A 57,671-nucleotide genomic window follows, 5' to 3' on the forward strand; every position below is an offset into this window, starting at 1 on the left:
CTAAAAACGTTAATTTTAAACAGCTAATTTTGAAACAACCCGTTTAGGACGCAAAATGATCTTAGATCTTTCGAGAAAATAGATAAATAAATCATGTTTGACTAGAATCATGTTTTTTGAAGAAGGTATGAATAATTCAGGGTACTGACTCTCTTTTTATTACATGATATTTGTGTAAAAATCCTATTGGAGATAAATCAAAAATTAGTTCCTGTTGCTTATCGTATTTTTCCACACTTATGACAAAACCGACTTTTACAAGTAAAGCAAACAAAAACCGGATGGGAATTTCGTTTACATCCTAAGCATTCATATTTTGTATTTTGTTCATCTAGTGAAGTTAATCCAAAATTTTCCCAAAAAAGTGTTTATCAACTTGATTTCATAAACAAAGCCATCAATAAATAGTCACTGTTCGCTGACATTTCTACTATCAAACAGTGATAATTATCATAAAATAGTTAATTACTACCTCTTTCCCTTCACTTATTAAAAAATCATGGGATCAATCGCATAAATTCCTGGACCCATAACAGCGACACCAACAGCAACAGCAATAATTAATAAATTATACTCATAGCCACCGGAAGTCACCCAAAAACCATTTTTATTGTGTACTTTTTCTATTGCAACAAGCATTGTGATAACAATAAGGAGTGCAGCAAGTGGGGTTAAGAAACCCACAGTAAATAATAAACCACCAATTAATTCAGATAAACCCGCCATGATAGCCATAAAAGTCCCATGCTTCATTCCAATCGAACTAAAGTAACCGCCAGTACCTTTGATCCCATAGCCACCAAACCACCCGAATAACTTTTGTGCTCCATGCCCAACAAATGTTAAACCAAGTACGATCCGAATAATTAGAAGCCCTAAGCCGATCATGATGCACTCTCCTTTTTCAAATTACATTTATAATTCATATTATCCGAAATTGAGATATATGTTCAAAAAATTTTCGAAATAAAAAAAATAGGATCTCATGCTTATGATCTATCTTTATTAGCATAAGTTCCTAACTTTTTTAATTGATCAATCATCATTTTTTTCTCTTCTATCTCGACACCGCCGAGAATATCATGAATCGCTTCTTTATGTTCAGGGAAGATGTTTTTCATGAATTCTTCACCTTCTTCTGTAAGGGTCGCATACGTAATTCGTCGATCATTTGGACATGGTTTTCGTCTTATCAATTTTTTCTTCTCCAATTTATCAACCACGTACGTAATACTACTGCTTGCTATTAATACTTTACTCCCTATTTTTTGTATCGGTTGATCTCCTTTATGATAAAGAAGTTCAAGTACAGCAAATTCCGTTTGATTAAGACCGTATCTTTTTATATCCTCTTCGACCTGCTTTTTTATTGATTGCATCGCACGATTTAGTACGACAAATAATTTCAAAGAAATATCTTTCTCATCATTTTGGTTTTTATCTTGATGAACCATCAAATCATTCCTCTATAAATAATATCTCGAATTCGAGATAATTATAAATTGAAATAAAAGTTTTGTCAACGAAGCGAGGATAAAATGGGCGACACTAATCCTTTTAAAAAATTTATTTTTATCCTTCATTATATGGAGAGAACAAGGTCTACTCCTAAAAAACAACTTGGTAAAACAAAAAATAAACATAGCCGTCCACACCAACTTGAATAGAGTCATCTGATGATATAGTGGTTCTCCTACCTCCCCTTAGGAAGAGAGAACCTTAGATTTAGTTGATTTTAAAAGATTGGCTCACTATTTCATATGAGTGGAGTCTCGCCTTCTGGTCATATATCATCGTATTAATCATGATCTCGTCGGCATCCGTAAGATCTAGAAAAGCCTGTAGTTTATCTTGAACGGTTTTCGGACTCCCAATGATTGTAGAACCGAGTTTATCCTGCAATGTGGTTTTTTCATAAGGTGTCCATATTGAATCCATTGAATCCACTGGTGGCTGAAGGGGCTTAAGATCATTTCGCATTAAATTAATGAAATGTTGTTGCAATGTTGTTGCCAAAATTTCAGCCTCTTGATCCGTATCAGCAGCAATAACATTGACACAAACCATCGCAAAAGGTTGATCAAGAACGGCAGATGGCGTAAAATACCGGCGATAAAGGTCCAATGCAGGTAACGTGTTTGCCGGTGAAAAATGGCTGGCAAACGAGAATGGCAACCCCAATTGGCCAGCTAATTGAGCGCTAAAACCGCTTGAACCTAATAGCCAAATTGGAATCGTTAATCCTTCCCCTGGAATCGCATGGACTCTACTTGTTTCAGGTGTTTGGTTAAAATAAAACCGAAGCTCTTCAAGTTGTTCAGGAAAATCTTCACCACTTTTATTTAAATTCCGACGCAAGGCATGAGCTGTGAGGCGATCGGTTCCTGGGGCCCGACCTAGACCAAGATCAATCCGTCCTGGATACAAAGATTCTAACGTTCCAAACTGCTCTGCTACAATTAATGGAGCATGATTTGGCAACATGATGCCACCGGATCCAACCCGGATTTTAGATGTCCCTTGAGCGATATGAGCAATCACAATTGACGTAGCAGAGCTCGCAATAGATGGCATATTGTGGTGTTCTGCCACCCAATATCGATGATAACCCCAATTTTCCGCATGTTTAGCTAGTTCTAATGTATTTTGAAGTGACTCAGTCGGTGTCCCTCCTTCAATAATCGGAGATAGATCCAGCACTGAAAATGGGATATCGCTGAGTTGCTTTGTTGTCATGTAACTCATCTTCTTTCTATAATAGCTCTAAAAAAATATTCCTCTACACATATTGGGGGAACATGTTATGTCATATTTTTTCCCTTAACTTTTTTTCGGCTCTCCTACCACTTTGTCCACATGGTTAAATGACGTCACTCGTTCAATAGGCAAGCGAACACTTGCATGAGCTGGTTTCGCTGCTTTGCCAATGGCAACGATCATAACAGGAACATATCGTTCGGTATCAACCCCTAAAGCTTCTAGCAACTCTTTTCGCTCAAATCCACCGATTGGATTTGTGTCATAGCCATGTGCTTTTGCAACGAGCATCAGTTGCATGGCTACTAACCCGCCATCAATTAACGTCGTTTCTCGGATTGTCTGTTGTGACATATTAGAGAAAGCTTCTGGTAGTCTCATCATATAGTTATCTTTGACCTCTTGTGGCATCGTATTTTTTTCTACAGCTAATGAAAAAATTTCTTCTGCGTAGTCAAAATGGTTCATATCGCCTAATATGAGAATCATCGCAGCCGACGTGTTTAATTGTCTTTGATTGAATCGAACAAGATTTTGTAGTTTTTCTTTCTGCTTTTCATCATCCACAACAACAAAGCGCCACGGTTGTAAATTGACAGAAGACGGAGCCAAAGTCGCTTCTTCTAATATTTTCAGCATTTCCTCATGACTAATCTTAATATTAGGGTCAAATTCTTTCACGGAGTGACGTTCACGGATAATGGCATTAAAATCTGTTTTAGTATTTATTGACAAAATATTTTCCTACTTTCATATGATTTAGATCTAAGATGTAAGGTATTTTTAAAATTAGTACAACATCAATGTCTTAATTCAGTTTGAGCTAAAATAAATGGGTTTATGAGATCATTTTAGTAAAATAAAGAACTTGCCGATTGCGGGGCCTATAAGGCGCAGACAGAGGGCTAGTTGCACTTACCTTAAATTTTTATGCTGACTTAAAGGACAAAAAAGAAGCGACATAACCATCGCTTCTTTTTTGTAGAAGTAGTTATCTAACATTCATTTCACTTGGTTTAGGACCTTTACGACGATTCTTGTTCAGTTTATGAATTTGATCCATTTCATCGGTTGTTAGTTCAAAATCAAAAACATTGAAATTCTCTTCAATTCGAGACGGAGTAACCGATTTTGGGATAACAATCGTATTGTTTTGTAAATGCCAACGTAAGACAACTTGAGCTGGAGACTTTTTATGTGAATCAGCAATTTTTTTGATTGTCTCATCTTTAAGCACTTCGCCGCCCTGATCAAGTGGACTCCAAGCTTCAACAAAAATTTCATGCTTAGCACAGAAATCTTTTAACTCATTTTGAGCTAAGTATGGATGGCATTCAACTTGATTTAAAACAGGTTTTACTTCGCATTCTGCAAAGAGACGCTCTAAATGCTCAATATCAAAGTTACAAACACCAATAGCTTTAACTCGTCCATCATGATAAAGTTTTTCTAACGCTTTATATGTATCTACATACTGATCATATTTTGGTGTTGGCCAATGGATGAGATATAAATCGACGTAGTCAAGACCTAACCTGTCCAAGCTTTCATCGAATGCACGTAATGTATTTTCAAAGCCTTGATCTGTATTCCAAACTTTTGTTGTAATAAAGAGATCTTCTCTTGGAACAGAGGATTCTTTAATCGCTTTACCAACACCTTTTTCATTCTTATAGATCATAGCTGTGTCGATCGAGGTATAGCCAACTTCGAGAGCTTTTGATACAGCTGCCGTTGCTTTTTCGTCTTCAACTTGCCATACACCAAAACCTAATTGAGGCATTTTGATACCATTATTTAATGTAACGAAATCCATTGACCAATCTCCTTTTTAAATAAGTTTTTCAATTTTATAGTATTTCCTAAAGAGAGATACGTTATAAGGTAAAGATTTTTCTTGAGTTGTCCAAATAACACTTATAGAGGTTGTTCAAAAAGTCACCAAATGATAAGCTACGAATTCTCGACGCCCGCTCGTTTTTCCGGTCTTCATGTAGTAAAAACCTACATTCCGGTCCTCAAAACAGCGCCGCCTTGATCTTCTTGCTTCTAATTTGTCACCTTTTTGAACACGCACTTATAGAATATCAAGACGCCCGTTAGTTTTCAAACAAAGTGAACTGAACGAATAGCCGAAAGATAAATGGCTTTCTAATATAGCCGTCAATTTGAACAGTTCTATCACTTTTTATACTTCTTTTCAAATAGAGACAAAACAAAACACCCTCAAGGCTTAACGGTGTTTTGTTATACTTACATTAATTTTTCCAAATATCTTCTAATTCCCAAACCTTTAGACCTATTACTTTAACCTTGCCACCTGATTGGAATAACGAAATGTCATGGTTTCGTTCAACAGGATAAATTCGACTCGTCATTGTCGCAATCCCTTCATTAGCGAAGACCTCTATCGAAGAACGATCCAAATAGATACGGAGGTATAATCGATTCTTTTCTGGCAACTTAACTCGGCGAACACCGCTAACCCCTTTTCCACTTTTACTTCGATCGAGGCTTAATTTACTTTCATTAACATCATAAGAAATCACTGTTTCTTCTGTTTGACCACACTGTACCTTGAGCCCGAAATGACGTGCTGTCGATGTTTCTAAATCAAAAATAACTTCTATTTCTAGTAAATCATTTGTTATATCAAATGATAAAGGCTCTTCAACAAGTTTATCCTCTAATAATGTATGTTCTTTTTTCCTTAACTGCTTAAGTTCTTCCACTGGTGTCATGAGAATCTTTTCCTCTTTACTAACATGAAGCTCTCTAGGTAAAGTCAAAGCACCAGCCCAACCATCTTCTTTTGAAGGCATGTTTGATTCCCACATATCCATCCAACCGATGGCAATGCGCCTACCTCGATCATCTTTAAAGGTTTGGACAGCATAAAAGTCATGACCATGATCAAGTTCTGTGAAATCACCATGTTCAAATGAGTTCGATTCATAATCATATTGACCAACAAAGTAGCCCGTTTGAAAAAGATTTTGATATAGATCGCCTGAAGGCTCCATACCTTGAGGAGAAAACATCAGAACATATCGACCATCCAGCTCAAAAAAGTCGGGACACTCCCACATATAACCATGTTTATCATCACTTTGTTCAAGAACGCCATGGTAAGCCCAATCTCTTAGATTTTGAGACTTGAAAAGAATGACCTCTCCGATCCCCTCATCTGTTTGGTGCCCAGCAATCATGTACCAATGGTCGTTATGCTTCCAAACTTTAGGATCGCGAAAATGTTGTGTACTTCCATGTGGGGGGGTTGCAATGACTGGGTTTTGCTCATATTTGTTAAAATGAAGGCCATCTTGACTGATTGCGATGTTTTGATTTTGGAAAAATGTATCCTTCTCTTTATCTATAATGTGATGTCCTGTATAAATGAGAACAAGGTCTTCGCCGTCTACTACTGCACTTCCTGAGAAACATCCATCTTGATCACAGGCATCTCCTGGTGCTAATGCAATTGGGCAATGCTCCCAGTGAATGAGGTCCTTGCTTTTTACATGGCCCCAATGCATGGGTCCCCAGTTTTCATCATATGGATGATGTTGAAAAAAAACATGATACTCACCTTTATATTGTACTAAACCGTTTGGGTCATTAATCCAATTAGCCGGCGCCATGATGTGATAGCCTAATCGATAGCGAGGATGAACGTTTTTTTTGGCTTCTTTAATAAATGCCTCAGCTTTTTTTAAATTGATGGTTGTCATGAGTCAAACCTCCTTTAAAACATTAGGTAAGCGTTTCCATAGTTATCATATGTTAATTGTTTTAACATGTCAACCCGTTGACATGTTTTTTTAAAAACAACTAATATAATCAGTTGTTTCAAGAATGTCTTTATCAATTATGTCGTAAAACCGTTAGAAAGTTGTATTGGAAGAATGATGTTTTTCAACGGCTCATCTACTGCTTCGCCATTAATCTGATGAATAAGAAGATCAACAGCTGATTGAGCGATAGCCTGAATAGGTTGTTGAATGGTTGTTAGTTCTGGTAGACAAGTTTTGACAGTTGACGTTCCATCGTAACCGATTATTTTTAATTCAGTTGGGATGTCTTTTCCCCGTTTTTTGGCTTCAGATAAAACGGTTGCGGCGATAAGGTCATCACTAGCGAAAATCCCATCAACATCTGGGTTTTCATCAAAAAGCTGGTCTATGATGGTTTTAGTATAATTTTCGTCTAAACTTTGCCGTAGTTCGTACGTAATTGGAAACCTCCCTTCTTTAACCATGACCTCTTCATAAGCTTCTCTACGTTTATTAGCGGGTGTTTCTAACTCATGCGGCCCATTAATATGTATAATTTTTTGGCATCCCTTTTTCAATAAATGCTCAGTTGCTACCTTTCCTCCCAAATAATTATCTGATGACACCACGGGGATTGAATTGGATAAATTTCGATCAATAGCGACAGCAGGGAGATACATACTTTCATATTGACTTATGTGCCTATTATGAGCCCCGACGATGATTCCATCGACCTGGTTTCTTTGCAGCATGTCTAAATAGTCAATTTCTTTATCTACTCGATTTAAACTATTACATAGTAAAACTTTATATCCTTTAGAGGAAAAAGCATTCTCTATATGAAAGATTAACTCTCCATAAAAAGGATTAGCGGTTGTAGGGAAAATAAGTCCAATTAAATGGGTTCGTTGTTTAAAAAGGGAGCGAGCCAATTCATTAGGAAAGTAATTCAATTCTTTCATGGCTTGATGAACCTTGTCTTTTGTCTTTTGACTGATATATCCTCTATTATTAAGCACTCGAGATACAGTCGTTGGAGATACGCCCGCATGCCTCGCTATGTCTTTTATATTTGGTTTCATGTAGAATTTCCTTTCTGGTCATAACTATTACTCATTTTACTAAGAATTTCTATATGATTACAAATGGTTTTAATGTAGTTTATTTTAATTAGTTTACATAATGTTATTTCTATATTATTAAATGAACAACTTGTTTAATTTCGTAGACTCTAGTAAAATTTCACTAAAAAGGTGGGGGTAGAATTGGTAGAATTGCCAAGGCACTATGTCGCAACGTTTGATGTTGGGTCGTCAGTCATGAAAGGAATGCTCATTGATCAAACAGGAGCTATTTCAAACCTGTATGATATAGAGTTACATACATACTTAAATGATCAATTTGTGGAGCAAGATCCGAAAGAATGGTGGAAAGCCTTTTTAACCATTACAAACAACTGGTTTGTCTGCGGCATTAAGCCCAGCCAAATAGCAGCTATCACATTTAGTGGCCATATGCAAGACTTGATCACTTTAGATGAAAACGGAGTTCCTCTGACTAATGCGATCCTTTATAGTGATAACAGAGCTTATAACCAGGCTAAAACCATACAAGAAAAATTCCCCGAGATAACGAGTTTATCTGGAAATCCATTTGACAGTACGTCCCCTTTAGCCAAGTGGTTATGGCTTAAAGAGCATGAACCTGATGTAGAAAGTCAGACTAAAACACTTCTTTTTGGACCAAAAGATTACCTCATCTTTCGTTTAACTGGCCAGAAAGTCGTTGATCCAACCAATGCATCTACCCTCTCCTTGATGATGTTGACGGAAAATAATTGGATAGTTTCTGTTTTAAAAGCCTTTGACCTAGATTCAATTAAACTTCCAAACATAAGACAAAGTGATGAAATTATTGGAGAAATTTCACACACAGTATCCGAATTAACTGGTTTTGCAGAGGGAACTCTGATTTTTTGTGGGTTTGGAGATGCAGGTTCAACATCACTAGGAGCCGGGGTTATTCAAGAACACGATCAATACATTTACCTCGGAACCACTGGCTGGGTTGCTTCGGCAACTTCACTTTATAACGATTATAAACCTGGCCATTTTCAACTTAAGTATTTTCAAGAAGATTTATTTTTAGATATTGCCTCTTCTTCAAATTCGGGTAATGTTCACAGTTGGGCTGTCCAACAATTTAGTCAAGGTGATTATCGTTTATTTGAAAAACAAATCGAGCAAACAGAACCAGGGTCTAATGGTCTCCTTTTTTTACCTTATCTAAATGGCCAACGTAGTCCTGTTCCTGATCCTCATGCTACAGGAGCATTTATTGGGCTAACTAAAAAGACAACAACCAAACATATGTGTAGAGCTGTTCTAGAAGGTCTTTGCTTTTCCTTCAAACAATTGATTGACTTAAAATCTCCTCATCCCCCTCATTCCCAGATCTTTTATATGATTGGTGGAGGTACAAAGAGCGCATCCTGGTGTCAAGTTATGGCAGACGTTTGTCACATCATGATTAAGGTACCCGAGAATGCCCAATACCTCCCCGCTCTTGGTGCTGCTGCAAGTCCTTTTATTAAATTGGGGTGGGAAAGCTCATATGAAGCATTCGCTGAAAATATATTAAGTAAGAGGAAAAGTATAACTTACTATCCAAACCTGGCAGCTCAATCAATTTACGAAAAAAGCTATGAACATTTTAAAAAGATTTATCCGGCAATAAATCATTTAGTTGATGTACATTAAATATCAACTAAATGAAGTCACTACCATCTGCTTAAACAGTCGGTAGTGACTTCTTTATCAACAAAGAATCATGTCTGCATATAAGACAACATAACATCTCCGTGATTCATCTAATTCGAGCTCTAATAACTATTAATAGTTATTATTCCTTAAGTAGCCCACCTCTCAAACGATTAACTCCGAATTCCAAGTAAGCTTTTAAGCAGGTTAACATAAAAACCCACCCTTCTTTATTATCTAATAATTCATGTATGACGTCTTCCTCATTGTCCCTAAAACCTTCTTCTTTAACTTCAATAATTGTCTTAGAAGAATCAATTTGTTTGAGTGTAATGGTCACCTTATGTTCTTCTTCAATGGGTCCCCACAAAAAAACAATTTTCTCATTTTTCTTGATTTCAATTATTTTGATTTCCAATTCAGCATGATATAGATCGTATTCCAAAGCGATCGTCTTACCCTCTTCCCATCTTTCTGAGCTCGATGAGAACCAAAAATGACCGATTTTTGATGGATCGACAAAAGCTTCAAACACTTCGTTTGCTGGTTTCAATATATTAAATGTCGTTAGATTGTTCAAAGATAGACACTCTCCTTCAATTATTCCTTTTTTTCATAAGTATAACTTATCTTTTTTTATCCCGCATTAACGGTTAGTAAGACTCCCACTGATGGAAGTTTCACTTTTAGTGCGTGTTCAAAAGGTGACAAATTAGAAGCAAGAAGGCTAAGAGCGGCGCTGTTTTGAGGACCGGCATTCCTCGCGTTGTGGTAGCTTCAGGAGCCAGCCACAGAACGTGAGCGTTTTTTATAGCAATCCGCTTGTATCCGCTACATGGGGACCGGAAAAACAAGTGGGCGCTGAGATTCGTAGCTTATCATTTGGTGACTTTTTAAACATCCTCTTTTATTGGATTAGTTAATAGAAATGAGATTTATCAGTAATGATTCCTTATGTCGATTCAAAATACAGGTACACTAAAATGAACCGTTGAATCATCAGCCTCTCTCGATCTAATCAATATTTATTACAGATCATTGTATCAGAATTTTTATTATTTTTAATAATTTTCATTCAACTCCATTTACACACGAAAAAATTAGGTGTATCATTTTTTTAGACACCAATGAATTTTACATCAGAAAAAATTCATGGAGGGATCGTAGTGAAAAAGGTAGATCTTGAATCTTTAAAAAAAGTAAGTTCACAGTATCATTTGACAATGGATGAAGACGAACTCACAGGTTTTAAAGACTTGATCAACAGTGGTATTTTAAAGTCTTATGAACGGGTGGATCAAATGATCGAACCAGAACTCCCTGTTAAATATGCACGAAGACCGGGATATCGCCCTACCGAAGAAGAAAACCCACTCAATGCGTGGTATTGGAAAACAGAGGTTGATCATGCAAAAACAGGTAAACTAGCTGGTAAAACAATTGCGTTAAAAGACAATATTAGCTTAGCTGGTGTACCTATGATGAACGGGACGAAAGTACTCGAAGGATTTGTTCCACAAATTGACGCCACCATTGTGACTCGGATACTTGATGAGGCAGGTGAAATTAAAGGAAAAGCAGTATGTGAAAGCTTATGTTTAGCTGGAAGTAGTTTTACATCTGATACAGGAGCTGTTCTTAATCCTCATAACCCTGCATATTCTGCTGGTGGGTCATCAAGTGGCAGTGCGGCACTCGTTGCGTCAGGTGCCGTGGATATGGCGATTGGCTGCGACCAAGCCGGCTCCATCCGAATACCAAGTTCGTTTTGTGGTATCTATGGATTGAAACCTACATGGGGTCTTGTTCCTTATACAGGCATCTTCCCAATCGAATTGACCATTGATCACGCTGGACCAATGGCTCGAACCGTTGAAGACATTGCCTTATTACTTGAAGTGATTGCTGGTCCCGATGGCCTTGATCCAAGACAAAAAGGGTTACCATCAAAGCCATATTCAGATTTTCTAACTGGAGAAACAAACGGATTGAATATTGGAATTGTCGAAGAAGGATTTGGCTGGGAAGGATTATCTGAACCCGAAGTAGATGCCATGGTAAGACAAGCTGCAGAATCGTTTGCAGAGTGTGGTGCCCTAGTAAAATCCGTATCTATTCCAATGCATCGAGATGGCGTTCATATTTGGAATGTCCTTGGCAGCGAAGGAGCTACCGTCCAAATGGTTCGTGAAAATAGCCACGGTCTTAATTGGAAAGGTTATTATCAAACCCAATTAATTGATGTTTATTCAAAAGGTTTACAAACTCGTGCGGATGACCTCTCTCTAACTACAAAACTAGTTATTCTTGCTGGTCAGTACATGCAAGATACGTATAATGGCAGATATTACGCTAAAGCACAAAACCTCACTAGACAATTAACTCAAAGTTATGACGAGGCATTCATAGAATATGATGTACTCGTGATGCCAACCCTCCCTATTAAAGCAACAAAACTCCCAACTGGTGACATAGATCTTGATGAATACGTTGCACGTTCGCTTGAAATGATTCCAAATACATCTGTCTTTGACCTAACAGGTCATCCAGCGATGAATGTCCCTTGTGGGATAATTGATGGACTACCAGTAGGAATGATGCTCATCGGACGACACGGCGATGAAGAAACCGTATTGCGGGCTGCACATGCCTTTGAAAAAATGTCTCGTATTAATGTCGATACAGTTATAGCAGCAAAATAATGTATTAATTCCTATTGAAAATCCCTTTTTGTAGATAAAAAACTTTACCTATAAGTGCGTGTTCAAATAGAAGACAAATTAGAAGCAAGAAGATCAAGGCGGCGCTGTTTTGAGGACCGGAATGTAGGTTTTTGCTACATGAGGACCGGAAAAACAAACGGGCGCCGAGATTCGCACTATCATTTGGTGACTTTTTGAACAACCTCTATAATAAAGGGATTTTCTTTATCTCTCTCAACTTAAACCAATATTGTCATATCCCTTTCCATTCTCAGGTCCTTTAATTTTAGAATCATTAAATTTTCTTTTTTTAGCTCCTTCCTTAAAAGACCCCTCCATGTAGGTCCCGCTGGCCTTGATCCAAGACAAAACGAAGTAGCTCAATAGCTAAACAAACAACAAAGAATGATCGTTATGAAAAGAAAATATATTAAAACAAATCACTTATACATCGATCTTTTCCAAATAGAGTCCACATGCATCCGCTAATCGACCCGTTTGGTTCCTTTCTTTTGATTCTATAATGCCAGGTATATTTTCGGGATCAATATTCCCAAGACCAACTTCAATTAACGTACCGACCATCTTTCTAACCATATTATAAAGAAACCCATTTCCTCTTACCCTAATGTAAATGAAACCTTCTTTTTCTTCTATTTCTAAGGCATTGATCGAACGCACTTTAGTTTTTTTCTTTGATTTAGCATTTGAATAAGCCGTAAAATCATGCTCACCAATAAAATATTGGCCTGCTTTTATCATTTTATCAACGTCAAGTTTGTTTTCAATATGCATACTGTACTTTCGCATAAATGGATGGGAGTAATCCTTATTCCATATTTTATATAGATACGTTTTATCCTTAGCATGATAACGGGCATGAAAACGATCAGGAACTTTTATAACCTCAATAACACTAATATCTTGAGGTAAATACCGATTGAGATAGGCTCTGATCTTGGATTCTGTTAATTTTTTATTGAGTTTAACGTTCGCCATTTGGGCAAGTGCATGGACCCCTGCATCCGTCCTACTACTCCCAATAATCTCAACTTTTTCACCTTCTAATTCAGATAAAACTTGTTCTATTTTTTCTTGAATGGTGTTCTCGCCATTTCCTAGGCGTTGCCATCCTTTATAACGTCCACCGTCGTATTGAATGGTTAATTTATAATTAGTCATTGTATTCTCCTTAATAGCGTCTTATTAAAGCACAAATTATTATTTAAGCTCATTTTCGTCATTAAAATAATTTTACCCTAAATTTAATTTTGAGTGTTCAAGGTGTGTTTGTCAAAACAAGCCTAGTTATTGTTTACTCCTACGCCTTATCTTAAGCTATTAACCATGACCATTTTGTTTGCTAACGGCTCTTTAGAGGTATATGTGTTTGTAAATGATTTGCTATTGACTCTTAAGTCAAGATTTAGTTTTTCAACACAGCTAATACCAAACTTGAGGTGAAGACTTTGAATCGAAAATTAGTCATCTTTCTTAGTTCTATGTATGTCTTATTTATGGCCTATTTAACGATCTATTTTTTAATAATTGGCATACCCTTTAAATCATTGGTTGCTCTTAGCGGCATTCTTTGTGGAGGAATACCTCTTATTGTTGCTATTTTTACAAAGTTTCAATTAAATTTATCTATCATCGTTTCCTATTTGATTTTCTTAATAGGGTCCCAATATTTTGGTTCGATTAAAGGATGGTTTGGACAAGGTTCATGGGACACTTTGATTCATTTTATTAGTGGTCCTGTCCTTGCATTTGTAGGTAGAGCATTAAACAAACGATTACTACATCAAGAAGAAAGCGACATCATTTCACCTTGGTTCGTTTTTCTCTCGACTCTCTCTATCGTCGCTTTAGGAGGAGTGATATGGGAAATTTATGAGTTTTGTGTTGATTATTTATTTGGTACCGACATGCAAATGGGAGGAAATTTAGATACAATGACCGATTTAATCGCTGAGACAGTCGGAGGATCAATCATTTCCATTTGGGCTGGTGTTAAAACAAAAATAAGAAACAGCACTCTTTTATCAATTAAAAATCACCATGCTTCTAGGAATAATGTTAATTATTAATTTAACTTCTTTCTCTGGTAAATAATCTTTTTCTAAATGCTAAAAAGCAACCAGAATGTCATCGATCACATGGGAATTTCAAAAGAGCAAACATAAAAAATGTTCATTTATAAAGCAAAATAAAATCAATTCTAGACTTTAAGGATTTATTACCCTATCCTATTGAACACGAGTAGAAACAGTCAAAACATAAAACAAATATATGCAAACCTATTGACAGTAGACAATAAATCACATAACATATGTAAGTCATCGAATAATTTGTATACTAACTAATTATATATAGAATTTTTACTTATGGACTTCTCCCGCTATGATTAGGCGGGATTTTTATGTGTACATGATCCATTTCTACGGTAATAAAAAGATATACATCTATTTTTCACTACATGATAAGGAGGTTTCCACACTAATGGATAAACATCAAACTATTGGTTTTAAAGCTTATAATAGACGCACCATCTTTGGTATTATGATGGCTGGGGCTGTCGTGGCATTTCTTAATCAGACTTTAATTAATGTGGCCTTACCACAAATGATGAATTCTCTTCATATCACAGCTGATGTTGCCAACTGGTTAACCACGATCTTTATGCTCGTTAACGGTATTGTTATTCCTATTACAGCTTTCTTAATGGCTCGTTTTTCGACAAGACAACTTTATCTCTCATCCATTGGACTTTTTACTTTGGGAACGTTAATTTGCGGGATTGCCCCGAGTTTTTCTGTTATATTACTTGGACGTGTGATTCAAGCGATCGGTGCAGGGATCCTATTTCCACTAATTACAAACGTTATTTTTACCCTTTACCCCTCTAATCGACGAGGTTTTGCCATGGGAATATTTGGCGTGGCGATGAACTTTGCACCAGCTATTGGACCTACATTGTCAGGATGGGTCGTCGAGCATCATTCTTGGAGAGTTCTATTCTTCATTATTTTTCCATTCGCACTTCTTAATTTTATACTTTCAATCAAAATGGTTAAAAATGTTTCAGAAGTAAGGCGTTCAAAGCTAGACGTCCTAGGCGTCATTTTATCAACGATAGGCTTTGGCGGCATCTTGTATGGTTTTGCTGAAGCAGGTTCGATGGGATGGACAAATCGACTCGTTTTAACAATGTTCGTTATTGGTGTATTAAGTTTAACTTTATTTGTATGGCGCCAACTAGCAGTTAAGAATCCTATATTAGAATTTCGTATTTTTCGCTATAAAATTTTCACTTTGACGACCATTATAAACGTCACCATTACGATGGCCATGTTTTCTGGTATGATTTTAATGCCGATCTATATGCAAAATGCTAGAGGATTTTCTCCAGTATATTCTGGATTAATGCTACTCCCTGGTGGCATCGTTATGGGTATCATGTCACCGATCACAGGAAAATTATTTGATCGTTTTGGAGCTAAATGGTTAGCTGTATCTGGTTTAGCTATGACAATTGTGACAACCTATTTATTAACTAAACTCACTTTAGATACAACCTTCACTTATGTTGTTTTAGTTTATACAGCTAGGATGTTAGGAATGTCTTTGATCATGATGCCGATCTTTACCGCTGGTTTGAATGAGTTATCTTTAGAGTTAAATCGATTTGGAACGGCTATGGTCAATGCGCTCAGAATGGTCGCAGGTGCTGTTGGAATGGCCTTCTTTGTTTCTATTATGACGAAGAGTGCAGCATCACATGTTAAACAAATTATCTTAGATAATCAGATTAACCCAACAGATAAAATACACATGGCCATCGTAACAAGACAAGCAACCGTTATAGGAATCAATGAAGCTTTCTTGATTGCTACAGGATTAACCATTGTTGCCTTTTTCCTCGCCTTCTTCATTAATCGGACATCTCCAGAAACAAATGAAGAAGTTAATAAGGAAGAAGTTAATGAAGAAATACTCTTAGAAAAAAGAGGATAAATAGAATTGAAGCCAATAGTCCGAAATTGGATTATTGGCTTTTTTCACACTTTAAGTTACTTGCCCGTCCTGGGCGTCGGAAGGCTAAGAGCGGCGCTGTTTTGAGGACCGGCATTCCTCGCGTTGTGGTAGCTTCAGGCGCCAGCCACAGGACGCGAGCGTTTTTTATAGCGATCCGCTTGTATCCGCTACATGAGGACCGGAAAAACAAGCGGGCGCCGAGGATTCGTGGCTTATCATTTGGTGACTTTTTGAACAACCTTTAAGAAAGAAAAATTAAGATATAAAGCAACTAGGCATCTGTCTACGTCTTACAGGCTAGCAATTGGCAAGTTTTCTTATTAATACATTGATTATAAAAAGCCTGATAAAAAGGAGTATAATATTGAAGTCCATTAAGCCTGGATGATTACATTTATCTCATTTAATGAGATATCTAGACTCTTGGATTATTCAACTCTGTTAACTATTGAAATCTCTCACATCCTGCAACTCTTTCACGATATCTGAATACTGTTGATCTAATTTGTAGAACCATAGTATCGCAATTTGAATAACACAAAAGGCGACAGGTAGATAAATAAACATGAATTGAATGGAAAAGTTGGCTAAAGCGCTTACCGTTGTTTGTCCACCAACGTATCCACCAATGGCTAAGCCCCACCCAACAAGAGCAATTCCTAGACCACTTCCAGCTTTGGTTCCGAAGCTGCCCGCACTGTAAACAAGCCCTTCCGTACGGACACCGCTTCTCCATTCACCATATTCGACCGTATCCGCTAGCATGGCAAAAACAGTTCCCATAATAGCTGCCGTACCGAGCGCCTTAATGATTAGGCCTGCCATAACGATCACCAAATTATGTGGCTGAATGGCAATTATCAATGAACCTACAATCATGATGACGCTCCCTACTAAAGCAGAATTACGTTTCCCAATATATTTTATGACAAAAGCTAAAACACAGAAACCGGCCAATTGTGGCAGCAATGTAGCCATACCAAGCATACCAACAAGATTTTTATCATTCAAAATATATTGCGCATAATAAACATTTATCCCGCTTCCAAGTGCATTATTGGCAAAGAACGCAACAGCAAATACAACCATTAATGCCCAATACTTATTTCGGAATAACGCTTTTAATCCTCGTTTAAGTGGAACATCCTTTTTAACAACAGATGGTTTAACACGTTCTTTAGTTGAAGCAAACGTGACAAAGAATAGAATCATACCAAGAATTCCATAAATCGAGATAGTGATGATCCATCCTTTTTTACCATCACCGAAAGCGCTTACTAAAGGAAGTGTCGAAAATGTAACTAACAAGGCTCCCACATTGGCCAATACCATACGAAAAATATTGAGAACAGACCTTTGATAAGCATCTTGAGTAATCAATGAATTGATGACACCATATGGAACATTGATCGCCGAGTAAATAAAATTCATGAGAAGATATGTCACATACACATAAATTAACGTGATCACCGCACTTGTTGTTGGAACTGTAAACAAGATAACGCCAGAAATTGAAAATGGAACGGCCATCCAAATGAGCCAAGGACGTGCCTTACCATGCCTGCTTTTAGTTTTATCGATAAGAACGCCAACACCGATATCCACAAATGCATCAAGGACACGAGCGACTAACATTAATGTTCCTACTACGCCGGCAGCGATACCAATTGTATCCGTATAGTAGAATGTTAAGAATGTCGTAACCGTACAAAAAAGTAATTGACTGGCAAAGTCTCCAAAACCATAACCTATTTTCTCTTTTAACTTAATTTCTTGAACTGTTGAGACATTAGTGGAGCTTGAGATCGTTTGCTTACTCGTATTTGTAATCATGAATCATTCTCCTCGCTCTTCATATTCAGATGATGATTGATAAATTTTGAGAACTTTTATACATTAACAGTTCTTGCTAAATGAATTTCAATTTGTTAATTTGTATACACGTGCTTCGTAAGGATGCAATGCAAACATGTTCAATTCTTCATTTGAACTTACTTTTTTATTAGCAATCAGCAAACTTTGATTTGTGTAACTCAAATCCTTTGGCAAAACAAAATCAGCTGGTTTCTCTGAAAAATTGAGAATAACTAATATGGCTTCTTTCTCCAAAGATCTCATGTAAGCATAGATTTGATCGTCATCCTCAAGAATTAGACGGTAATCACCATATACAAAAACTTCATGTTCCTTTCTAAGTTGAATTAATTTTTTATAGTAATGAAAAATAGAGTCCTTTTCATTTAATGATTTATCTACATTAATCTCCTTGTAATTTGGATTGACCGAAATCCATGGTGTTCCGTCGGTAAATCCAGCATTAAACTGATCATTCCATTGCATCGGCGTCCGAGCATTATCTCGACCTTTGGCGTAAATATACTCCCAGGCTTTTTGGATGGATTCGTTTCCCTTTTCTTCGTTCTCATGATAGAGGTTTAGGCTTTCTACATCTCTATAATCGTCTATAGATTCAAATCGGACGTTCGTCATTCCAATTTCCTGGCCTTGATAAATATAAGGAGTGCCCTGCAGCGTCATAAGGAATGTAGCCAGCATTTTGGCTGATTCCTGATAATATTTTTTGTCATCTCCAAATCTAGAAACCGAACGTGGCTGATCATGATTTTCTAAATAGTTCGCGTTCCAACCTTTTTCATGTAAACCCACTTGCCATCTTGTCATGACTTTTTTGAGATCTTTAAGCTGCCATGGCACAACATCCCATTTGCCGTTAGGTCCACTATCCAGTCCCATGTGTTCGAAATGAAAGATCATATTAAACTTTCCCTCTGTCTCATCTACATACAATAATGATCCCTCCGGATTGACTCCATCCGCTTCCCCTACGGTCATTATGTCATACTTATCAAACACCTTCTCTTTCAACTCTGAGAGGAAGTTCTGAATCCCCGGTTGGTTTCGGTGACAATCCCATGCGGGGACATAACGAGCCCCTAACAAATTAGGTGCATCTGGTAGTCCCTCTTTCTTTTTAATGAACGTGATAGCATCAATACGAAATCCGTCAATTCCCTTGTTCAACCACCATGTGATCATATTATATAGTGCCTCACGAACTTCTGGATTTTCCCAATTTAAATCTGGTTGTTTCTTTGAGAATAAGTGTAAGTAATATTCATCTGTGAGTTCATCATATTGCCAAGCAGATCCTAGAAAAATAGACTCCCAGTTATTAGGCTCTTTTCCGTCTTTTCCTGGACGCCAATAATACCAATCTCTTTTCGAGTTATCTTTAGAGGAACGCGACTCAATAAACCAAGGATGCTCATCAGAAGTATGATTTGGCACAAGATCCATAATGAGTTTAATGTCTCTCTGGTGAATTTCTTTCAAAAGTTGCTCCCAATCTTCCATTGTTCCGAATACATCCATGATTCCTGTATAATCACTAATATCATAGCCATTATCATCGTTCGGAGATGAATAGACTGGGCAGATCCAGATCACATTAGCACCAAGATCTTTAATGTAATCCAGCTTGGAGATGATTCCTTGTAAATCTCCAATGCCATCCTTGTTACTATCTTTAAAACTTCTAGGATAGATTTGGTAAACGACACTCTCTTTCCACCACTGCTTTTGCATCATTCTACTCCTTTTCCAAAGTTCCATGAATTTTATTAAAATTTTAAGTAAGCGCTTTCCTGTTTGTATTAAAAAAATATAAGTAAAAAAATAAAAATCGTTTTACTTATTAGATACTACTTATAGAAATTATATGAAATATGACATATAAAAATGTGTTTTAGATCAAATCTAGGAAAACGCTTTCCTTAATTTAAATTATAGGATTTTTTTGATTATTGTCAAGTGATATATACACGACAAATATGATAAAATAAAGATAATGATAACGTTTTCATAAAAAGGACTATAGCCTTAAATCGAATGAAAGATGGGTGAACTGATGTGAAAATTACCATAAAAGATATTGCTCGTATGGCTGGCGTTTCCATCGCTACGGTTTCCAGAGTGATCAACAATAGTAAACCCGTCAATGAGGATGTCCGGATGAGGGTTCTAAAAGCTATGGAACAAACTAATTTTCTTCCAAATGCAATGGCAAGAAACCTTGCCAAGAATAAATCTTACTTACTTGGCGTCATGATTCCAGACGTGAAAAACACCGTTCTAGATGACTTAATTAACGGCATTAATCATGTGTCTGAATTATACGGTTATAATACGATGTTAAGTTTAACTTCCGGAATGCTTGAAAATGAACTCCACTATTTCAAAAAGTTCCGCGAAATACAAGCAGACGGTATTATTTTAGCTAGTGAATACCTTAAAGAAGACCTTGTTGAGAATATTAAACAAACCAATATTCCCTGCATTTTGGTTGGCAGAGATCGTTCAGATACCATTCCTTCTGTTCATATAGATAATATAACAGCTGCCTATGAAGCGGTGACCTATCTTATTCAACAAGGGCATCGGAAAATTGGCATGCTACGTTTGCGAAATGAAGATATCGCTTCAGGATATCAACGTTATCAAGGCTATGCCAAAGCATTGACCGAGGCGGGTATAACCATTAATAGAGATTGGGTCATAGAATGCGGGGTCTCTGTTGAAGATGGAATGATAGCGATGCGTAGGATATGTGCGGCAACCGATATACCAACTGCAATATTTTGTGCCACGGATCGTATAGCTATCGGCGCTATGAATTATTTATTTGAAAGAGGATTAAGTGTACCGAGCGATGTTTCCATTTACGGCTTCGATGGCATTGACATGTCATCCATTATTCGTCCAAAGTTATCAACGGTGAAATACTCCGCCAGAGAAATTGGAATGACTGCGGCACGTAATCTAATTAAATTAATTAAAGGTGAAACAATGACTCCCCGTCATTGGGTTCTTCCGCATTATTTAGAAAACCGAGAAAGTGTCAGGTTATTAAAATAAGAAACACGCATCTATTGATCATCTCATTGTTATAATCTATTTTTTAAATAGGCTGCCCGATTTGATCCATTCCTCTATGTAAAGGAAAATATTAAAAAATCGAGAGCCATTGCCCTCGATTTTTTTGTTTGCTCGCTTATGCTTTTGATGGAATATCGTGAAAATCAAGACCGGATTTAACTTCTTTTACATATCCTGCCCGGATCACATAATCACCAAAATGCTCATGTTCTTGTCTTTCTTTCGCATATTCAAAAAGAATTGGTTTGAGTGCTGCAATAATTTCATCTTCTCCGATATTTTCACGATATAACTTATTCAAACGATCTCCAGTAAAACTTGCACCTAAATACATATTATATTTTCCTGGTCCTTTACCCATAAAACCAATTTCAGCAAGAGCAGGTCTTGCACAGCCATTCGGGCAACCTGTCATACGGATCGTGATTTCTTCTTCTCTTAACCCTGCTTCATCTAGTATAAGTTCCAATTTATCGATTAGAGATGGAAGATAACGCTCAGACTCAGCCATCGCGAGTCCACAAGTTGGGAGGGCTACGCACGCCATGGAATTCCGCCGTAAAGCCGAATTATGTTTTCCGTCAGTGAGTCCATATTTTTTAACTAGTTCGTTAATAATCGGTTTCATTTTCTGAGTTACGTTGCCAATAATTAAATTTTGGTTTGGCGTCATCCGAAAATCACCCGTGTGAACTTTCGCAATCTCTCTTAACCCTGTTTTAAGCTTATAATCTTGAGTATCTACAACTCGGCCATTCTGGATAAATAAAGTCAAATGCCATTTGCCATTACCTTTGACCCAACCATAGTGGTCACCATTACGATCAAAATGGTAAGGACGTGCCTCTTCTAGATTCCACCCTAATCGATGATTTAGCTCGTTCAAGACCCATTCTTTTCCTAATCGATCAACGGTATATTTGAAACGGGCATTCTTTCTATTGGAACGATTACCATAATCACGTTGGATCGTAAGAACTTTTTCGGCAACGTCAACAATCTTCTCAGTCGGAATGAACCCGATAAGCTTACCAACTTGTGGATAGGTACTCGTATTACCATGAGTACTTCCCATACCGCCTCCGATCGTGACATTGAATCCAACAAGTTTTTCATTTTCTAATATCGCAATGAAGCCAAGGTCTTGTGAAAAGACATCAATATCATTTGATGGTGGAACAGCAATACCAATTTTAAACTTCCTTGGTAAATAGAAATCGCCGTAAAGTGGTTCTACTTCCTCACGACTATCAACCACTTTTTCTTCATCCAACCAGATTTCGTGGTAGGCTTTGGTCTTCGGTAGGAGATGGTCACTGACCTTATTCGCCCATTCATAGACCTCAGCATGAACAGCCGATTGGTCTGGATTGACGTTACACATCACGTTCCTATTGACATCACCGCAAGCGGCTATTGTATCCAAAAGAGAATGATTGATCTCCTGCAACGTTTTCTTCAAATTCCATTTTAGTATCCCATGCAATTGGAAGGTTTGTCTAGTCGTTAATTTAAGCGTTCCATTTCCATAAGTTTCACTCAATTTATCCATAGTCAAATACTGCTCCGGAGTAGCAACTCCACCAGGCAAACGAACACGAATCAAAAATTGATAGGCGGGCTCCAGCTTTTGCTTTTTTCGTTCATTTCGAATGTCTCTGTCATCTTGCAAATAAGTTCCATGGAATTTTAAAATCTTGGTTTCTTCATCAGGAATAGAAGCTGTAATTGGATCGGCAAAACTCTCAATCAATTTACCACGAAGGTGGTGACTTTCTTCTTTGATTCGTTCCATATCATCGGGTGGTCCTGCTTCGTAAGGAAATCTTTGTGTCATTCTATGAAACTCCTTTCGTTATGAGTCAAATAGTCTCTTAATAAACATCACGTTGGTATCGTTTCTCTTTACGCATCGACGCTAGATAGTCATCAGCTTCCTCTGGGCTTTTGTTGCCTTCTTTTTCAATGATGGTTAAAAGTGCTTGGTGAACGTCCTTCGCCATATGCTTCTCATCACCACATACATATACATGGGCTCCTTTTTCTAGCCATTGATATAAGTCTTTACTCTTCTCTAACATGCGATGCTGTACATAGACCTTCTCAGCCGTGTCACGAGAAAAAGCAATATCCAACCTAGATAGAACACCATCCTTAAGCCATTTCTGCCATTCAATTTGATAAAGGAAGTCAGTGACAAAATGTTGATCACCAAAAAATAGCCATGACTCACCTGCTGTCCCTAGCGCTTCACGTTCTTGTAAGAAAGCACGATATGGTGCGACGCCAGTTCCAGCTCCAATCATAATAACAGGGGAATTTGGATTCTCCGGAAGTCTAAAGTTATCATTTTTTTGAACGTAAACGGATAACCGATCACCTGTTTTGACTTGTTCAGCTATTTGTCCTGAACAAACGCCTTTCCGATCACGACCATGCGCATGATAGCTCACTTTTCCAATCGTAAGATGCACTTCATCCGGATTAGCCTTTAAACTACTTGCAATTGAGTATAATCGTGCCGGAAGTTTTCGTAGAATTTTGATAAAATCAGCTGCTGATGCCTTCCATGGACCAAAGTCTTGAATTAAATCAAGAAGATCACGTCCATCCGCATAAGCCGTGATGTCTTCTCTATTATTAGATTCAACTAATTGTTTAAGTTCTTCATTATCTGATAACTCAGCGGCTTTTTCTAATAATGGCTTCGTCAAAGTCGTTATATCAAAATAGGTAGATAGCGCTTCACGAATCGAAAGGATATCCCCTTGTTTATTTAATGTAATAGATTCATCTGGATTCCATCCTAGCCTCTCTATGATTGCATTGACAATCGCTGGATCATTTTCAGGAAGAATTCCGAGGCTATCTCCTGGCTCAAATGTTAAATTTGATCCTTCTAAGTCTAATTCCAAATGGTGAGTTTCCTTATTCGAACCACGTCCATTTAAATTGATATTTTCTAAGACTTCAGCTTTAAATGGGTTCGTTTTTGAATAATTCGATGAATCAGTTATCGATTGTTCTTGACCTTGGATACCCTCAATTAAGGTAGATTTTGCTTGATCTTCTTTAAGCTTTTCTAAAACGCCTTCAAACCATTCTGCAGCTGGCTCTTCATAGTCTAGATCACAATCAACTCGAGGATAAAGTCTTTCTCCTCCTAATTCCTCTAAACGTTTATCAAAGTCTTTACCTGCTTGGCAGAAGAATTCATAGGATGCGTCCCCTAGTGAAAGAACAGAAAAACGTACCCCCTCTAGCTTTGGAGCCCTTTTGCCATGGAGAAATTCATGGAAAGATAACGCATTATCTGGTGGATCACCATCACCATGCGTACTTGTCACGATGAGTAAATCTTGGACATTTTTGATCGATTTTGGTTTAAAATCTTCCATTGAGGAAAGATTGACGTTAAAATTTTGATCTTCAAGTTTTTGTGAAAAAACCTCTGCAAGTCCTTTGGAATTCCCTGTATCCGTTCCAAATAGAATGGTAATGTCACGAGTTTTCACTTGATTTGCCGTTTGAACAGATACCTCATTCTCTAAACCACTTTGCTCTAGAGTTGTGGTCGCTGCCACTTCTTCAAATCCATGCTGATTGGCAGATAAATACCCGCTTAGCCAAATTTTTTGATAACTTGACAATGAAGGTAACAAACGGTTTAAGAGTTCTACTTGTTCTTTACTAAAAGGGCTGTTCGTTTCTTGTAATTGCATTCACTCCACCTCACTAAGAACTTCTGTTTTTTTGATGGCTAAATCTAGGGTGTTATTTTATGTTCTTTTTATAAATTCACAGAATATATATTTTTAGTCACTTTAGTATGTATACATACTCTGCCTTATTGAATATAATGTTCCTAATAGACTTTCCCCTTTTTTATGCAAATTTATTTAGGATACATCCTATTCGATACCCTTAAACACCCATCTCTCGGTAATCAAATTAGTTTAGTCGGATTTATCATTAAAAAATGTTCCCTCTTTTTTAATGAATTGGATATCCTTGAATAAATAAGAGGTATTAATTCTATTGGTTAACTTTGATTTATTGTAAGTTATATTAATAAAAATATCAAGGTATTTTTAAAATTTCTAAAAATATTTTCGATTAATAAAAACATAAGACTATGAAACCGTTATTTGGGTTAATATATACAAAACACCATTTTGAAAAAGGATTGACCAAAATGGTGTGACTCTTTTTAGCTAAGTCTGAGATTTTGTAAAAAGGTTTTCATAATTATTCCTCAAAATGGTTAAGCCAACCCATCCAATAGTTTTTTCCATCTACAGCCCATACTTCCCTTCGAGTAAAAAAACCCGACTTGGTTCATTTCATCTCATCTCCTACTACCTTTAAATGCTGTTTTTTTTCAAATTGCTCGTTTTGAAAATGTGTTTTCCAGAACACCAATGTGATCATTATAACAAGTCCAAAAGACTGGATTAATATCATTGTACCTAAATTAAATGAAAACAAGGATATTAGGAGTGCTGTAATAGTTGGACATCCAGCACACATAAAAACCACTGTCACCGCTTCCTTAAAGGTGTGTATATCGGTTGTTTTTGTGAATTTAGTTATCCACAAAATGAAAGACAACATTCCCATAAGGATAAGATTACTGATCATTAAACCAACAAAACAAATTAATGTCATGACGCCAAGATAATCTTGTTTATACTGATTGACCCATAGTTCAGAAATAAGGACTTTCATGTTGCTCTTATCACCACTAAAAGTTAAAATACGGTGTTTGGGATAACTAACAGTAAACCCAAACCCATTTTGATCACTAATCACCACTTGATTCGTCTGAAAAACAAGGGAATTTTTAAATCCATGTATAGAGTGGTGATAATCGTAACCAGATACCTTCCATTTGCTCGATGGGTCGATAGCTAGTAAATTTCTCCCATTCTTTTGCTTATATTCAAAGAAAGGCGATAAATTTCCATTTTTAATTGTATGCCCCTTCATTTGTTCGGCAAAATCAGAGTTAATCGTCTTGTTTACCGATGGGGCTATGACCGAGAAGGGTACGGTTTTCATTTTAGAAAGTTGTAGGGTTAGAGGCATCATGAGGCACCCAGTGATGAAAATAAATATAAACGCCAATTTCCACCAGCTGAGATGACGTCTTACAGCAAAAATCCGTTTTGGACTCCACATAAATACAAGATAATTAGTTGGAAATCGATTCAGATTTGTCCCCATTCTTTTCACCTCCCGAATCTTACTGTTTTTGGTTCTTACCTTTTACGATTTTGACAGGCATATTAACCTTTTGTGCCACCAGCGGTTAATCCGCTTTTGAAATAACGTTGTAAGAATAGAAATAAAATCACAATTGGTATCGAGATAAGGAATGAGCCTGCAGCAAACATGGACACATTCTGATTAGTTGGATTTGCAATAAATTGTTGTAGCCCTACAGCGACAGTCATATTTTCTGGTGAGCGCAATAGGAAAGCAGCTAATAAATAATCACCGAAAGGACCCATGAATGCCCATAACGCTTGAACGGCGATCATTGGCATCGCTAAAGGAAGGTTAATCTGGCATAGTATTCTCAGATGTCCTGCACCATCGATTCTAGCTGATTCATCTAAATCTCGTGGGATCGTATCAAAATAACCCTTCATTAACCATGTATTCATTGGGATACCACCACCGACATATACCATCGTCAAATACCAATACTGATCAAGGCCATTAATAATTAAGCCAAGAACAAAAAACGCAGTTAATGCAGCCATGGTAGGTACCATTTGAATAATTAAAAAGAAGATCAAACCATTTTTTCGACCTTTGAACCGATAACGGCTATAAGTGTAGCCCGCCAATGTCACTATGATCACCTGAATGACCATGGTTAAAATCACAATCAACATTGTATTTTTAAACCACGTTAGATAAAGTGATTGAGTAAAGAGTTGATGAAAATTATCTAACGTCCACTTCATGTGCGTATCCAGTGCGAATGCAGCCAAATTACTTACATTAAAAGCTGACTGAACCGTAATTAATAAAGGATACAAAATGATCACACTTAGAACAATTAAAAATAAATAGGTAAAGAACCGATTGAAGAACTTATTTATTTTTTGATTTATTATAAAATGTTTCATTTCACATCATCTCCTCATGGTTAAAGGCATGTGTTTTTTTGAAGGTGATGAGTGAGATACTAATAACGATAATAGAAATAACAATGGTTATAGCAGATGCTATCGCATATTGTGGTGAGGTTCCGGTTGTTAATTTGTAAATCCAAGAAATCAATATATCTGTAGATCCTGCCCCACCACCAACATCACCAGGACCACCTGAGTTAAACAAATAAATAATTGAAAAATTATTAAAATTGAAGGTATACTGTGTAATGAACACAGGTGCCGTTGCAAACAAAATCATTGGTAGCGTTATCTTAGTGAATTTCTGTAAAAAGTTGGCGCCATCTATATTTGCAGCTTCGTATAAATCATCAGGTATCGATTGCAGAACACCCGTAACCATAACAAAAACATAGGGAAAGCCTAACCACGTTTGTATCATTAACAAAGCCGTTTTAGTCCAGAATGGATCTGTCTTCCATGGTATATCTGAAATATGAACAAATGGCAGATAATTAACTAATGTAAGAACTTGTTGATTAATTGCACCAATACTGTCGTTAAACATATTTGAGAAACTCATAATAGTTACAAAAGCTGGTATAGCCCAAGGAAGTAGAAAGATGATACGAAAAATCCTTTTTCCAACAATAAACTTTTGATTCGTAACAACAGCTGTTATAATGCCAAGCGCAATTTGACCAGTTGTAGCTAAGATTGTCCAGATAATCGTCCATCCAAGAACGGTGACAAAGGTAGCACGATAGGAACTCAGAAAGAACATATTAGTAAAATTTTTCAATCCGACCCAATCGATTAGTTTAGTAGGTGGAATATGATAGAAATCGTAATTAGTGAATGCCATAAAAAGAGTGACGAGAACTGGAAACACAATGACAAACAACATAATAAAATATGCCGGAAAGGTTAATAAATAAGGAAAACCACGTTCCCATACATTTTTTAGCATTGAGGAAACACTGTAATTGACCGAACCAAAAAGATTCTGTTGTTTCGCAACCTGTCTTGCATCACTGATACTAAGCAAGACCACCATAAGAAATACAAAGGTGATGATGAGTTGCAATGTTCCTTTAACTAGTAAAAAAAGGGAATGGTCCCGGATCGGAACTGTTCCCAATGTGAAGAAACCTTGAAAAGCAGGTACCCCAACAGTGACAAGCTCAATAAGGAAAATAGCGGTGATAAGGAGAAATAAAAGTCCTTTCAATATTTGCCCATTGTAGATTTGTCCAAAGCCGGGAATGAGGGACAACAAACCTGCTTTTCGGACATCTTTCTTCTTACTTTGGTGATTGTTCATGTTGTTCCCCCTCCTTTTTCAATCTTTCTTTATTTGTCTTTATATTTTTGTTTAATAGTTTTGTGGAGCGATGAAACAGCATCATTAAGGGCCTGCTTAGGTGATTTTTTCCCAGAAGCAGCATTGAACATGGCTGGTTCCATCGTGGTCCAAATCTCAGCCATTTCAGGAATAGAAGGCATTGGTATTGATGACTCATATTGTGTTATAACGGCTTGTGATAGCTGGTCATCTGATTTATTAACTTTATCCTGAGCCTTAGAATTAATCGGAATCTCGCTAGTTTCTTTATAAAATTCATATGAATTTTCTGCATTAGTAACATAAGATAACCATTTTTAGCAATTCCTGGATTTTTTGTGTAAGCAGAGGCTACCCAAGCTTTCCCACCAGCAAACGGCTTGTATTCATTCCCATTTGGCAGAGTAGGAATTTTTGCCACACCATAGTTAATTTTTGATTTTTTGTAGGTCGCTGCTTGCCATGGCCCGTCGATGACAGCACCTGCTTTTCCTTTTACAAATTGATCGGTTACGAAATTGCCTGCAGATTTAACATCTTGCATGCCTTTTGGCCATACATTTTTGAACCAATTAACAGCATAAGTGACTGCCTCTACTGATCCTTCATTATTGAGGCCGATATCTTTTGGATCCGTGTTATTTTTTCCAAAAACATAACCACCATAACCAGCATATAAACCATATCCAAAGTAGAAGTCGGTCCATTTTGCTAGGAAGCCAGTATTTTTACCTGATTCAGTCTTAAAGGCAAACTGTTTGTCTTTTGCAAGTGCTTCCAAATCTTTAAATGTTGTAGGTTTTTTTTTAACTAAATCTTTGTTGTAGAACATCACAAGAGCTTCAATTGTAAGAGGAACACCGTAATATTTCTTTCCAACCTGAACTTGTCGTTGACCTTTTTCATTGAGGAAGCTTAGCATACTTTTATCAACAGCCAATAATTGTCCTTGTTGACCAAGTGCACCGACCCTATCGTACGGAGCCAACATGACATCCGGAGCTTTACCTGCTGGCCCATCTAAAGTAAGCGTTGTCAATTGATCGAACATTGGTTTCTTCACAACTTTCACTGTGACGTTGTTCTCTTTTTCAAACTTGCCTTTAACACTATTAACGAACTCCGCATATGCCTTATTAGAAGAATCAACTGAAACAACCAAGGTATTCTTGCCATTCTTACTATCACCAGCGCCACATGCGGCAAGCATCATAACTAAACCAAACATAACTAGAACTGATATTGTTTTTTTGATGAATTTCATTTTTTTCCCTCCCTGTCATACAAGAATATTATAAATCCATAATGCAAGCGCTTTCAATTGGTATTTTCATGTTACCGATAACAAATTTAACAATAATCATTTTGATGCAAGTACAACAAATTGCTTTGCCGGTACAGTCACACTAGATGATTTAACTGATGTTTCGTTCCATGCATTAACATAGGATATTCCGTTTTTATTTATAGGAACCTCCTCATCGAATTCCCCCTGATTAAAATAAAAAACGAGTGACTGTTGGCCTAGATTTCTACTGAAAGTTAAGATTCTAGTTTGATTATCCACCAAGATCCATTTCAAACGTCCATTTGAAAGAATCTGTTGATACTTTTTTCGGAGAGCAATAAGTTTTTTTGTGAAAAGAAACATGTCTTCATCTTGTTTTTTCTTATCCCAAATCATGCATTTACGGCAAAGTGGATCATTGTCTCCATCAAGTCCAATTTCAGTACCATAGTAAATACAGGGTGAACCCGATTGTGCAAATAAGAATGCTAATGCCTGTTTTACTTTTTTCTTATTACCCTTAGCCCTCGTCAAGATGCGTGCTGTATCATGACTATCGAGTAAATTAAAGGTGACTTCGTTGACATTTTGCATGTACTTCATAAAATGTTGATTTAAATTACTGACTAATTCCATCGCATTTATTTTGTCCTCAATAAAGAAATCAATGATTGCTTGAGTGAGTGGGTAATTCATGACACTGTGAAATTCATCACCTTGCAACCAATTCCAAGCATCATGCCATATTTCCCCTACAATATAGACATCATTTTTTTCTTTAAGTACAGCATGGTGAAACTTCTTCCAAAAAGCATGGTCAACTTCATTAGCCACATCTAGGCGCCAGCCATCAATATCAAATTCTCTAATCCAGTAAGTTGCAATATCAAGCAAGTAATTTTGTACCTCTTGATTCGCAGTATTTAATTTCGGCATTTTAGGTGTAAAAGCAAAGGTATCAAAAGATAATGTTGTCTTACCTTCAATATTTCCATTAGTTCCTTCTGTAACTGGGAATGAATGGATATGAAACCACTCCTTATATGGAGATTTTTCTTCATTCTTGACAACATCTTGCCATTGTTTCGATTGGCTTCCGATGTGGTTAAATACCGCGTCTAACATAATCCGGATACCTCTCTTATGCGATTCTTGGACAAGTTTTCGGAATGTTTCTTTATCCCCGAAATGTGGATCAATGGAATAATAATTCAATGTATCATATTTATGGTTTGTGGGAGCTTCAAAAATCGGATTTAAATAAATCCCATTAACTCCAAGATCTTTTAAATAATCAAGATGATTTATTATCCCTTGTAAATCTCCACCAAAGAAATCTTCCGTACCTGGGTTTTTGCTTCCCCAAGGTAAAACATTTTTAGGTGAAATGGACGGGTTTCCATTGTCAAAACGTTCGGGAAAAATTTGATACCAAACCGTTGACTTGACCCATTCAGGTGCTTTAAATAAATCTACTTCATGGAGAAAAGGAAATTTAAAAAAGTAATCTGGGGATATTAATGTTTTTTTTTCCAACTTAGAAAATCCACGCTCTCCATAAAAAGCGGACTCACCCTCTGATGATATAAGTACAAATCCGTATTGCAAGCGACGAAATGCGGGTTTTGTTTCAATAAACCAGTAATCGTGAAGATTGGTTTGAGCAACTTTTATCATGTATTTACGCTGAGAGATCCATTTATACTTATTTTCCTCATTCTTTACAAAGTTAAAGGGATCCCCATAAATAAATGAAACAGACTGAATATCATCTTTCTTGGTCCGTATTTTAATATGCATCGTATCCTTGTCATATGGATAAGCATAAGCACTGCATGGTTGGTGATAAACCGCCGATTTTTCCATTCTTTTTCCCTCCATTTTAATAAATCTAATGTTAGTGGTAGCAAGTTGATTAAAATGATATGTCTCTTCTATTTATTTAATGGTTGATTCACGAATAATTAATTCAGGCTGGAAGATGCGATTACCAAGTCTTTCACCATCTAAATCTATTTTCTGAAGGAGCATGTCAGCCAACGCCTCTCCCATTTCCATCACGGGCTGGCGTACCGTCGTCAGCTTAGGACTCGAAATTTGATCGAGAAATACACCATCGAAGCCTGTGATCGCTACTTGTTGTGGGATTAAAAGACCTAAGGCTTGAGCTGCTCTAACAACCCCTATAGCTAGTCGATCGGATGCACAGACAAAAGCTATTCTTTCTTCATCCTTTTCTAATTGTTTCGTAGCTTTAGCTTGGGATACATGTGAACTATTTTTCATCATAAACAAATGAGAATTTAAATTATGTTTTTCTATCATCTTCTGATAACCTTTAATCCTTGTTTGCATAAAAGGTTCATCAAGATCAATACCAAAGAATAAGATTTCATTATAGCCAAGGTCAATAACATGCTGAGTAGCCATTTGTATCCCTTTTTCATTATCCACGTCAACAAAATCATAACCCTTATCATTATGCCCAAATAAAACAACAGGTGGTTCCAATTGTTCTATGATGTTTTCATAATCTTCTATTCTCATTCCTGTTGCAATCACACCATCGCATGGCCCTATTTCATGTGAGTTTCTCGTGACTAACTGTAAAGCATAATGATACTTATCAAGTCCGACAGCAATTCCGGTCAATAAATTCATATAGTACGGTTCAGTTGTATCCATCTCTTCAAGTATTAAAAGCTTAATTACTTGTGTCCGTTTTTGTACTAAAGCTCGTGCAGTAAAATTGGGTACATAATTTAAATCCTTCATTGCTTTGTAAACCAATTCACGTAATTCTGGTGAGACTTTATCCGGATGGTTTATTACTCTAGAGACGGTCATTTTAGAAACAACCGCTTTTTTGGCTACATCAGAAAGTGTCACCATCATCATTCCTCGCCTTCTTTTCCATTTTTTTATGTTTCATCTTTTATAAGCGCTTACAAAAGTATATTGCTTCGAAAAAACACATGCCAATGATCATCTATATTCCTATATAAATAATATTATGTAATGATAGCCAATCATGCATTTTTTTGGGTGATTCTTGTTTATTACGTACAATTTTTCTCATCACCTGTTAAGTAGTTTTAAAATGGAAGAACTTGTATAGTCATGATCAACAACGTTAAACTACTTACTTCTATAATTTTTTTGATACTAATCCTAGATTCATGATTATTTCATTTATGCTTAAACCAATGATCCGGAGTATTGATTGTCAGCGAAGATAAGTTAACATAATGTTTTTCTTTATTAAAACAAAAATCCTTTGCCTATTTTAAAGTAAAGGATCTTTGTTTTAGTAGTAAAAATATAATGCAACTTATTTTAGTAAAAGGATTTTAGCGCTTCAGTTATGCGTGTTTCCCCCGATGTTAAATCAAACGAACGTCTAAAGGTATGTTCTTCATCAAGAGCTGCCACTATAACACTCGCTACATCTTCACGCGGTATGTAACCTCGTTCTAAATTCTCTGATATTGTGACCTTTCCACTGCCAGGTTCATCCACCAATCCACCTGGTCTAACAATGGTGTAATTTAAAGAGCTTGCCACTAAAATTTTATCTGCATAGTGTTTGGCTACATAATAAGGTTTAATTGACTCATTCCAATTCTCTCGGTTATGAGCTTGAATCGCACTAACCATGATGAAACGGTTCACTCCCGCCTGTTCAGCCGCTTCAATCGTTTTGGCTGCGCCATCTAAATCGACTAATAATGTTTTATCTGAACCAGTTGCTCCTCCTGAACCTGCCGTAAAAATAATGGCATCACTGCCCGTCATAGCCTCAGCAATCGTATGAACCGTTCCTTCAAGATTTGCTACTCTGGCTTCTACACCTAAGTCTTTATATTTTAATGCCTGCTCTTCTGATCGAACCATGGCATACACCTTATGTTGATCACTTTTACTTAATAAAGAGACAATCTGTTTACCAATTTGCCCATTGGCACCAACGACAAAAACTCTCATTTTAAAAAACCCCCTCACTTCACATTATTATTTCAAAGTCTATGACTCAATTCAAATCATCTACTAAAACCTTTGCCGTACTAGTTATTATTTCCGTGTATATGTAAAAAAGAATACAAGCTATGCTAAAATGATTGTATGAACTGTTTCAATTATTAACGGAGGTGAAAACATGCAACAGCTTCTCTTTGAATCCTCTTGGGATAAAACCATTTCTATGAAAGATCGTAAAATCATACATGAAACATTTTTAAAAACAAAGACTGGCGATCATAACATCCATTTTGTCCCACTATGGCAAGCGTTAAACCATAAAGAAAACTTATTAGTCACTGTACTTATACATAATTTTAGCGATGAACTTCTGTCCTTTAATCATACAACGATAAAATATTTTGAAGACAGAAAGCAAATGGCTAAGTATGTATTTCATTTACCAGCACTTGTTGTTGAAGCGGAAACGAGTATGCCATGGACATTTATTTTTCCTAAAGAAACTATTAGTGAGAATGCGAAGTTGGATGATGGCTATTTGGGGATGTCAGTAGATTTAAATCAATCGTAAACAGTTGTTAGTAATACCATTCTAATTTAATAACGAAGGTTGTGATATGACTTTGCAGAATCAAAATAAATTACCATGGTACTTAAAAGATAAACCCTTCTTTTTCCTTGCTTTATTATTACCTGTCATTAGTTATATCATCATTGTGTGCAACAGAAAAAAACTGAGACACCAAAAAAGCATTGAATATTTAACCTTGTCTACCATAACCACATCAATATGGTTATTAAAATTCTTACCTGAAACCGTTAATACATTTGTATGGGCTATTATTGCTTCGTCATTGATTGGACATTCCGTAGTTGGAATTTTTATAAAAAAATAAGGCGGATAAACAACTCTGAGGCAGGCTCAGATGAATTAAGGGTTGTTCCATGAACAACAACAAAATTAAGCCTCATGCATAATCTATAGAGATAGTAGCCTATTCCATGATGGAGGAAATGCATGATGAGATTCTTGAATTTTAGCGGTGTGGTAACCATGATAAGTGATTTTCCAATAACGACAAATGATGAAGGTTCTGGTTGTTATAAAATGGTGTCCGTCGATAATGGATACGGAAATATTGTTAATTTTATAGTAAGTCCAACAACTTACTTTGTTAACCACGAGATGATCAAACCAGGGGATACAATCACTGGATTCTATGATGGTGATGCGCCTGTTTCACTCATTTATCCTCCCCAATATCAAGCCATTGTGATCACGAAGAATCGCCCTTACCAAAATGTCAAGGTAGACTTTTTCGATTCACAGTTGGTGAGTCGCGACGGTCAACTAAAGTTAAACCTCTCTCCTTCTACCCAGATTTTATTAGTCAATGGGCAAGCCTTTACAAAAAATCCCGCCAACCGAAATCTCATTGTCACTTATGGCCCCACTAGCAGAAGTATCCCACCACAAACGACACCGTATAAAATCATCGTGATCTGTTAGAATTTTTAACCTAAAAAGAGAACACTCAATCAGAAAACGTAACGATTGAGTGTTTTTCTTTGTTTTATCCCGCATTAACGGCTAGAAAAGCCCCCACCTCAAGGTCGTAAGTGTATGCGAAAATTTCTAGGTGGGGGATAACTGCCCGTAAAGGTCCGATTGGTTCAGGCTAACAATCAGTGGGGGATGACGCAGGCTAAAAACGCGACGTCCTGTCGCAACGCCTGCACTAGCACATCCTGTGCGTCGAAAAACACCCACTGATTGAAGTTTCTAGATGCCTTGAACTTGAATTAATCATGTGTTGATTTAGCTGACACATCCCATATTTCCCTCGCATATTGTAAGACGGTATAGTCAGATGAAAAAACTCCTGCCCCGGCTATATTTAACAAAGCCATTTTTTGCCACCTCAAGGTATCTCGATAAATCTGATCGACTTTTTCTTGAGCAAGTCGATAATCTTCAAAATCTCTTAGAACAAAAAATTCATCGCCATATTTAACGAGTGAGTCAAAGATATCTTGGCCCTCTATTTCAACGCCTGGGATCGTCCCATCAATGAGGGCATTCAAAACACGATGAAGGATCGGATTATGGATATAATAGTCATAAGCATGATAGGACCCATCATGATAATATTGATAAACTTCTTTGTCTGTTAAACCAAAAATGATAATATTGTCCGATCCAACTTGATCACGTATCTCGATATTTGCGCCATCTAGTGTTGCGACTGTCACGGCTCCATTCAGCATTAATTTCATGTTGCCTGTTCCAGAAGCTTCTTTCGATGCTAATGAAATTTGTTCGCTGACATCGGCCGCTGGAATGATACGCTCTGCTAATGACACGCTATAGTTTTCAACAAAGACAATTTTTATTTTATCCCCAATATGATGGTCATGATTGATCATGTAAGCGACTGAATTAATCAATTTGATTATTTGTTTAGCGTACGTATAGCTTGGTGCCGCCTTTGCTCCAAAGATAAATACTCTAGGATAAATATCAGTGTTCGGATTTTCCTTTAATTTAAAATATAAGCTTAGAATATGCAGAAGATTAAGTAGTTGTCTTTTATAGGCATGCAGTCTTTTTACTTGAACATCAAATATCGCATCAGGATTGAGTGTTAGATTCATCGTCCTCTTGACATAATCCGCAAAACGTTGTTTGTTTAATTTCTTTATTTGGGCCAATTTGATTAATGTTTCCTCATCATCCTGATAAGCTTTTAACTTAGTTAAATCGGTTGGATTGACTTCCCAATTAGATCCAATTTTACAATCAATAAATTGACGCAATGGTTCATTCGAGAGTAATAACCATCTTCTATGTGTAATGCCATTTGTTTTATTGTTAAATTTGGAAGGAAAAATGAGATAAAAATCATGTAATACTTTTTCTTTAAGTATATCGGTATGCAGTTTTGCGACACCGTTAATACTATGACTCCCTATGATGGCCAAATGGGCCATTTTGACATGTCCGCCTTCAATAATCCGCGTCCGTTCAATCATATGATGATCGTATCGAGATCTCATATCTGCAGCATATCTGTGATCGATCTCACAAATAATCTGATGGATCCGAGGCAATAACGTACTCATCATGTCAATTGGCCATTTTTCAAGCGCTTCAGACATAATGGTGTGGTTGGTGTAACTCAATACTTTGATGGTAAGGTCCCACGCACTCTCCCAATCCATTCCTTCATCATCAAGCAAAATTCGCATAAGTTCTGGTACACACAATGCTGGATGTGTGTCATTAATATGAATAGCGACTTCCTCTGAAAGATGACTGATCGGTAAATTCTTTTTCTTAAATCGACGAATGATACTTTGAATTCCCGCTGATACAAAAAAATATTCTTGTTTCAGTCGTAACAATCGACCATCATAATACGAATCATCTGGATAGAGAACTTCTGAAATATTTTCAATTCGGCTTTGTTGCTTTAGAAAGGAACCATATTCATGACTATCATCGAGTGGATGCATCTCTGCAGACCATAGTCTGAGTGTATTCACAGTCTGTTCATTATAACCAATAATTGGCGTATCATATGGTACAGCTAAAACGGCTTCTTCATTTTCATAATGCGGGACAATCCTTCCAGATGAATTATCCAACCACACGTTGCCATAAAATCGAACGGTTACGGCCTTATTAAGTCGTCTAACTTCCCATATATTTCCGTTTCTCAACCAATGTTCAGGTATTTCAACTTGGTAACCGTTCACAAATTTTTGCTTGAATAAGCCATATTTATATCGTATACCATTACCATGACCAGGGATTGCACATGTCGCCATGGAATCCAAAAAGCAAGCTGCTAGACGTCCGAGTCCCCCGTTTCCGAGGCCTGGATCCACTTCGAATTCAATTAAGTTTTCAAGATGGATTCCAAATTCTTGTAGGCCTTTTTGTACCACATCAAGGATATCCAAATTTAGCAAATTGCTTTTTAACATACGGCCGAGTAAGAACTCCATAGAAAAGTAATAAATCTGCTTTTCACCTTTTTCTAGATAAGATTCATTTGTATTCTTCCAGTCATTTGAAGCGTACGTACGAATCAAATTGCCTAGTGTAAAATATTGTTCGGAGATATCTGAATCTTTTATATCTAATGAATAAAGCTCAGTTAATAAACGCTTATAGTCTTCTTTAAATTTATCCTTTGTCAGTTTCATCACTGTACCCTCCATAAGTGGCCCGTCGTACTTCTTATTCATCTATCCATCTTTACAGAACTTAATTTAGAGGTCTGACTTTAGATATTGTTACTAACAAGCTAAATTCATTGATGGATCAGTGACCACAATCATTATATTTAGCAATCTAGGCTGTTATACAATAATAGTTTATTAACCGGTGAAATTCAATAAAAACATTTATTACTGTCGTTTCCACGAGAACAATTATACGTATTTTGTCTTTTTTCGGTGACAGTCACATACGATTATTTGCTTCTTTATCGTCCTCTTGTTAGACTTGTTTATAGGAGTTGATAAATTATCACAAAAATCCAATAAATACAAACCATGTTTTTTTAGGAATGGCAAAGGAATGTAGAAGGCAAAATATCCGTAAGAATATGGTTCATACTTTGGTTAATTCAACAGTAATTACAGCAATAATATTTACACGGAGGGGAAATCATTTGTCGGAAAATGTTGACAAACCACATAATAAATTAGAACTATTTTTTAGATCTCTATTGGCTCTGGTTGGTGTTGCCATACTTGCCATGGGCGCTATGTTGTGTAAACAAGGAAGCGTAGGACTAGATCCTTTTACAGCTATTAACATAGGTATTTCAGAAAAAATCGGATTAAGTTTAGGCGTTTTCCAACTTATCATGAATGTTATTATTATAGTCATCGTATTATTATTGGACCGAAAAAAGATTGGTATTGGTACGATTATTAATATGGTTTGCGCTGGATTTATGATTGATTGGTTTTCAGATCTTTATACCTTTTTATTTAATTATCAGCCAACCATTCTAACTAAAATTGTTAATGGGATCCTCGGTTTACTTTGCTTTACACTCGGCACTTCGATCTATATGACAGCGAAAGTTGGCGTAGCTCCTTATGATGCACTTGCTCCTATTGCATCGAAAAGATTGCATATCAAATATAAATTTTGCCGTATGATACAGGATATTGGATTTATGGCTTGTGCCTTGTTTGCTGGGGGACCTATTGGCCCTGCTACAATTATCATCTCATTCTTTGCCGGACCATTAATTACCTTCTGGGATCATCATTTTAGCAACAAACTTGTAGAGACTGTGACCGACTTCGGCAAATATCCTTCTGGGAAAAAAATTGGACTTGGTCTAGATACTGCCGGTAAATATACAGTTAATCTCGTCAAATATAGTTATAATCAAACGGTTATCACACAAGAAAAGCTGTCCGACTATTCGGATGAACAATTAGAAGAACGAGTTAGACAAACACGTCAAACCATGAAAAACATGAAAAAAGTGTTGAGTAATACCGTTAAGCTTTACGGGATATTAAAAAAAGAGGAATACATGAGAAAAAGAGTCCTAAAGTTGCAAAAGAAAAATGAAGAAAAAAAACAAATTTCTAATCGTAAAGTTTCAAAAAAATAAATCTAAGTGACCCAAACATTTTTTAACCGGATAGCTCAATTTCTATCTGGTTTTTTTATTCAATGACTTAAACCATCCCGTTTAAATGAATTTCATGTTTCACAACTCTTTGTTTAGGGTAAATTAAAAACAATGTAGATAATAAGGAGTTTTTGAACATATGAAAGCGTTAGTTTTAACAGGTATAGAACAATTGGAAATTCAAGCTATTCCTGAACAACCTTTAAAAGAAAATGAAGTTAAAATAGAGATGAAATACGCTGGGATTTGTGGTACAGATAAACATTTATATAATGGTTTACCTGGATCTGCTAAGGCTGAACCTCCAATCATTCTAGGACATGAAAATTCTGGAGTGATTACTGAATTAGGGCCTAGCGTTAAAAGTCATCTTAAAATTGGAGATCGTGTAGCGATTGATCCTAATATCTCATGCGGTTTTTGCTCTTTTTGCCATGATAATAAGCCTCATCTATGTGAAAATATGGAGGCTATTGGTGTAACACGTAACGGTGGCATGGCTGAATATGTTAATGTCCCTGAAACGAATGTATATAAAATTCCAGATAACTTGAGTTTTAAAGAAGCGGCTATGGCTGAACCTGTAAGCTGTATGCTTCATGCAATTAATCAAATAGATATTAAATCTCACTACACAGCACTAGTTGTCGGTGATGGATTTTTGGGGCAGTTGTTTATTAAATACTTAGCAAATCACGGCTTAAAAAAAGTCGATGTAAGCAACCGTAATCCTAAAAAAATTAACTTACTGAAAAAAATTGGAGCAACAACCGTCTTAAATCCCGAAGAAACCGAACACAATGAAAAATATGATATCGTCATTGAGTGTGTCGGTGTAACCAAAACACAAGAACGGGCTATCGCTTCCGCCAAACGTGGAGGACAAGTGTTAATGTTTGGGGTCGGTGCTCCAGAGAATATCATTCAGATTAACCCTTATGAAATATTCTTTAGCGAGCTAACCATTAAAGGAGCATTCATTAATCCACATTCTATGAATGAAGCCATCCATGTCCTCTCTAATCAATCATTAGCTGTTGATGAGCTCATAACACACGAATTTACTTTAGAAGAAGTACCTGATTTTCTATCTGGCAAGATAAAAGAAAAAGTCACAAAAGCTGTGATTAATTTAGATGTGTAAACTTACATGGTAGTTTTTGCTGAAGCTCTTCTTAGACTTGCTAATTATAGTTGGGGTTATTGATTAACGTCATTTTATCTTTTCCGGAATGTCCCACAGTAGATATTATTTTTTTATTCAATTACAACTACTAAATTTAATCATAACTAAAAGACGAGAGGAATAAAAAACATCTTTTATTTCCTCTCATCCTTTTTTTTAATATTATTTATTTATCGTATCACCCATTATCTTGGCCAACGCTGTTCTCTCGCCATCAACGGTTTAAAAGCAACATGGGGTTCCGTTTGATACCAATAAGCAACAGAAGCCACATCGTCTTGTCGTTCAAATAATCCTCGATTACATACACCAATCTGCTGGACAGTCACTTTTAAATCCCGATCAAATCTAATCGGGTCCATGATGTGCCAGCGATAAAGACTTCTCATCGGTGGACAATCTCCCATAAATTGATCACTATATTTATCTTCCGCATTGGAGTAAAAAGGATAACCTAAAAATGGAGTCGAATACGTATTTTCAACAGCCTTATCACCATCTTTAGTAATAAACCCCCAAGCCCCTCCAAAGTAGTCTTCCAATCCTGTCCCGCATATTGTAGGGTATTCTTCATCCCCATCCATATAAAATTTCATTTCACCTTCGCCCCACCAATATCGTTGTAAAGTGCTCAGCGCCATATAGGTTCCGATATATTGCCCTTTTCCTTTGACGTTATCTAAAATGACATAATCTTGTGTGAGTGAGGTGATTGGTTCTCGTCTCCACTGTGCATGAAAATAGGCCGCTTCATTTGGTATAGAGTCATATAAGCTATAATTAAATTGATAAAAGAATCCTTCAATATCACCTGGATGCTGGTTTTCAATCGTAATAAGTGCCTTCTTTCTGAAAGGCATAGGGAAATAACAATTCAAGCCTCGTGTTGGATTGCAAACAATAGGTAGCGAGTTGACAACATGTGTCGTTGCAAAACCGCTACAGAAAAAATCGCCCAGAGGTACTTCTACAGAAGGTTCTGCTTCGCCATCCCAATACATACGCAGAACTAAATCCCTTAAAACATAAAATCCAGCACTTGTTGTGTCAGTCACAGTTATCCAAAAGTGTTGAAGTATTCCTGAACCATTTATCTCTGCAAGTGTTGCAGTTTCTCCTTCTTTTAAAGTTATGCAAGGTCTTCCTTTTCTTGACGGACCTAAATGACTTGATTCCTTTCCCCCACCACCTTTCTCACCTGTCGGATTTTCCGCCGTTATTGAACGACTTTTCGCATCAGTAATGATAGGTAAATAAGACAAACTGTTTAAAAAAGGATTATTCATCATAATACATTCGCCTCTTCTCATTTTAGTGATTATATTACTGTTTCACGCCACCTGCTGTAATCCCTTCCATAATATTTTTTTCAAAGATCAAGACAAAGATGACAATTGGTAAGATGATCAGCCATCCCATAGAACTAATTAGATCCCAAGGAACTTCAAAGTTACTTTGTCTAGGTATCAGTGTTATGCCAACACTAAGCACTTTAATCTTGTAAGAAAAAAATAATGGGGTAAAAAATTCATTTAGACATTGGATAAAGTTTATAATACTAATCGTCGCAATAGCTGGTCTCATCAATGGAAAATAAATGGTAAATAGTATTCTAATAAAACCAGCTCCATCAACTTGCGCTGCTTCTTCCAGTGATAATGGAATTTGTTTAACAAAGTTATGAAGAATCAGAACCGAGAAAGGTAGCAACGAACTAGAATATAGGATTATTAAGCCAAAATAAGTATCCACTAAGTGAACGGATTTCATAAAATCATAGAGTGGTCTCGCTGTTACAATCGGTGGTATTAAGGCTGAAAAAAGCAGTAGTTTAAATGACCAACTCACACTTTTAAACACCTCAAATCTTGCAAAAGCGTAGGCTGCTGCACCGCCGAGAATGACTGAAACGAGTAACGAAAAAAACGTAATAAACAAGGTGTTGAAAGTCATCTGAGCAATACCTACATTCTCAAACAAATCCACATAGTTTTTAACAGTCATATTTCGTGGAAAATAGTTTATAGGCGTTTTAAATAGCGAGCCTTTAGGTGTTACAGATGAGATAAAAATCCAATATAGAGGCACCAATATGATTCCAGCAACCATTAGTGTTAATCCCCATCTATAAATAAAGGCCACTATTTTTTTACGTTTTACACTTTGATGCATCTCTGTCACCTCTTTATTTAATCATGCTTTCTAATAGCCAAAAAACTTAAACTACTAATAATGATCATAACGATGAATAGACAAACAGCAATAGCGGAGGAATAGCCAATATTAAGATTGGTAAACGCCTCAATTGCAATTCTGTAAGCTAGAAGACTCGTTGAATCCCCTGGGCCTCCTGTCGTCATAGCATACACAATATCGTAGCTTACAATTCTCCACATAGTAAAGAAAATACACAGTGTTAAAATGGTCCTCATGATGAGAGGTAAAGTAATGGAAAAGAATGACTTTATCACTCCTGCTCCATCTATTTTTGCGGATTCATAAATCTCTTCAGGAATAAATTGCAAACTAGCTAATACTAAAATCGCAAAGAAAGGTACATCTTTCCAAAGATCAACAAGAATAACCGCTATTCTTGCTGATTCTGGATGAGTTAGCCAATCAAAGTGAAAATAAGGAAAAATTCTTCTAATCAAATCATTAACGAATCCATAATCATCATTAAATGCCCATTGGGCAGCAAGCCCCGTTACAATCATAGGCATAGCCCAAGGAATTAAAGTTATGGTTCTCAGTAGCTTTTTTCCTTTGAATTTCATATTTAACAACAAGGCAAGAAGAATACCTAAAACTACATGAAAGATCATAGAAACCACAGTAAAGGTTATTGTAAAATGTAGAGAAGAAATAACCTTAGAATCTGAAAAAATGTCAATATAATTTTTTAATCCAACAAATTTAGCTACTCCACCTTTAAACATATTAATATCGAAGAAACTATTGATAAATGTCATAATGATGGGATATATAATAGTAAATCCTCTAACAATCAACACAGGTAAAATAAGTAGCCATGCGATTAAAAATTTTTTTGGTGGCTTTACAAGTAAAGCTTTCATTGCACTTCTCTCCTTGCTATTTGACATTTATAACACTATTTTTTTAGCAGGTTAATCTCTTTTTGTGCTTGATTAACTGCTTCATTTAAACTGATTTCATTTGTCACATATTTTTGGAAGATACCACCTATTGAATTAATAAATTCCATAGATTGAGGTAACAATGGTCTTCCTCGAAGCGTGCTATTTTTAATGTATTTTCTAACACGGTCTAGACCAGTCGCATTGAAATTTGGATCATTAATTACATCAAGACGTGCAGGCAATCTCCCTGACATTTCGCTATAAGCAATTTGGCCTTCTTTACTAGCTGTATACTTTAATACTTTTATGGCTGCTTTTTTCTTTAAAGATGATTTGTTTAGGACATAATGCCATGATGCCATATAAGCATCATTTGTTTTAAATTTAGGCATTGGTTCAATACTCAGTTTATTCGGACCAAATTTCCCTGCTTGTTGGAACGTTGGAATTGCGCCTGTATACATAAATATCATCCCATATTTTCCATCAATAAATTTCTGCATCATTGGATCATAAATATCTGCTATCTGCGACATTGGTGTTACTTTGACTTTGTGTGCCAAGTTATACATAAATTTCAAGGCTTTTTGAGTGTTAGGGTTTTTCCAATTGAAATAATCCCCACCAAATAAATTGATAAACGTCCCTATTTCGTTATAGACATAGCTTTTTTCCCATGATCCACCATAGCCATATACCTTACCTTGTGTTGCTTCCTTGGCATAATCAAGAAATTCTTTTTCATTTTTAGGAACTCCCATACCCGTTTTTTTAAGTATCTCATGATTAACCCAGAAGGATAATATTTCCAGATAGCTTGGAACTGAATAAATGTGCCCATTGAACGTCGGGATATCTTTGATATATTGCTTCGAAAAATTATTAGCCGTATCCTTTGTCATTACATTTTTTTCGAGCGGTTCAAGATATCCGGCTCTTGAAAATGCCGTTATTAATTCATCATTTACAAATAAGAGATCTACTGAGTTATCACCAGAGGACAATATAGTGGTCATTTTGGCTACCATATCATTTGGATTAGTCGGTGTAGGAACAACATTGATTTTAATGCCCGTTGCCTTTTCTATTTTCTTTTGATAAGCCTTCCAACCAGGTTTTGTAGAATCATTTGTCATGAGTGTCAACGATTTACTATCCGATTGCTCGCCAGTAGACGAATTTCCGTTGACACCTACACAACCAGAAATAATACTGATGATCAATGTAAAACTCAAAACAAGGCCACATAACTTAATGATCATCTTCATTTATATTCCCTCCTTTAAAATTAAAGCGCTTTCATATCTCGTGTTTCAAATTATAAGTAATTAAAAGTTGAAATAAAATATAATATTTAACGATAAATTTATAAATTTCTATGAATCGTCTTCTTTTATATTTGTTGATTAAAAATGGCACTAGCTGTATAGTAATAATACAATGTAATCGCTTTCTTTTGGAGGTGTACAAATTTTTGAAACTTTTTTCAATATTCGTCTCTCTTCTTAATCATCATTGTCATAGCTTTCGTAAAAAACTCCTGCTTAGTTTCGTTGCGATAGCTATTATTCCTGTTTTATTTATCGGTTGCTTGTCCTATATGATATCCTATCATATCGCTAATGATAAAATATTAGAATCGGTTTCTCACTCAAGTTCTCAATTGAATCAGACACTTACTTTTCGCTTTAATCAGTTGGATATTGCTTCTAATATACTACAGTATTATATGTATACTTTAATTTTTCAAGGCCATTCGGATGTTTCAGACCAAATTAATCAATATAGTGAGATTAGAAATCATATATCGAACTTAAAAAACGATTTCCACATATCAAATATTACGATTTATATAAAGCCAAATTTACTGTTTAGTAATGAAGGTATCACTTTTTTTAAATTAAATAACCTCCCATCTCAACGACATATTTCACAATACACATTTTTAAAAAATATAAATCAATTACACTGGAAATTATTTAAAAATATGAAGGAACCCTTTGTATCGAATCCAACATCCCAAAATAAAAATTTTATTTCTGCCTATCGTTTATTTAAAAAACAGAATGAAAATTCTTTAGAATACGCTTATTTTATAGATATAAACGAAAGAGAGATCTCTCGTTTATTGTTAAAAAGTAAACCTTATAAAAATATAAAAAGTTATATTGTTAATCAAAAGGGACATATAATTTCAAATACAGAACAATTAAAGTTAGGAAAGTCTATCCCAACATCCCTATTAGCAAAAATAAAAAATAACGAAAAATTTTTTATCCTACAAAACAAACAATTTATAGTACGATATAATCCTACCACGAAATGGTATATCGTAACTGAAATACCAGAAAAATATATCATAAACAATACCATTCTACTGGTTTATTTGATCCTAATCACAGTGGGTTTAGTCATTATTATGGCTATTATAAGTAGCATACTTTTATCCAATAGTTTAAGTAAGAAAGTTAGGTCCATATCGACTTTCATGTCCTCCTATTCCTTTAAATACGAGAAAAAACATCATAATACTGAGATATCAACAATAATGAATAAATACAAAATAAAAGATGAATTCGATCAACTTATCATTACATTTAATACGATGATTGGAAAACTTAACGAAAATTTTGATAGACTTCTTGAATCAAAAATAAGAGAAGAAAAAATGGCTTATCAACTTGAACAATCAAGAATTAATCCTCATTTTTTGTATAATATGCTTGAAACAATTAAGACTTGCCAATCCCTTGGAAGAATTGATGATGCTAGTTCTATGCTTACTAAACTTGCAAAGTTTTACAGAATAACTTTAAAGAAAGGAAATGATTTAATTTCTATAAGGGATGAACTAAATATCGCAAATCTTTACCTCGAAATGGAAAAGCTTAATAAATTAAAGTCATTTCAATGGACGATTAATAAGGAAAAAGATATTGAACATTTTTTAATTCCAAAACTAACCTTGCAACCCTTACTTGAAAATTGTCTTCATCATGGATTTGTTGATTCTATCGAACTAAATATCAGAATTTCTTTATACTTCCAAGATGAAGATATCATTATTGAAATTAAAGATAACGGAAAAGGGGTTCCAGCCAATAAACTTATAGACATGCGAAAGACGTTAGAGAGTGGGATAATCAATACGCAACGTTTTTTTGGTATAAGTAACGTCAATAAGCGGCTATCATTATATTCCCATAACTATCCCCCTCTTTCGATCGATAGTGTCGATAATGAAGGGACAACGATTACCATATCCATTCAACAAAATTTACCAGATGAGTTCATACGTTAGGAGGTGGATCCTATGAAAAAAATTATTATCGTCGATGATAATGCACTAAGTATTGAAGGCATTTGTAAAAGCATCGATTGGAAGGCTTTAAATTCAGAGGTGTGTGCAACATTCTCAAATGGACAAGAAGCCATTCAATCAATAGATGAGCTAGATCCAGATTTGATCATTTCCGACATCAGTATGCCTATTTTGAATGGTATTGATATGGCTAAAATCGTCTTAAAAACTCATCCATATATTAAAATTATCTTTATCAGTGCTTATGAAGATTTTAAATATGCAAAAGAAGCTATTCGGATGGATATATGTGATTATGTGGAAAAGCCCATTGATTATGATTATTTATCCAGAGTCATTAGAGAGATTTTGATCAAAATACAAAACGAAAATGACATATTAGAACAACTTAACAAAAACCGACCAGCACTTATTCAGAATTTTTTTAATGACCTCATCCATTCGAGTCCTGATTACGCCCAGTTCTTCCTTAAAGATCAAGCCAAGTACTTAAACATTGACATAACTTCTAAAAAATATGTATGCGGAGTCATACAAATTAATAATTTTCTAGAAGTCATGAGAACATTTGGCATTGAACGTTACCACGTTCTTTTGATGAAGTTGATTCAAGATATAAATGAACTCTTTTCTAAGCCATTTCATTATTTTTGTAATAACCAAGGACATCATTTGATTATTCATATTGGCAACAAAACAAGTAAACCTGATTTTATTAAGAGTGTAAACAACCTATTCTTCGATATAAATAAAAGATATCTCCATTCAGCTTTGTCCTTAACGATAGGTATTGGAGACGTCATACATTCTGTTTGGGATACTTCCATCTCTTATCAAAATGCTAAACATGCCATAGATTATAAGTTTGTTTTCGAAGAAGAGCAAATACTTAATTTCAAAGATATACAAAGAAACCCTTCACCTGTTTTCTTTACATCAAACGATGAAGAACTTTTAATAAAACTCGTCTCTCAAAAAAACCTTCTCGAACTTAAGCAGTTTATAGTCTCACTACCTGAAAAATGGTCAAAGCTTGGATTAGAGAAAAATGGGATTTTCGCCTATATTTATACGTTACTCGCACGTTTAATTCGTTTTTTGTATGATATTGGAATTGACGACCCGTCCTTTCAAAATAAAGCCGCAAAAATCTATATTAATTTTGATAAATTTGAATCTACGACCCGTATTTGTGAAAGTCTATATAATTTATGTTCAATGGCTTGCCAAAAGTTACAAGAATCAATGGATACCCATCAAATTCAAGTTGTTGAGCAAGCCGTACATTATATTGAAAAAAACTACATGTATGATGACATAGGGTTAAACACCATCTCATCAGTTGTTAACATCAGTCCATCCTATTTAGGGAGTATCTTCAAAAAAGTAAAAAAACAAAGTATCACAAAATATATCACGTCCATACGCATCGCAAAGTCACAGGAATATCTTTCAACAACAAATTTAAAAATATTAGAAATTAGTGAAAAAGTAGGTTATTCAAATCAATACTACTTTAGTGCCTGTTTTAAGAAGATTACCGGCAAGACCCCAAGTGAATATCGATCGGAATCTCAGTTATTTAACGATCCATAATGGCGTAAATCACAGACTTAAAAACTCACATAGACTAACTATTTTAATAAACTAGGCTGCCTTGATCGTCATTATTGATTTTACTCTTTTACCTTTATTAACGTTTAATCGTAATTGTCCCTTTATTAGATTAGTATCGGAGAATTGATGACTTTTAAAAAATTCCTCTTTTAGATATTCTCCGATTCTCCTAAGTCTAATTTCCTACAGAGACTTTTTTAAATTCATTATTTGGTCATTAAGATACATTGTCCTTGTCAATTGGACAAATAATTATATTTTGTCATTTTACGGTGTCAGACACCTACAAATGACGGATGGACAACCCTTCAATTTAGGAGTAACTTTAATATAATTCTAATAATTGTTAATATAGCAACAATTTCTATGAATTAATTACGACAAGTTGAATTGGAGGGGTTTTGTGAGAGGAAAAAGAATTTATTTAATGTTTGCATCAATCGGTATGGTTTTGTCTTTGATATTGCTTATGAACATCTCAGTAAAAAAGGTCTCTGCTATGGATGAAGGAAGAGAGTACAATTTACAAGGGGCGTTTGAACATGCTTCCAAAGAATTTCATGTTCCTGTAAATATACTCATGTCCGTCGCCTACAATGAAACGAGATGGGAACAACATGATGGTCGACCAAGTACATCTGGTGGATATGGTGTGATGCATTTGACGCAAGTAAACCAAATACCAGCTAAAGAGGCAAAAGGTGATGGCAGTCAACATACAATAAAAACAACAGATCAACATCTACATACTTTGGATAAAGCAGCAAAATTATTGGGTGTAGATGCTAATGAATTAAAAAGTGATCCGGAACAGAATATTCGAGCTGGAGCGGCTCTCCTGGCAGACTATGAGAAACAAACTTTTGGCAAATTATCTGATAAACTCGCAGATTGGTATGGAGCAATCGTCATGTATAGTGAATCTGATAATGCATTGACAGCAACTGGTTTTGCAGATCAAGTCTATGCAACAATTCAAAAAGGAGTGGAAAATAGCAATTCAGATGGTCAACATTTAAAAATAACTTCGGTAAACGTTGAGCCTAATAAGAAAACAGCTAATTCCCTTCATCTTGAGAAACCTCAAGAGACAAATGTAGATGCGCCAAAAGGTTTGAATAGTCAATTCATACCAGCACTATATAAACAATTGTCTTCTGATCCAGGAGACTACGGGAATTATGATTTAGCTAACCGTCCATATGATAGCCTCGACATTCGTTATATTGTTATTCATGATATAGAGGGTTCTTATGAAGCTGGAATTAATACATTTCTACAACCTTCTTATGTCAGTGCCCATTATGTCATTCGTTCTTCAGATGGACAAATTACAGAAATGGTGAGACCAAAAGACGTGGCTTGGCAGGCTGGAAATTGGTATATCAATAGTCATTCGATTGGTATTGAGCATGAGGGATACGCTGTTGAAGGAGCTTCCTGGTACAGTGAGCCGATGTATCAACAATCTGCTAAACTTGTAAAATACCTAGCTAAAGAATACAATATTCCTTTAGATAGACAGCATATTCTTGGTCATGATAATGTTCCAGGTTTGGATATCAAACACCAACGAGCTATGCATTGGGATCCTGCGGCCTATTGGGATTGGGAACACTATTTTGAACTTTTAGGTGCACCTTTTAATTCAAATGGAAATACGGTGGATAATACCGTTGATAACCATAAAAATAAACAAATTTTGACCATAAACCCTAATTTTAACAACAATCGTCCGACACTCACCTACAAAAATCAACCTTTAGATCCACATCCTTCTAACTTTGTTTATCTCTATACGCAGCCTAGCTTTCAGGCTCCACTTTTAAATGATCCGATTCTTCACCCAACAAGTTTTGGGACAATGGAGATACAAGACTGGGGCGACAAAGCAGTGAGTGGACAAACCTTTTATCAAGTTGATCAAGACGGAGATTGGACAGCTATAGATTATGGCGGACAAAAAGCCTGGTTCTATAACCCTAATGGTAAGAATACAACAAAAGGTAAAGGACTTGTCATCACACCAAAAAAAGAAATGAGTTCAATTCCTGTCTATGGCTCTGCCTATCCAGAAGCTACAGCTTTTCAAACTATAGGAGATCCAGTTGTATCCAATAACATCATTTATACAATGCCTGCTGGGCAGAAATATATAGGTACTGGCCCAGTAAAATCCGACTATTACTATGCTAAGCTATTCAATCAACCATCTACTTATCATGTCGTAAATGGAAATGACGAATACTATCAAATTACGTATAATCACCGGATTGCATTTGTTAAGAAAAGTGATGTTGATATTCTTAATTAATAACTAATAAGGCTGGCGGGTTATCCTGCCAGCCTTTAAATTATATCATTTGAGATGCTATTTATGTGCCGAACCATTGGCAACATTATATTTAGAATTGTATACGCTAATGTATTTTATTGAATTACTGTTCCTTGCTTTCAAATTCTAAGAGATTTTTCATTTACCACTGTCCTTGTCATTTGAACAAATATGCACATATTGTCTTTTTTCGGTGCCTGACACTTTAATTAATCTATCACACGATTTGTATGATCTCTTTTAAGTCAACCTCTTCTTTTTGTTCTATCGTAATATGTTTATTTTCCGATAGATTTGTAAAAATTATCGGAGTGATGACAGAAGGTACCTTGTCTTTAATACCTTCTAAATCAAAGGTTATTAGAATATCCCCTAAGGTGATGTATTCACCTTCTTTTACATATACTGTGAACCCTTCACCCTTCAGATTAACCGTATCTATTCCTATGTGGATGAGAATTTCAAGTCCGTCATCACTTAGTAAACCAATCGCATGTTTCGTAGGAAAAACACTTGTCACTTTGCCATTGATTGGTGAAATAACAATGCCATTCTTAGGGTCTATTGCAAATCCTTCTCCCATCATCTTTTGTGAAAATACTTGGTCGGGTACCTCTTCTAGGTTCAATAAATTTCCTTTAAGAGGAGAAGAAAAGGTTACATTAACCAAATTAGTTTTCGGAGGCAAGAAAGAAGGTTTATTCTGAATATCTAGATTTGCTGATACTTGAGAAAGATCAAAAGGTGACTTTAATTGTTTTTTCATAGAATCCGCGACAAATTCAACATTAGTTCCTACAATAACCTGGATATTTTTCTTATTTAGTTTAACAACACCATGTGCACCATGTTTTTTTAACATATGATCATCGGCGAGTTGAGAATCTTGGACGGTCAATCTTAATCGTGTTGTACAATTATCGATACTGGTAATATTACTTACTCCACCTAAATCCTGTATAAATTGTGCTGCAATAACTGCATATTTATCATCCGAATCTAATGTTTCTAATACTCTTTGATTGTTCTCAATCGTATCATCATCGTCTTCTCGACCCGGCGTTTTTAAATTCAAACGTTTAATCAACGAATAGAATATGACAAAATAGATTCCACCATAAATTAATCCTTGGACAATTAATAAAATTGGTTTTTGAGCGATTCTGAAGTTTAGAATATAGTCAATAGCTCCAGCAGAAAAACCGAATCCATCATGTATTCCTAATAGATAAGATACAGCCATTGAGCTCGCCGTAAGCAAGGCATGTATGCCATATAATAATGGTGATAAAAACATAAATGAATATTCAATAGGTTCAGTTACACCCGTAAGGAAAGAGGTAAATGCAATACCTATGAGCATCCCTGTGATCGCTTTTCTTTTATGCGGTTTAGCCGCTACAATCATAGCTAAGCATGCCGCCGGTAAACCGAACATCATGATAGGGAAATAACCTGATAAGAACAGTCCTGCCGATGGATCATGTTTAAAGAATCGTGTAATTTCACCATGTGCACCATGGTAATCCCCAAATTGAAACCAAATAAGTGTATTAATGACGTGATGCAAACCCAGAGGAAGTAATAGTCGGTTAAGCATACCATACAAAGCAGCACCAAAAGCACCTAAATCATACATCCATGTACCGAGTAAAGCAAAAGCATGTTGTACACTTGGCCAAACAAAACCAAAAATAAAAGCAAGTACAATCATCGTTGCTGAAGTAATAATAGGCACAAAACGTCTGCCTCCAAAGAAGGCTAACCAATCAGGTAATTAATGGTATGAAAACGATTATATAATAAACCGGCAATTACCCCTGTGACAATACCCCCTAATGCATCTAAATTCACTTCTTTATTTAAAGCTTGTACACCTGCACTTAACACAAAATAACCAATTGCTCCTGCTAATCCTGCAGCCCCATTATTATCCTTTGCGAAGCCAATAGCAATACCAATGGCAAAAATGATAGGCAAGTTGGCGAAAATAGCATTCCCTGCACTCGCAATAAATGGAATATTTAACAAGTCTGGTTGTCCCAATCGCAACAATAAAGCTGCTGCAGGTAATGTTGCAATTGGAAGCATAAGTGCTTTACCAATCCTCTGAAGAAAACCTAGCACAATTAACCCCTCCCTATAAATACAAAAATTAATTATTATCTTTCTATTGCGAAATATCAATATATTAACTATTACATAATTTTATATAGTTGTCTATACATTTAATATGAACTTTTTGGAGTAAGTTGAAGAAATCCACAACAAGGTTTTTTGTGAGAAATAATTTTTCTAAGGCTGTGCTAGGCACATAAAAAAACGAGTACAAATCTTATTTAGACTTGTACCCGTTAATGTATTTAATTTTACTGTTCCAGCATGCTTTAAATTTAAAAGAGATTTTGATATCCTCCACAAATGGACACTTTCTGCATTTTGTCTTTTTTCGGTACCTGTCACCTCATTCCGTCTCTTTCATTTTATCTAGTAACATGATGGTATCGACTAAATGATTATTAAATATTTGACGAGAAATGGCTAAAAGTTCAATAATCATTGGATCTTGTAGAGAGTAGATCACACGATTTCCATCCTTTGTACCTGAAACGATATTCTTTCCACGGAGCACTGTCAGTTGTTGTGACACCGTAGATCCTTCACTCCCTACTAAACTTTGAATTTCATTGACACTTTTATCTCCTTCAGCCAAGATCTCCAAATTTTTTATCCTTAAGGGGTGAGCTAAAGCTTTAAAAAATTCTGCTTTAAATTGGTGCATCTCAAGATTCAATTTCAGCTTTTCTCCTTTCATTAAATAAGTAAGGGGATCTGTTTTCCATTTCATTAGATTTTGCATAAGAATGACATTCTCTAAAAGCAAAATGTTTGCAACCCAAACATTTCGATTGATCCACATGTGATAATGCATAATTGATCGCATCATTTGTATGTTCAAAAATGTGATGCTCACCAATTAGTTCGTATAGACCTGTTTTTTTAAGTATAGTAGCAGGTTGTTGATTTAATCCAGACACGAGTACAATCCCGCTCTTTGAAAAATCTTTTACAATACTCGAAAAGTAAGATTCCCCTGTTGTATCCATGAAAGGGACTTTACTCATTCTGAGCAATAAAATCTTTGGCTTGTAATTTATCGTATTCATAATGCTTTTCTCAAACGCCTGTGCAGCTCCAAAGAACAATGGACCTTCAATATTATAAATGCTCAGTTGTGGGCAATCATGCGTTTCTGTCACGATGCGAGATTCCATTTTATCATTGTCGTGATTAGGCAATATCTTGACTGTTACCATTATATCACTCATTCGCTTTGTAAAAATAAGAACCGCCAAAATCAATCCAAATTCTACTGCCACGGTAAGATTCAGAAAGACTGTTAATAGAAAGGTGACCACTAAAACGAGAGAATCACCTGTTTTGGTTGAAAGGACACTGTAAAATACCCGACTTGCACTCATATTCCAAGCGACAACCATCAAGATCGGTGCCATACTCGCTAATGGAATTTTTGAGGCATAAGGGGCAAAGAGAAGTAAAACGATGAGAACAACAAGACCATGAATGATGCCTGAAATAGGTGATACAGCACCATTTTTAATATTTGTAGCCGTTCTTGCAATGGCTCCAGTAGCCGGAATTCCCCCAAATAACGGTGTCACCATATTTGCAATGCCTTGTCCGATCAATTCCTTATTACTATTATGTTTATCTTTAGTCATTCCATCAGCCACCACCGCTGATAATAGAGACTCAATCGCACCCAAAATAGCAATCACAAAAGCAGGTTTAATCAGATGTGTCACTCGATCTAATGTGATATTCAGAATGTCAAAATGAGGTAATACACCTGAGATTTGTCCATAAGTCGAACCAATCGTTGCAACATGATTCGGATAGAGAAAAGTCGCAATCAAAGTTGAAAAAACAAGACCTATCAGTTGACCTGGTACTTTGGGTAATACTTTCGGTGTGATTAATATTGTTAATAGGCAAATGATAGCCGTACATACACTATAAATATTTAGACTATGTATATGATTTATAACTTCTCTCATATTATCAAGAAATAACTCATGTTTTTCCACACCAGACAGTCCGAGAAAATTAGGGATTTGTCCTGTAAATATAATAACAGCTATACCCGTCGTAAAACCAATCGTCACCGGTCGAGGAATGAATTTAATTAATGCACCTAATTTAAAAATGCCCATTAAACAAAGGATTACACCAGCTAAAAAGCCGGCAATTAATAAATTTTCTAATCCATACGTCATTACAATACCAAATAATATTGGGATAAAGGCACCTGTTGGACCGCCAATCTGATATTTAGATCCACCAAATAATGAAATACAAATTCCAGCAATAATGGTTGTATAAATTCCGAGTTCTGGCTTAACACCAGATGCAATCGCAAAAGCCATCCCCAAAGGAATGGCAATAACACCGACTATAAGACCTGCAATCAGATCTTTTTGAAAATCTTGAAAAGAATATTTTCCAATACGTAGACCGAACTTCTGATGCATAACATACCTTCCTCATTTTACAATATTAATATATCTGATTATTTGAATATAGTATAATACGAATCTACTCTTGTTCATTATGGTTGTCAATTCTTTTTTAGAAACGATAAAACTAAAAATCCCAATTAAGAGACAATATGTTCCATGTCTTAATTGGGATTGTAATTTTTTTAAAAAGGTTGAACAAGAAATTTTCAATGAAAAAAAGAAGTGTAACCTTTATGTTTTCTTAGGGATAGTAATGATGAGTAAGATAATAATAAATAAGGGCTGCCCGTTTGCTGGCAGCCCTTATTGTAGAGTATAGAATATACTGTCCTCGTCAATTAAACAAATTCATGTATTTTGTCTTTTTTCGGTGCCTGTCACCGTCGAATTAATAAATAACCACCGGCTCGTTTTGCTCAAGATTGTCGTATACTTTTTTCATAACATTTGGCGGTGTGTTTACACATCCACCAGATCCATTTTTAATGTAGGCTGTATTGGACCAATTTTTTCGCCATTTCGCATCGTGGAAACCACAGCCACTTGTTGTGAAAGGGGCCCAATAGTTCACTTTGACTGAGTAATTTGGATTACCAACTTCACTTCCTGTTAGAGTGGATGGCGATGCTTTATATTCGATGTACCAAACACCCTTTGGCGTATCTTCATTGTAGACATGTGTACCCGTTACCACATGGGTGGTGACTTGCAATTTCCCATTTTTATAGATCCAAATACGTTGATCTTTGATGGATACTTCCGCATAGGTATCTCCTATCCCATTGTTCGATGTGGTGTGATAACCGACGCCATTGGTGCTCCAGCCAACTCCGTAAATGTTATAGGCAAGAATTGATTTATTTCCTTTTTCAAAAGCTTCTTCTATTCGTTTTGTTTCAGCATCAAGATCGATGGCCCAACCGTAAGATCCCCCTTTTACCGATATGACTTTACCTGAATGGGTCTTAAAGGTATAGTTTTTATTTAAAGTCGATTTAGAGCGATTAAGATCATCGAGCTTTTTCTTAATACCATTCGTATCAATCTTATACTTCATATCTTTTGAAATAGAAGCATTTTTAATTATTTCGCTGCCCTTAAAAGAATACGGTTGGTTCTGTAATTTATAATCAACTGTCCGATTTACGAGCTCTTTTAGCATTTTCTTTTCTTGTTTTATTGTTTGACTATTCGCTTTAACCGGTTGTTTATATATCGGATTCAAATGAATTTCACTATTGTAGGCCTGTTTCTGATAATCCTTTAATAAACGATCGACGTCATACTGGTCCCCGTTCACGCTTTTGGAGACGACGATTTTACCTTCTTCCAAATGGGCTTCAGCATCTTTGGGAGCTTTTAAGTCCTTATTCATGGATTTGAGCTTTTCTTCTACTTTCTTTTTTATTGTTTGGCTCTGTTTTTGATCCGTTTTACTTGGACTCAACTCATAATTTTTTGCTTTTGAAGTAGGTAAAAACGTCCGTTGTTCCTTTAATATGTTCTTTACTTCGGACAGATCTTGAGTTGTAAAACCCATTTTCGTATCTTTTCCATCGTAAATTTGCTTATCTCCAATATAGACGACATTTTTAGATACCGTTGTTTTTAATTTATTTAAGGCTTGATCGGCCGTTAATCCACCGACATTTGTGTTGTTAATCGTGATATGTCGATTGAAATGGGTTGCCTTATAATAATAGACACCCGTAAATATGAGTGCAACAATCACAACCACACTACTTAGAATGATGATATTTTTTTTACTCATAATTTTGACCTCCACAAACCAGTTTACTTGTTTATTAGATTTATAGTATTAAAATCCAATAAAGTTATACCTTCTAAATTATGTATAAAAAAGGGCTTAATATGGATAAGGTTTTCCACCACTTTCCTGACAAAAACCGATCTCCACATAACCTCTTACCCAAATAAACGAAGTTCCCTAAAGTATATATGTAAAAAATGGATTAATATATCGATATTTCATTTGTTGGAATTCACTTTCAATTTATAAAGTCTTGTTTGTAAGTTTTACGCAAACATAATGTCGTCAACTTTCTTAAAGTTTAACTAAGGAGTTATAATCGTTTGGAACTGATAGTAATTCTTCTTCCTACCTGATATCCCTTTCCTTTTAATCTGTATTTAGTTTAACATATCATTACAAATATTA

42 protein-coding genes and 2 pseudogenes are annotated in these 57,671 nt (G+C 35.9%); 13 read left to right on the forward strand and 31 right to left on the reverse strand.

What is annotated here, in order from left to right; all coding sequences use genetic code 11:
• Positions 1–193 precede the first annotated feature (193 nt).
• From FG390_RS16300 to FG390_RS13255, 8 genes and pseudogenes are all read right to left on the reverse strand, one after another.
• Positions 194–317: pseudogene (locus FG390_RS16300) on the reverse strand (IS91 family transposase); the annotation flags it as partial.
• Between the two features lie 172 nt (positions 318–489).
• Positions 490–888 (reverse strand): DoxX family protein, encoded by a 399-nt coding sequence (locus tag FG390_RS13225; protein WP_141191514.1) that lies wholly within the window; start codon positions 886–888, stop codon positions 490–492.
• A 101-nt stretch (positions 889–989) separates the two neighbouring features.
• The gene (locus FG390_RS13230) at positions 990–1,454 is read right to left on the reverse strand and encodes a MarR family winged helix-turn-helix transcriptional regulator (protein ID WP_141191515.1); all 465 of its coding nucleotides are present in this window, start codon (positions 1,452–1,454) and stop codon (positions 990–992) included.
• Between the two features lie 271 nt (positions 1,455–1,725).
• Positions 1,726–2,736 carry an LLM class flavin-dependent oxidoreductase gene (locus FG390_RS13235; RefSeq protein ID WP_141191516.1) on the reverse strand — a complete coding sequence of 337 codons (1,011 nt, stop codon included), beginning with the start codon at positions 2,734–2,736 and terminating at the stop codon, positions 1,726–1,728.
• A gap of 84 nt (positions 2,737–2,820) precedes the next feature.
• The gene (locus FG390_RS13240; protein WP_141191517.1) at positions 2,821–3,492 is read right to left on the reverse strand and encodes a nitroreductase family protein; all 672 of its coding nucleotides are present in this window, start codon (positions 3,490–3,492) and stop codon (positions 2,821–2,823) included.
• A gap of 256 nt (positions 3,493–3,748) precedes the next feature.
• Entirely contained in the window at positions 3,749–4,573 is an 825-nt protein-coding gene (locus FG390_RS13245; RefSeq protein ID WP_141191518.1) for an aldo/keto reductase, read from the reverse strand.
• A gap of 442 nt (positions 4,574–5,015) precedes the next feature.
• Positions 5,016–6,488 carry a glycoside hydrolase family 32 protein gene (locus FG390_RS13250; RefSeq protein ID WP_141191519.1) on the reverse strand — a complete coding sequence of 491 codons (1,473 nt, stop codon included), beginning with the start codon at positions 6,486–6,488 and terminating at the stop codon, positions 5,016–5,018.
• Between the two features lie 137 nt (positions 6,489–6,625).
• Positions 6,626–7,612, reverse strand: coding sequence for a LacI family DNA-binding transcriptional regulator (locus FG390_RS13255; protein WP_141191520.1), 987 nt, complete (start codon positions 7,610–7,612; stop codon positions 6,626–6,628).
• 183 nt (positions 7,613–7,795) lie between these two features.
• Between FG390_RS13255 and FG390_RS13260 the strand changes: the two genes are divergently transcribed.
• A complete protein-coding gene (locus tag FG390_RS13260; RefSeq protein WP_141191521.1) occupies positions 7,796–9,289 on the forward strand; it encodes a xylulokinase in 1,494 nt (497 codons plus the stop codon).
• A 142-nt stretch (positions 9,290–9,431) separates the two neighbouring features.
• Here the strand turns inward: FG390_RS13260 and FG390_RS13265 are convergent, their stop codons facing one another.
• Positions 9,432–9,869, reverse strand: coding sequence for an SRPBCC domain-containing protein (locus FG390_RS13265; protein WP_141191522.1), 438 nt, complete (start codon positions 9,867–9,869; stop codon positions 9,432–9,434).
• Positions 9,870–10,455: 586 nt separating this feature from the next.
• Here FG390_RS13265 and FG390_RS13270 point away from each other — a divergent pair.
• Positions 10,456–11,991 (forward strand): amidase, encoded by a 1,536-nt coding sequence (locus tag FG390_RS13270; protein WP_258311673.1) that lies wholly within the window; start codon positions 10,456–10,458, stop codon positions 11,989–11,991.
• A 444-nt stretch (positions 11,992–12,435) separates the two neighbouring features.
• On the opposite strand, the gene truA is transcribed toward FG390_RS13270, so the two are convergent.
• Complete coding sequence (truA, locus tag FG390_RS13275; protein ID WP_141191524.1) at positions 12,436–13,173, reverse strand: tRNA pseudouridine(38-40) synthase TruA; 738 nt, start codon at positions 13,171–13,173, stop codon at positions 12,436–12,438.
• Positions 13,174–13,460: 287 nt separating this feature from the next.
• On the opposite strand from truA, the gene FG390_RS13280 reads away from it, so the two are divergent.
• Both FG390_RS13280 and FG390_RS13285 read left to right on the forward strand, forming a co-directional pair.
• Positions 13,461–14,081: a DUF2238 domain-containing protein gene (locus tag FG390_RS13280; RefSeq protein WP_141191525.1), complete on the forward strand. Its 621-nt coding sequence runs from the start codon at positions 13,461–13,463 to the stop codon at positions 14,079–14,081.
• Between the two features lie 412 nt (positions 14,082–14,493).
• Positions 14,494–16,008 (forward strand): DHA2 family efflux MFS transporter permease subunit, encoded by a 1,515-nt coding sequence (locus FG390_RS13285; RefSeq protein ID WP_141191526.1) that lies wholly within the window; start codon positions 14,494–14,496, stop codon positions 16,006–16,008.
• 462 nt (positions 16,009–16,470) lie between these two features.
• Here the strand turns inward: FG390_RS13285 and FG390_RS13290 are convergent, their stop codons facing one another.
• A complete protein-coding gene (locus FG390_RS13290; protein ID WP_141191527.1) occupies positions 16,471–17,862 on the reverse strand; it encodes a glycoside-pentoside-hexuronide (GPH):cation symporter in 1,392 nt (463 codons plus the stop codon).
• Between the two features lie 87 nt (positions 17,863–17,949).
• Positions 17,950–19,635 carry a glycoside hydrolase family 13 protein gene (locus tag FG390_RS13295; protein WP_141191552.1) on the reverse strand — a complete coding sequence of 562 codons (1,686 nt, stop codon included), beginning with the start codon at positions 19,633–19,635 and terminating at the stop codon, positions 17,950–17,952.
• A 324-nt stretch (positions 19,636–19,959) separates the two neighbouring features.
• Between FG390_RS13295 and FG390_RS13300 the strand changes: the two genes are divergently transcribed.
• Complete coding sequence (locus FG390_RS13300; RefSeq protein WP_141191528.1) at positions 19,960–20,964, forward strand: LacI family DNA-binding transcriptional regulator; 1,005 nt, start codon at positions 19,960–19,962, stop codon at positions 20,962–20,964.
• Between the two features lie 136 nt (positions 20,965–21,100).
• On the opposite strand, the gene cysI is transcribed toward FG390_RS13300, so the two are convergent.
• The 9 genes and pseudogenes from cysI to FG390_RS13345 form a co-directional block, all read right to left on the reverse strand.
• A complete protein-coding gene (gene cysI / locus FG390_RS13305) occupies positions 21,101–22,822 on the reverse strand; it encodes an assimilatory sulfite reductase (NADPH) hemoprotein subunit (RefSeq protein ID WP_141191529.1) in 1,722 nt (573 codons plus the stop codon).
• 37 nt (positions 22,823–22,859) lie between these two features.
• A complete protein-coding gene (locus FG390_RS13310; protein ID WP_141191530.1) occupies positions 22,860–24,707 on the reverse strand; it encodes an assimilatory sulfite reductase (NADPH) flavoprotein subunit in 1,848 nt (615 codons plus the stop codon).
• A gap of 616 nt (positions 24,708–25,323) precedes the next feature.
• Positions 25,324–26,211: a DUF1189 domain-containing protein gene (locus tag FG390_RS13315; protein WP_141191531.1), complete on the reverse strand. Its 888-nt coding sequence runs from the start codon at positions 26,209–26,211 to the stop codon at positions 25,324–25,326.
• A gap of 62 nt (positions 26,212–26,273) precedes the next feature.
• The gene (locus tag FG390_RS13320) at positions 26,274–27,125 is read right to left on the reverse strand and encodes a sugar ABC transporter permease (protein ID WP_141191532.1); all 852 of its coding nucleotides are present in this window, start codon (positions 27,123–27,125) and stop codon (positions 26,274–26,276) included.
• A gap of 1 nt (position 27,126) precedes the next feature.
• Complete coding sequence (locus FG390_RS13325; RefSeq protein ID WP_141191533.1) at positions 27,127–28,434, reverse strand: carbohydrate ABC transporter permease; 1,308 nt, start codon at positions 28,432–28,434, stop codon at positions 27,127–27,129.
• Between the two features lie 29 nt (positions 28,435–28,463).
• A pseudogene (locus FG390_RS13330) lies at positions 28,464–29,719 on the reverse strand (extracellular solute-binding protein).
• 96 nt (positions 29,720–29,815) lie between these two features.
• On the reverse strand, positions 29,816–31,609 hold the full coding sequence (locus tag FG390_RS13335; RefSeq protein WP_141191534.1) for a glycoside hydrolase family 13 protein: 1,794 nt from the start codon (positions 31,607–31,609) through the stop codon (positions 29,816–29,818).
• A gap of 72 nt (positions 31,610–31,681) precedes the next feature.
• Positions 31,682–32,635 carry a LacI family DNA-binding transcriptional regulator gene (locus tag FG390_RS13340; RefSeq protein WP_141191553.1) on the reverse strand — a complete coding sequence of 318 codons (954 nt, stop codon included), beginning with the start codon at positions 32,633–32,635 and terminating at the stop codon, positions 31,682–31,684.
• A 444-nt stretch (positions 32,636–33,079) separates the two neighbouring features.
• A complete protein-coding gene (locus tag FG390_RS13345; protein WP_141191535.1) occupies positions 33,080–33,727 on the reverse strand; it encodes an SDR family oxidoreductase in 648 nt (215 codons plus the stop codon).
• 172 nt (positions 33,728–33,899) lie between these two features.
• On the opposite strand from FG390_RS13345, the gene FG390_RS13350 reads away from it, so the two are divergent.
• From FG390_RS13350 to FG390_RS13360, 3 genes are all read left to right on the forward strand, one after another.
• On the forward strand, positions 33,900–34,292 hold the full coding sequence (locus tag FG390_RS13350; protein ID WP_141191536.1) for an SLAP domain-containing protein: 393 nt from the start codon (positions 33,900–33,902) through the stop codon (positions 34,290–34,292).
• Positions 34,293–34,338: 46 nt separating this feature from the next.
• Positions 34,339–34,617: a hypothetical protein gene (locus tag FG390_RS13355; protein WP_141191537.1), complete on the forward strand. Its 279-nt coding sequence runs from the start codon at positions 34,339–34,341 to the stop codon at positions 34,615–34,617.
• Between the two features lie 122 nt (positions 34,618–34,739).
• Entirely contained in the window at positions 34,740–35,231 is a 492-nt protein-coding gene (locus tag FG390_RS13360; protein ID WP_141191538.1) for a hypothetical protein, read from the forward strand.
• Positions 35,232–35,524: 293 nt separating this feature from the next.
• Here FG390_RS13360 and FG390_RS13365 read toward each other — a convergent pair whose 3' ends face one another.
• On the reverse strand, positions 35,525–37,933 hold the full coding sequence (locus tag FG390_RS13365; protein ID WP_141191539.1) for a glycogen/starch/alpha-glucan phosphorylase: 2,409 nt from the start codon (positions 37,931–37,933) through the stop codon (positions 35,525–35,527).
• Between the two features lie 470 nt (positions 37,934–38,403).
• Here FG390_RS13365 and FG390_RS13370 point away from each other — a divergent pair, with 470 nt between their 5' ends.
• Both FG390_RS13370 and FG390_RS13375 read left to right on the forward strand, forming a co-directional pair.
• Positions 38,404–39,369, forward strand: a complete 966-nt coding sequence (locus FG390_RS13370) for a YczE/YyaS/YitT family protein (protein WP_219995065.1) — start codon at positions 38,404–38,406, stop codon at positions 39,367–39,369.
• Positions 39,370–39,529: 160 nt separating this feature from the next.
• Entirely contained in the window at positions 39,530–40,534 is a 1,005-nt protein-coding gene (locus FG390_RS13375; protein WP_141191540.1) for a zinc-dependent alcohol dehydrogenase family protein, read from the forward strand.
• Positions 40,535–40,761: 227 nt separating this feature from the next.
• Here the strand turns inward: FG390_RS13375 and FG390_RS13380 are convergent, their stop codons facing one another.
• From FG390_RS13380 to FG390_RS13395, 4 genes are read right to left on the reverse strand one after another with little or no spacing between them, the layout of a single operon-like run.
• Positions 40,762–41,865 carry a glycoside hydrolase family 172 protein gene (locus FG390_RS13380; RefSeq protein ID WP_141191541.1) on the reverse strand — a complete coding sequence of 368 codons (1,104 nt, stop codon included), beginning with the start codon at positions 41,863–41,865 and terminating at the stop codon, positions 40,762–40,764.
• 34 nt (positions 41,866–41,899) lie between these two features.
• Positions 41,900–42,748 carry a carbohydrate ABC transporter permease gene (locus FG390_RS13385; protein ID WP_141191542.1) on the reverse strand — a complete coding sequence of 283 codons (849 nt, stop codon included), beginning with the start codon at positions 42,746–42,748 and terminating at the stop codon, positions 41,900–41,902.
• Positions 42,749–42,765: 17 nt separating this feature from the next.
• On the reverse strand, positions 42,766–43,653 hold the full coding sequence (locus FG390_RS13390; protein ID WP_141191543.1) for a carbohydrate ABC transporter permease: 888 nt from the start codon (positions 43,651–43,653) through the stop codon (positions 42,766–42,768).
• Positions 43,654–43,688: 35 nt separating this feature from the next.
• Positions 43,689–44,945, reverse strand: a complete 1,257-nt coding sequence (locus tag FG390_RS13395) for an ABC transporter substrate-binding protein (RefSeq protein ID WP_141191544.1) — start codon at positions 44,943–44,945, stop codon at positions 43,689–43,691.
• 206 nt (positions 44,946–45,151) lie between these two features.
• On the opposite strand from FG390_RS13395, the gene FG390_RS13400 reads away from it, so the two are divergent.
• From FG390_RS13400 to FG390_RS13410, 3 genes are all read left to right on the forward strand, one after another.
• Complete coding sequence (locus FG390_RS13400; RefSeq protein ID WP_181406498.1) at positions 45,152–46,978, forward strand: sensor histidine kinase; 1,827 nt, start codon at positions 45,152–45,154, stop codon at positions 46,976–46,978.
• Between the two features lie 12 nt (positions 46,979–46,990).
• Entirely contained in the window at positions 46,991–48,595 is a 1,605-nt protein-coding gene (locus FG390_RS13405; RefSeq protein ID WP_141191546.1) for a response regulator, read from the forward strand.
• A 424-nt stretch (positions 48,596–49,019) separates the two neighbouring features.
• Positions 49,020–50,930 carry an N-acetylmuramoyl-L-alanine amidase gene (locus tag FG390_RS13410; protein WP_246092826.1) on the forward strand — a complete coding sequence of 637 codons (1,911 nt, stop codon included), beginning with the start codon at positions 49,020–49,022 and terminating at the stop codon, positions 50,928–50,930.
• Positions 50,931–51,168: 238 nt separating this feature from the next.
• Here the strand turns inward: FG390_RS13410 and FG390_RS16165 are convergent, their stop codons facing one another.
• From FG390_RS16165 to FG390_RS13430, 5 genes are all read right to left on the reverse strand, one after another.
• Positions 51,169–52,689 (reverse strand): glucose PTS transporter subunit IIA, encoded by a 1,521-nt coding sequence (locus tag FG390_RS16165; protein ID WP_309147213.1) that lies wholly within the window; start codon positions 52,687–52,689, stop codon positions 51,169–51,171.
• A gap of 23 nt (positions 52,690–52,712) precedes the next feature.
• Positions 52,713–53,078, reverse strand: a complete 366-nt coding sequence (locus FG390_RS16170) for a PTS transporter subunit EIIC (RefSeq protein ID WP_309147214.1) — start codon at positions 53,076–53,078, stop codon at positions 52,713–52,715.
• A 337-nt stretch (positions 53,079–53,415) separates the two neighbouring features.
• A complete protein-coding gene (locus FG390_RS13420) occupies positions 53,416–53,745 on the reverse strand; it encodes an ArsR/SmtB family transcription factor (RefSeq protein WP_141191547.1) in 330 nt (109 codons plus the stop codon).
• A complete protein-coding gene (locus tag FG390_RS13425) occupies positions 53,735–55,504 on the reverse strand; it encodes a SulP family inorganic anion transporter (protein ID WP_141191548.1) in 1,770 nt (589 codons plus the stop codon). The genes FG390_RS13420 and FG390_RS13425 overlap by 11 nt, the downstream gene beginning before the upstream one ends.
• Before the next feature lie 376 nt (positions 55,505–55,880).
• Positions 55,881–57,263 (reverse strand): L,D-transpeptidase family protein, encoded by a 1,383-nt coding sequence (locus tag FG390_RS13430; protein ID WP_141191549.1) that lies wholly within the window; start codon positions 57,261–57,263, stop codon positions 55,881–55,883.
• Between the last annotated feature and the right edge of the window lie 408 nt (positions 57,264–57,671).

The organism is Terrilactibacillus laevilacticus (assembly GCF_006517395.1).
Classification (GTDB): domain Bacteria; phylum Bacillota; class Bacilli; order Bacillales; family Sporolactobacillaceae; genus Terrilactibacillus; species Terrilactibacillus laevilacticus.

Coding starts and splice junctions, on each gene's coding strand:
- cysI (WP_141191529.1), bottom strand. CDS start 22,822: ATGACACAAAGATTTCCTTACGAAGCAGGACCACCCGATGATATGGAA.
- FG390_RS13315 (WP_141191531.1), bottom strand. CDS start 26,211: ATGGGGACAAATCTGAATCGATTTCCAACTAATTATCTTGTATTTATG.
- FG390_RS13395 (WP_141191544.1), bottom strand. CDS start 44,945: ATGAAGATGATCATTAAGTTATGTGGCCTTGTTTTGAGTTTTACATTG.
- FG390_RS13375 (WP_141191540.1), top strand. CDS start 39,530: ATGAAAGCGTTAGTTTTAACAGGTATAGAACAATTGGAAATTCAAGCT.
- FG390_RS13230 (WP_141191515.1), bottom strand. CDS start 1,454: ATGGTTCATCAAGATAAAAACCAAAATGATGAGAAAGATATTTCTTTG.
- FG390_RS13335 (WP_141191534.1), bottom strand. CDS start 31,609: ATGGAAAAATCGGCGGTTTATCACCAACCATGCAGTGCTTATGCTTAT.
- FG390_RS13325 (WP_141191533.1), bottom strand. CDS start 28,434: ATGAACAATCACCAAAGTAAGAAGAAAGATGTCCGAAAAGCAGGTTTG.
- FG390_RS13250 (WP_141191519.1), bottom strand. CDS start 6,488: ATGACAACCATCAATTTAAAAAAAGCTGAGGCATTTATTAAAGAAGCC.
- FG390_RS13355 (WP_141191537.1), top strand. CDS start 34,339: ATGACTTTGCAGAATCAAAATAAATTACCATGGTACTTAAAAGATAAA.
- FG390_RS13340 (WP_141191553.1), bottom strand. CDS start 32,635: ATGGTGACACTTTCTGATGTAGCCAAAAAAGCGGTTGTTTCTAAAATG.
- FG390_RS13385 (WP_141191542.1), bottom strand. CDS start 42,748: ATGCATCAAAGTGTAAAACGTAAAAAAATAGTGGCCTTTATTTATAGA.
- FG390_RS13225 (WP_141191514.1), bottom strand. CDS start 888: ATGATCGGCTTAGGGCTTCTAATTATTCGGATCGTACTTGGTTTAACA.
- FG390_RS13405 (WP_141191546.1), top strand. CDS start 46,991: ATGAAAAAAATTATTATCGTCGATGATAATGCACTAAGTATTGAAGGC.
- FG390_RS13365 (WP_141191539.1), bottom strand. CDS start 37,933: ATGAAACTGACAAAGGATAAATTTAAAGAAGACTATAAGCGTTTATTA.
- FG390_RS13425 (WP_141191548.1), bottom strand. CDS start 55,504: ATGCATCAGAAGTTCGGTCTACGTATTGGAAAATATTCTTTTCAAGAT.
- FG390_RS13320 (WP_141191532.1), bottom strand. CDS start 27,125: ATGAAACATTTTATAATAAATCAAAAAATAAATAAGTTCTTCAATCGG.
- FG390_RS13380 (WP_141191541.1), bottom strand. CDS start 41,865: ATGATGAATAATCCTTTTTTAAACAGTTTGTCTTATTTACCTATCATT.
- FG390_RS13285 (WP_141191526.1), top strand. CDS start 14,494: ATGGATAAACATCAAACTATTGGTTTTAAAGCTTATAATAGACGCACC.
- FG390_RS13390 (WP_141191543.1), bottom strand. CDS start 43,653: ATGAAAGCTTTACTTGTAAAGCCACCAAAAAAATTTTTAATCGCATGG.
- FG390_RS13235 (WP_141191516.1), bottom strand. CDS start 2,736: ATGACAACAAAGCAACTCAGCGATATCCCATTTTCAGTGCTGGATCTA.
- FG390_RS13245 (WP_141191518.1), bottom strand. CDS start 4,573: ATGGATTTCGTTACATTAAATAATGGTATCAAAATGCCTCAATTAGGT.
- FG390_RS13430 (WP_141191549.1), bottom strand. CDS start 57,263: ATGAGTAAAAAAAATATCATCATTCTAAGTAGTGTGGTTGTGATTGTT.
- FG390_RS13345 (WP_141191535.1), bottom strand. CDS start 33,727: ATGAGAGTTTTTGTCGTTGGTGCCAATGGGCAAATTGGTAAACAGATT.
- FG390_RS13255 (WP_141191520.1), bottom strand. CDS start 7,612: ATGAAACCAAATATAAAAGACATAGCGAGGCATGCGGGCGTATCTCCA.
- FG390_RS13310 (WP_141191530.1), bottom strand. CDS start 24,707: ATGCAATTACAAGAAACGAACAGCCCTTTTAGTAAAGAACAAGTAGAA.
- FG390_RS13290 (WP_141191527.1), bottom strand. CDS start 17,862: ATGATTACAAATACGAGTAAGCAAACGATCTCAAGCTCCACTAATGTC.
- FG390_RS13295 (WP_141191552.1), bottom strand. CDS start 19,635: ATGCAAAAGCAGTGGTGGAAAGAGAGTGTCGTTTACCAAATCTATCCT.
- truA (WP_141191524.1), bottom strand. CDS start 13,173: ATGACTAATTATAAATTAACCATTCAATACGACGGTGGACGTTATAAA.
- FG390_RS13350 (WP_141191536.1), top strand. CDS start 33,900: ATGCAACAGCTTCTCTTTGAATCCTCTTGGGATAAAACCATTTCTATG.
- FG390_RS13360 (WP_141191538.1), top strand. CDS start 34,740: ATGATGAGATTCTTGAATTTTAGCGGTGTGGTAACCATGATAAGTGAT.